Annotated in this window: 46 protein-coding genes and 4 tRNA genes (1 of these 50 running past the window's edge); 29 read left to right on the top strand and 21 right to left on the bottom strand. The window is 33.8% G+C overall.

The window, feature by feature from the left end:
• Window positions 1-333: 333 nt before the first annotated feature.
• The 6 genes from U5L76_00005 (at window position 334) to U5L76_00030 (ending at window position 8,777) form a co-directional block, all read left to right on the top strand.
• A complete protein-coding gene (locus U5L76_00005; protein MDZ7797986.1) occupies window positions 334-4,155 on the top strand; it encodes an aminotransferase class V-fold PLP-dependent enzyme in 3,822 nt (1,273 codons plus the stop codon).
• 455 nt (window positions 4,156-4,610) lie between these two features.
• Window positions 4,611-5,111: a hypothetical protein gene (locus tag U5L76_00010; protein MDZ7797987.1), complete on the top strand. Its 501-nt coding sequence runs from the start codon at window positions 4,611-4,613 to the stop codon at window positions 5,109-5,111.
• A 26-nt stretch (window positions 5,112-5,137) separates the two neighbouring features.
• A tRNA-Arg gene (locus U5L76_00015) sits at window positions 5,138-5,209 on the top strand.
• Between the two features lie 51 nt (window positions 5,210-5,260).
• On the top strand, window positions 5,261-6,082 hold the full coding sequence (locus U5L76_00020; GenBank protein ID MDZ7797988.1) for a hypothetical protein: 822 nt from the start codon (window positions 5,261-5,263) through the stop codon (window positions 6,080-6,082).
• Between the two features lie 53 nt (window positions 6,083-6,135).
• Window positions 6,136-8,208 carry an ATP-dependent DNA helicase RecG gene (gene recG / locus U5L76_00025; protein ID MDZ7797989.1) on the top strand — a complete coding sequence of 691 codons (2,073 nt, stop codon included), beginning with the start codon at window positions 6,136-6,138 and terminating at the stop codon, window positions 8,206-8,208.
• Between the two features lie 293 nt (window positions 8,209-8,501).
• Complete coding sequence (locus U5L76_00030; protein MDZ7797990.1) at window positions 8,502-8,777, top strand: hypothetical protein; 276 nt, start codon at window positions 8,502-8,504, stop codon at window positions 8,775-8,777.
• A gap of 106 nt (window positions 8,778-8,883) precedes the next feature.
• Here U5L76_00030 and U5L76_00035 read toward each other — a convergent pair whose 3' ends face one another.
• From U5L76_00035 to U5L76_00060, 6 genes are all read right to left on the bottom strand, one after another.
• Complete coding sequence (locus U5L76_00035; GenBank protein MDZ7797991.1) at window positions 8,884-9,504, bottom strand: DsbA family protein; 621 nt, start codon at window positions 9,502-9,504, stop codon at window positions 8,884-8,886.
• 3 nt (window positions 9,505-9,507) lie between these two features.
• Window positions 9,508-10,764 carry a hypothetical protein gene (locus U5L76_00040; GenBank protein MDZ7797992.1) on the bottom strand — a complete coding sequence of 419 codons (1,257 nt, stop codon included), beginning with the start codon at window positions 10,762-10,764 and terminating at the stop codon, window positions 9,508-9,510.
• Window positions 10,765-10,919: 155 nt separating this feature from the next.
• On the bottom strand, window positions 10,920-12,194 hold the full coding sequence (locus U5L76_00045) for a pilin (protein ID MDZ7797993.1): 1,275 nt from the start codon (window positions 12,192-12,194) through the stop codon (window positions 10,920-10,922).
• Between the two features lie 202 nt (window positions 12,195-12,396).
• Entirely contained in the window at window positions 12,397-13,623 is a 1,227-nt protein-coding gene (locus U5L76_00050; protein MDZ7797994.1) for a pilin, read from the bottom strand.
• A 241-nt stretch (window positions 13,624-13,864) separates the two neighbouring features.
• Window positions 13,865-14,179, bottom strand: a complete 315-nt coding sequence (locus U5L76_00055) for a hypothetical protein (protein ID MDZ7797995.1) — start codon at window positions 14,177-14,179, stop codon at window positions 13,865-13,867.
• A gap of 10 nt (window positions 14,180-14,189) precedes the next feature.
• Complete coding sequence (locus U5L76_00060) at window positions 14,190-14,777, bottom strand: hypothetical protein (GenBank protein MDZ7797996.1); 588 nt, start codon at window positions 14,775-14,777, stop codon at window positions 14,190-14,192.
• Window positions 14,778-14,967: 190 nt separating this feature from the next.
• Between U5L76_00060 and U5L76_00065 the strand changes: the two genes are divergently transcribed.
• The 6 genes from U5L76_00065 to U5L76_00090 all read left to right on the top strand — a co-directional run bounded on the left by U5L76_00065 (window position 14,968) and on the right by U5L76_00090 (window position 20,860).
• A complete protein-coding gene (locus U5L76_00065) occupies window positions 14,968-15,555 on the top strand; it encodes a hypothetical protein (protein ID MDZ7797997.1) in 588 nt (195 codons plus the stop codon).
• 10 nt (window positions 15,556-15,565) lie between these two features.
• Window positions 15,566-16,114, top strand: a complete 549-nt coding sequence (locus tag U5L76_00070) for a hypothetical protein (protein MDZ7797998.1) — start codon at window positions 15,566-15,568, stop codon at window positions 16,112-16,114.
• A gap of 8 nt (window positions 16,115-16,122) precedes the next feature.
• The gene (locus U5L76_00075; GenBank protein ID MDZ7797999.1) at window positions 16,123-17,349 is read left to right on the top strand and encodes a pilin; all 1,227 of its coding nucleotides are present in this window, start codon (window positions 16,123-16,125) and stop codon (window positions 17,347-17,349) included.
• A gap of 202 nt (window positions 17,350-17,551) precedes the next feature.
• Window positions 17,552-18,826, top strand: a complete 1,275-nt coding sequence (locus tag U5L76_00080) for a pilin (protein MDZ7798000.1) — start codon at window positions 17,552-17,554, stop codon at window positions 18,824-18,826.
• Window positions 18,827-18,981: 155 nt separating this feature from the next.
• Window positions 18,982-20,238 (top strand): hypothetical protein, encoded by a 1,257-nt coding sequence (locus tag U5L76_00085; protein ID MDZ7798001.1) that lies wholly within the window; start codon window positions 18,982-18,984, stop codon window positions 20,236-20,238.
• Between the two features lie 163 nt (window positions 20,239-20,401).
• Complete coding sequence (locus U5L76_00090) at window positions 20,402-20,860, top strand: DsbA family protein (GenBank protein ID MDZ7798002.1); 459 nt, start codon at window positions 20,402-20,404, stop codon at window positions 20,858-20,860.
• Window positions 20,861-20,966: 106 nt separating this feature from the next.
• Here U5L76_00090 and U5L76_00095 read toward each other — a convergent pair whose 3' ends face one another.
• The 15 genes from U5L76_00095 to U5L76_00165 all read right to left on the bottom strand — a co-directional run bounded on the left by U5L76_00095 (window position 20,967) and on the right by U5L76_00165 (window position 36,778).
• Complete coding sequence (locus U5L76_00095) at window positions 20,967-21,242, bottom strand: hypothetical protein (GenBank protein ID MDZ7798003.1); 276 nt, start codon at window positions 21,240-21,242, stop codon at window positions 20,967-20,969.
• A 293-nt stretch (window positions 21,243-21,535) separates the two neighbouring features.
• Window positions 21,536-23,608, bottom strand: coding sequence for an ATP-dependent DNA helicase RecG (recG, locus tag U5L76_00100; protein ID MDZ7798004.1), 2,073 nt, complete (start codon window positions 23,606-23,608; stop codon window positions 21,536-21,538).
• A 53-nt stretch (window positions 23,609-23,661) separates the two neighbouring features.
• Window positions 23,662-24,483, bottom strand: a complete 822-nt coding sequence (locus U5L76_00105; GenBank protein ID MDZ7798005.1) for a hypothetical protein — start codon at window positions 24,481-24,483, stop codon at window positions 23,662-23,664.
• A gap of 51 nt (window positions 24,484-24,534) precedes the next feature.
• Window positions 24,535-24,606: transfer RNA gene (locus U5L76_00110), tRNA-Arg, on the bottom strand.
• Between the two features lie 26 nt (window positions 24,607-24,632).
• Window positions 24,633-25,133, bottom strand: a complete 501-nt coding sequence (locus tag U5L76_00115; GenBank protein MDZ7798006.1) for a hypothetical protein — start codon at window positions 25,131-25,133, stop codon at window positions 24,633-24,635.
• Window positions 25,134-25,588: 455 nt separating this feature from the next.
• Window positions 25,589-29,410 (bottom strand): aminotransferase class V-fold PLP-dependent enzyme, encoded by a 3,822-nt coding sequence (locus U5L76_00120; protein MDZ7798007.1) that lies wholly within the window; start codon window positions 29,408-29,410, stop codon window positions 25,589-25,591.
• 497 nt (window positions 29,411-29,907) lie between these two features.
• Window positions 29,908-29,997 (bottom strand) — tRNA-Ser (locus U5L76_00125).
• 146 nt (window positions 29,998-30,143) lie between these two features.
• Window positions 30,144-30,305: a GIY-YIG nuclease family protein gene (locus U5L76_00130; protein MDZ7798008.1), complete on the bottom strand. Its 162-nt coding sequence runs from the start codon at window positions 30,303-30,305 to the stop codon at window positions 30,144-30,146.
• Between the two features lie 55 nt (window positions 30,306-30,360).
• A tRNA-Ser gene (locus tag U5L76_00135) sits at window positions 30,361-30,452 on the bottom strand.
• Between the two features lie 325 nt (window positions 30,453-30,777).
• Window positions 30,778-31,491, bottom strand: a complete 714-nt coding sequence (locus U5L76_00140; GenBank protein ID MDZ7798009.1) for a ComF family protein — start codon at window positions 31,489-31,491, stop codon at window positions 30,778-30,780.
• Between the two features lie 59 nt (window positions 31,492-31,550).
• Entirely contained in the window at window positions 31,551-34,049 is a 2,499-nt protein-coding gene (locus tag U5L76_00145) for an ATP-dependent Clp protease ATP-binding subunit (GenBank protein ID MDZ7798010.1), read from the bottom strand.
• A gap of 287 nt (window positions 34,050-34,336) precedes the next feature.
• A complete protein-coding gene (locus tag U5L76_00150) occupies window positions 34,337-35,233 on the bottom strand; it encodes a M48 family metallopeptidase (GenBank protein ID MDZ7798011.1) in 897 nt (298 codons plus the stop codon).
• Window positions 35,234-35,272: 39 nt separating this feature from the next.
• Window positions 35,273-35,632, bottom strand: coding sequence for a four helix bundle protein (locus tag U5L76_00155; protein ID MDZ7798012.1), 360 nt, complete (start codon window positions 35,630-35,632; stop codon window positions 35,273-35,275).
• Between the two features lie 35 nt (window positions 35,633-35,667).
• The gene (locus U5L76_00160) at window positions 35,668-36,225 is read right to left on the bottom strand and encodes a LemA family protein (GenBank protein MDZ7798013.1); all 558 of its coding nucleotides are present in this window, start codon (window positions 36,223-36,225) and stop codon (window positions 35,668-35,670) included.
• Between the two features lie 28 nt (window positions 36,226-36,253).
• The gene (locus U5L76_00165) at window positions 36,254-36,778 is read right to left on the bottom strand and encodes a hypothetical protein (protein MDZ7798014.1); all 525 of its coding nucleotides are present in this window, start codon (window positions 36,776-36,778) and stop codon (window positions 36,254-36,256) included.
• 100 nt (window positions 36,779-36,878) lie between these two features.
• On the opposite strand from U5L76_00165, the gene U5L76_00170 reads away from it, so the two are divergent.
• The 17 genes from U5L76_00170 to U5L76_00250 all read left to right on the top strand — a co-directional run.
• Window positions 36,879-40,457 carry a hypothetical protein gene (locus tag U5L76_00170; protein ID MDZ7798015.1) on the top strand — a complete coding sequence of 1,193 codons (3,579 nt, stop codon included), beginning with the start codon at window positions 36,879-36,881 and terminating at the stop codon, window positions 40,455-40,457.
• A gap of 94 nt (window positions 40,458-40,551) precedes the next feature.
• Window positions 40,552-44,100 (top strand): hypothetical protein, encoded by a 3,549-nt coding sequence (locus U5L76_00175; GenBank protein ID MDZ7798016.1) that lies wholly within the window; start codon window positions 40,552-40,554, stop codon window positions 44,098-44,100.
• A gap of 76 nt (window positions 44,101-44,176) precedes the next feature.
• A complete protein-coding gene (gene pilM, locus U5L76_00180) occupies window positions 44,177-45,277 on the top strand; it encodes a type IV pilus assembly protein PilM (protein MDZ7798017.1) in 1,101 nt (366 codons plus the stop codon).
• A gap of 8 nt (window positions 45,278-45,285) precedes the next feature.
• Window positions 45,286-46,797, top strand: coding sequence for a hypothetical protein (locus U5L76_00185; GenBank protein MDZ7798018.1), 1,512 nt, complete (start codon window positions 45,286-45,288; stop codon window positions 46,795-46,797).
• A gap of 3 nt (window positions 46,798-46,800) precedes the next feature.
• Window positions 46,801-47,484 carry a hypothetical protein gene (locus U5L76_00190; protein MDZ7798019.1) on the top strand — a complete coding sequence of 228 codons (684 nt, stop codon included), beginning with the start codon at window positions 46,801-46,803 and terminating at the stop codon, window positions 47,482-47,484.
• 6 nt (window positions 47,485-47,490) lie between these two features.
• Window positions 47,491-47,781, top strand: coding sequence for a hypothetical protein (locus tag U5L76_00195; GenBank protein ID MDZ7798020.1), 291 nt, complete (start codon window positions 47,491-47,493; stop codon window positions 47,779-47,781).
• A 3-nt stretch (window positions 47,782-47,784) separates the two neighbouring features.
• The gene (locus U5L76_00200) at window positions 47,785-49,560 is read left to right on the top strand and encodes a GspE/PulE family protein (protein ID MDZ7798021.1); all 1,776 of its coding nucleotides are present in this window, start codon (window positions 47,785-47,787) and stop codon (window positions 49,558-49,560) included.
• A 21-nt stretch (window positions 49,561-49,581) separates the two neighbouring features.
• A complete protein-coding gene (locus tag U5L76_00205) occupies window positions 49,582-49,977 on the top strand; it encodes a response regulator (protein ID MDZ7798022.1) in 396 nt (131 codons plus the stop codon).
• Between the two features lies 1 nt (window position 49,978).
• Window positions 49,979-51,052 carry a PilT/PilU family type 4a pilus ATPase gene (locus U5L76_00210; GenBank protein MDZ7798023.1) on the top strand — a complete coding sequence of 358 codons (1,074 nt, stop codon included), beginning with the start codon at window positions 49,979-49,981 and terminating at the stop codon, window positions 51,050-51,052.
• 8 nt (window positions 51,053-51,060) lie between these two features.
• Window positions 51,061-52,269 (top strand): type II secretion system F family protein, encoded by a 1,209-nt coding sequence (locus U5L76_00215; protein MDZ7798024.1) that lies wholly within the window; start codon window positions 51,061-51,063, stop codon window positions 52,267-52,269.
• A gap of 206 nt (window positions 52,270-52,475) precedes the next feature.
• Window positions 52,476-53,015 carry a type II secretion system protein gene (locus U5L76_00220; GenBank protein ID MDZ7798025.1) on the top strand — a complete coding sequence of 180 codons (540 nt, stop codon included), beginning with the start codon at window positions 52,476-52,478 and terminating at the stop codon, window positions 53,013-53,015.
• Between the two features lie 128 nt (window positions 53,016-53,143).
• A complete protein-coding gene (locus U5L76_00225; GenBank protein MDZ7798026.1) occupies window positions 53,144-53,554 on the top strand; it encodes a hypothetical protein in 411 nt (136 codons plus the stop codon).
• Between the two features lie 1,345 nt (window positions 53,555-54,899).
• Complete coding sequence (locus U5L76_00230; GenBank protein MDZ7798027.1) at window positions 54,900-55,670, top strand: prepilin peptidase; 771 nt, start codon at window positions 54,900-54,902, stop codon at window positions 55,668-55,670.
• A 3-nt stretch (window positions 55,671-55,673) separates the two neighbouring features.
• A complete protein-coding gene (locus tag U5L76_00235) occupies window positions 55,674-56,366 on the top strand; it encodes a prepilin-type N-terminal cleavage/methylation domain-containing protein (protein ID MDZ7798028.1) in 693 nt (230 codons plus the stop codon).
• 10 nt (window positions 56,367-56,376) lie between these two features.
• Window positions 56,377-56,928 carry a hypothetical protein gene (locus U5L76_00240; protein ID MDZ7798029.1) on the top strand — a complete coding sequence of 184 codons (552 nt, stop codon included), beginning with the start codon at window positions 56,377-56,379 and terminating at the stop codon, window positions 56,926-56,928.
• Window positions 56,921-57,610, top strand: a complete 690-nt coding sequence (locus tag U5L76_00245) for a type II secretion system protein (GenBank protein MDZ7798030.1) — start codon at window positions 56,921-56,923, stop codon at window positions 57,608-57,610. The genes U5L76_00240 and U5L76_00245 overlap by 8 nt, the downstream gene beginning before the upstream one ends.
• Before the next feature lie 5 nt (window positions 57,611-57,615).
• A protein-coding gene (locus tag U5L76_00250; protein MDZ7798031.1) for a hypothetical protein crosses the window boundary here: on the top strand, window positions 57,616-57,671 show its start. The gene runs 769 nt beyond the window's last position; 56 of the gene's 825 nt are visible here — the first part of the coding sequence; the start codon lies at window positions 57,616-57,618; the stop codon falls past the right edge of the window.

The following is a 57,671-nucleotide window of genomic DNA, read 5'->3' on the forward strand; positions in this document are numbered from 1 at the left end:
TTAAAGAACATAAGGATTAAGTTTGTCTACAAAACCTTACCGGCCATGAGAGTTGAATAAATTTAATAAGTTATATAATATCATTGATATTATGGACGATTTATCTAAAAAATTAGGTAAAAATTTAAAGGAAATTCGGACTAAAAAGGGAACATCTCAAGGGAATATTTCTCGTGCTTTAAATATGGACAGAGGGTATATCAGTAGTAGCCTTGAAAGCGGGCTAAGAAACCCCACTTTTTATTAACTATCAAAAAATTGACCAAAGCATTAGGTGTTTTACCTGATGAATTATTAAAATAAATTAATCCACAGGGTTAATTAAAATTTACTATGATTAAGAGAAAGGAAAATAATATAAACAGTCTTCACGAAGAAGCCATTAACTTAGAAAAGAGGGCAAAAACTTTAAAGAATAAAGGCCTTGCTGACACCTTACAGGAAGGCGCTGATTTGGAAGTGATTAGGGAAGGTCAAGAGAAAAAGGTTTCAGAAGATTTAACTGATACAGAAAAGAAAATTGAAAAAGAGACAGGTAAGGCTTACTATTTCAGTCCTGAACAAGAATTTAATACGAATGAATATATTAGTTTTTTGAAGGAGCGGGATTTGAAAATAGAAAAACAGGCTAAACAAAATTTGAAAGATATGAAATTTACAAGCCACGAAAAATTTGTTGAAGCACTTGAAGACGAGAAATATAAGCTGAAACATTTTTCAGTAATGTTTGTTAGTGCCCCGCATATTTCAGAAGGTGTTAGCGGAACATTCCCAGGCGAACCAACTCCTTTAATGTATGCAACTTCTGTTTTGGACAGATATGTCAGAACTGATACTTTCCCAGCAGAGAAAAGTCCTGAAATTTTATCAATGCAAAATCCCGCTGAGTATAGTGATGAATTTGTTAAAAATTTTGTTGAAGAAATAAAAGACAAAAAACCAAGAGCGGTTGGGATAAGCAACACTTCCGAAGGTCATTATTTTGCTATTGAGCTGGCTAAAATTGTTAAGCAATACTCCCCAGACACATTGGTTATTTTGGGCGGTTCTCATGAAGATGGGACAAATCACGAAGCGTATTTTAACCCAAGTATTAGAGAAAAACTTGGTTTAACAGATGAACAAAAAAAGACACTTGAAAAACAATCAACTTTAAGCAAGGAGCAGGAAAAAGAGTTAATTGATATTTTAGTTGCTGGCGACGGGCAATATGCCCTGACAGAAATTTTTAAGTTTATTGCTAATAATACAGATAAAAAAAATCAGGAAATAATTGACGAAATAATAAAAAATAAAGATATTTTTCAAAATGTGGAAGGGTCTGGCAATATCTTTGTCAAAGATAAGAAAGACAAAGTTAATTCAATTTCTTTGTCAGGCAACCCAGTTGACTGGAATAAATTGCCTTTTATGTTTAGAGGTAGATTGACCACAGAAAATAAGTTTCCTGTTTTTGGTGATAAAAAAACAGCTCAAGTTATGACCCAAATAATGTGTAAATACGCTTGCAGTTTTTGTATGGAGTCACTCTTGTCAAATAAAGATAAACAACCATCACTTTACAAATTATGTAAAGACAGACCAACTCCAGAGCGAGCATTAAAAGAAATTGAAATTCTAATTAAAGATTATGGATACGAAGCAGTATTTTTTGATGACTCGACTTTTACTCAAAAACCAAAAAGAACAGAAAAATTATTGGATGGGATAATTGATTTACAAAAAGAAGAAGCTTCTTTTGAATGGGGCTGTCAAACAACTTTTATTGATATTCCAAATAAAGAATTTATTGATAAGATGAAAGAATCGGGTTGTTCCTATATTTATTTTGGCTTTGAACAATTAGAAGAAGCTATATCTAAAGGTGGTAAAAAAATTAAATTAGAAAAAGTTGAAAATGTATTGGATTGGTGCAAAGAGGCTGGCATAAAAGTAGGGGTTTCTCTTCAGTTCGGATTAGAAGGTATAGGAAGCTATCAGCAGACTATTGATTATATTTCAGAGTTAAAATCTCAAGGTTTAATATCTAAAAATTCTGTTGGTATAAATATAAATACTGCCTATCCAGGAACACAAGAGTGGTTGGAGTTGTCCAAAAAGGGAGTGCTTCCAGATTTTAGCCAAAAACTTAAAAGACATCCTCGTTTTGAGTCGGCTCATCATCTGTCTAATTTAAATATCCCGAAAGTAAATGAGATATATGCTTATGCTCGTAAAAAATTAGGTAAGGGCTTGATAGGAGTAGAATTTGACAGCCAAGAAATTCAACAACATCTTGAAAAATATAGGCAGGAATTTGAAGAAGATTTTTATTTTAATTGGGATTATTATCAAGAATATCTTGATGGAGAAAGAGAAGCGCTACACTTAAACCACGCTTCTATTACCAACAGACCAAAAGAAATTGAAAAGATGTTAGCAGAGGCAAAAGATGTGTCTGAAAATCAAAAAGAACAATTATTTGAACAAGCGAGAGAAAAAGCAGCTGAATTGGTGGGGGTTAAACCAGAAGCAGTTGTTTTTGGCAGAAATACAACCGAGGCAATGAAATTAGTTTCTTGGTTGGTAGGACTTAAAAAAGGCGATAAAGTTCTATTATCAAACGCTGAAAACAAATCAATTGTTAGGTTGTTTGAAGCTAACATTGACCACGGCAACCCTGAAGGTAAAGACCCTTGGTCAGCTTACCCAACCTTTTACAAGAAGAGGGGTAAAAAATACGGTAAAATAGTTGATGAGTTAACAGGAATTAAGACAGATATAATTGATGTTGTTAATAAAGATTTAAAAACAATCTATAAAAATATAGAAAACGGTTTAACTCCAGATACAAAATGTTTTGTTATTAGTCAGGTTATTCGTGATACAGGTATTGAATTGCCAGTAAAAGATATTATTGAATTTGTGAGAAAGAAAAAACAAGAACTTAATCCTAAAGACCCAGATATTTTTGTAATGATTGATGGGGCACAGGCATTAGGCAATGTTTCAGAAGTAAAGTTTGATGACATAGGTTGCGACGCATATTTTGGCACTCCTCATAAAACAATGGCCAGCACCCCATTAGGATTAGGATATTTTAATCCTGATAGCCCTAAAGTTAAAAAGAATTTGTTCAAATTAAATAAATTACACTGGCAGGATGAGCAGGTTATTTTGAAGTACATGTTTGATGATAAACTAGAGATACATCCGAATACAGATATTGAAGATGAGATTGATTGTGTTGACGCTTTTGGCTTTAATAATGCTATCCAGACTTTAGAGGAGAAAGGCTACGAAAATGGAAATTTTGAAAAGGTAACACAAGAACGCCAAGAACTTAAAGATTATTTTAGAGATAAAATTCATCAAATTGCTGAACAGGAAGGTTTAACTTTGTACGAAGTTGAAGGAGGAACATCATTTATTTATTCTTTTAGTGTTTCAGGAGTTGATAATAAAGAGTTTGCACAAAAGTTAGCTGATAAAGGCATTTACCTGTCTTATATAGACCGAACAAAAATTCAGAAAAAAGATTTGCAATGGCACGGAAACGGGGTAATCAGAGCTTCATTTAGTATTGATAACAAAAAAGAAGAAATTGATAATTATTTGCCTAAAATTCAAGAGGCATTACAAGAAGTTGTCCAGACTGAGTTTACGACTTTTGAAGAAAAGGCAGAGCAAGAAGTATTATTCAAAAAACCAGAAAATGTTTATGCTATGTTTGAATGGTTGAAAGAGAAGACCAAATCGCCAATTGTCAAAATTGCCACAACCGCTGCAATGATATTGACTATTTTAATTAGTTCAGAGTTATTAAAACAAAAAGAAGGTAAAGAAATAATAGCTGATAAAAGCTTCCTTAAATCAAAAACCGAACAATTTGAAAAATATCAAAAAATATATCATCACTATAGAGGGCTATTTGAACGAGACGGTTTTCAGCATCAGGTTGTTCAGCAAATGGGAATGTCGGAGTTAGAGATGGATAAATATAAATTACTTGTTAATTTAACTGACGAAGATGAATTAAATAAATTATTAAAGGACGACATTGATATTCAATTAGCTTCAAGTTTTGGATACAACGAAGTAGAAAAAGACCAAATGGAAAAAGTATATCAGCAGACAAAAAATAAAAAGTTAGAAAAGTTAATTCAGTTGATCTAGGAAAAAATAAAGTCGTTTCCGCATCCCGCTCAAGCAGGATTACAAATCAAGAAATGGTCAAGAAAGAAGAAAGAAAATTTAATCAAAGGTAAAAAAACTTAATACCTTTTTAAAACACAATTATTTATCGAGGGTAACCCCGAGTGGCTTAAATAATACAAACAAACAGCGGTTTTAACGGATTCGTCGTTGTTTTTTTATTTTATTAAGGTAATTTTTTTTATCTTTATAGTTTAATCTACTTTTTAAATTCGCTAGCCGTTCACGCTTTTCGTCTAGACTACCCTCTTTTAAGAGATATTTTGCGTATTTTGCGAATATTCACTTCAACTTCTCCGAGCCATTTCTTTGTTTTTAAACCCCAATCTACGTACCTCAAAACACTAACTTGAAAAATCCCCTAAAAAAACCTATAATTAGAGTATAATTTAAATAATAAACGGAGGAAAAAATATATGGCTGAAGAAAAAAAAGAAATCCCTGATCGGGGTAAAACCTTACTTTCATGGGATTTTTCAGAATATGACATACCTAATCGGGGAAAATTATGGTATGTTTCTACTTTATTAATATCGGCGGCTATTTTAGTGTGGTCAATCTTTACCGGTAATTATCTCTTTACCCTGGTTATTATTCTGGTGGGTATTATTTTTGTTTTCCAAAACCGTAAAAAACCAAAAATTCTTGAGTGCCGCATTAAAGAAGATGGTATAGAAACTGGCACTAGCTTCTATGACTACAATGATATTAAAAAATTCTGGATTGTTTACCGCCCTCCTGAAACAAAAGTGCTTTATATCGATTTTAAAAGCTCACTTAAACCAACCCTGCCTATTTCTCTGGAAAAACAAAACCCACTTGAAGTCAGAAAAGTGTTAAAAAAATATATTGAAGAAGATTTAGAAAAGGAAGAAGAGCCAGCTTCAGATCAAATTAGCCGTTCACTTAAGATTTAGATTAATTATAAGATATCTTTACTTTTGCCCTCGTCGTTCAACGGATAGGACGTAGGATTGCGGATCCTAAAATAGAGGTTCAATTCCTCTCGAGGGCATGGGTAAGGATAATTTTTTATTTTTAAAATTAATTATGCTATCATATAAACATGGATAATTTTTATAAAGAGCCAAAAATATTTTCTGAAAATCAACAAGGTTTTAAAACTGGTTTTATTGCCGCCATTGTTATAATTATTTCTTTATTAATAATTTTCGCTGGTTTAACTAAAGCTGCTATTATAGATAATTTTCTTAATATACCTTTATTAGAACCAAATTCATCTAGTATCGATACCAGAAAATCTGACTCTTTAAATACTAATACAAGGGGTTATCCAGTTATAACTTCTTATAGTATTGAAGATATTGGCTCTCCTGTAGAAAAACCAGTAATTTATCTTTACCCAGAAAAAGAAACTCAAATAGAAATAAATATAGATTTCCCCGGAAAAATATTCGCATCAAATCCCGAATATCAAAATGGCTGGCATGTGATAGCAAAACCTAGTGGGGAAATATTAAATCTAATAAATAATAAAAAATACAACTATCTTTTCTGGGAAGGACAATACCAGAACAAGATCGCCTACGATCTTTCACAAGGCTTTATTGTAAAAGGAAAAAATACAAAATTATTCTTCCAAAAAAGTTTAAAAGATATGGGCCTTATTGACCAAGAAATAAAAGAATTTATCGAATATTGGCTACCACGTATGCAAAACAATAAATTTAACCTTATTCATTTTGCTACGGCAGAAGAATATCATAATCGAGTTAAATTAAATATTTTACCAAAACCGGATTCAGTACAAAGAATTATTATGGTTTACAAAGCCTTAGAAGACCCAATAAAAATTACACCTCAATTAATAAAAAACTTCGAAAGAATAGGATTTACTGTAATCGAATGGGGTGGCATCGAATTATAAAGTAACTCTTAAAAATACTGTTGATAATTTTAGTATTTTTATTGAATAGATCTATGATCAAAGCTAATTCTGATTTTACAGAAATTCCTACTGTCGGACCAACCACAGCCCGACGGCTAAAAAGTCTTGGCTTAAATAAAGTACAAGACCTTCTTTTTTATTTTCCTAATAGATACCAGGATTTTTCCGAAATAACCCCTATCAAAGACATTAAGCCGGAAGAAGTTTATACTATCAGAGGTACCTTACAACTTATAAAAAGCCGGCGCAGCTGGAAAAAGCGTCGTCTGACTATTACTGAAGCTATGGTTAAAGATAAGACTGCTTCTATTAAAATAATTTGGTTTAATCAGCCTTATCTAAAGAAAATACTTAATCCCGGAGATGAAATTATTCTTTCGGGTAAGGTTAAAATGCAGGAATTAACTTTGGAATTCTTAGCTCCTTCTTTTGAAAAAGTAAAAAAAGAACAAACCCACACCGGCCGTATAGTACCGGTTTATCCCTTAACTAGCGGACTTTCTCAAAGACAAATAAGATTTTTTATAAAAACTGCACTAACTTTGCGTAAAAAAATTAAAGAAACCCTGCCTGAAAGAATTACCAAAAAATACCAGCTAATGCCTTTGCCAGAAGCTATAAAACAAATTCATTTTCCTGATTCTTTTGAAAAGTTAGAAAAGGCTTCAAAGAGACTTAAATTTGGCGAGCTTTTTTATATTCAGATACAATCACTGCAAAATAAAAGATTTATTAAACAAACTCGTGCTCCGGTTATAAATTATAAAGATAAATATATTGATGATTTTAAAAATAACCTGCCTTTTAAACTAACCAAGGCTCAGGAAAAAGCAAGTCAGGAAATTATTAAAGATCTTAAAAAAGGTAACCCCATGAACAGGCTTTTAGAAGGAGACGTAGGCTCTGGAAAAACAGTAGTGGCCCTAATGGCTGCTTTTCTAGCCATTAAAAATGGCTTTCAAGTGGCTTTTATGGCTCCGACAGAAATACTGGCCCGGCAGCATTATTTAAAAATAAAAAATATATTAAAAACTTTTAACTTCTCTCTGGGGCTTTTAACCAGTAAACTGATAAAAATTAACGATGAGGAATTATCAAAAAAGAAAGCCAGTACTATAATAAAAAAAGGTGGCGTGAATATAGTTATTGGCACTCATTCTATAATCCAGGAAAAAATTAGTTTTCACAATTTAGCTTTTGTGGTGGTTGATGAACAGCACCGTTTCGGAGTTGAGCAAAGAAAAGCCCTAAGAGACAAATCCTCAAAAAAACATGATTTAGCGCCACATTTACTCTCAATGACCGCCACCCCCATTCCTCGCTCGCTGGCTCTAACTGTCTACGCTGACCTTGACCTTTCTATAATTGACCAAATGCCTCAGGGCCGTAAAAAAATAAAAACTGAAGTGATTGAACCGGAAAAAAGAAAAAAAACTTACAAGTTTATTAAAGAAGAAATTAAAAATGGAAACCAGGTTTTTGTAGTCTGTCCTTTAATCGAACCTTCGGATAAACTAGGTGTAAAATCTGTTAAAGAGGAATATGAGAAAATAGCTAAAGATATTTTTCCAGATTTTAAAGTGGCCAGGCTCCACGGTAAAATGAAAACCCAAGAAAAAGAAAAAATTATGGATCAAATGAAAAATAAAGCCATAGATATCCTAGTTTCCACCTCAGTTATTGAAGTCGGCATAGATATTCCTGACGCCACGGTCATGATGATTGAAGGAGCTGAAAGATTTGGTTTGGCTCAACTGCATCAGTTTCGGGGGCGAGTGGGGCGCAGTGAAAAACAATCTTTTTGCTTTGTTTTTACAGAAAGTGAATCACCCAAAAATCTAAAAAGACTGGAGGCTTTAGAAAAATCTCAAGATGGTTTTAAATTAGCTGAATATGACTTAAAAATGCGCGGTCCCGGTGTGTTAACCGGTGCCCAACAATCTGGTTTGCCCGATTTCAAAATGGCCACTTTGGCAGACGTAGATATTATTAAAATGGCACGTGAAGCAGCCCAAGATTTAACTAAAAAAGATCCGGCCTTGAAAAAATATTATAAAATTAAGCAAAAGGCCGAGAATTTATATAAAGACACACATTGGGAATAAGCCAAGCTCTTGACAAATATTAAAATTTTAGATAGTATTTATTATTATAGGCACTTTAAGTACACACGAGGGAGCGCTTCCGCTCATAAATAACTAAAGTCTTAAACAGGTAAAGATTGATCCTCTCGCCTGTTTAAAAGACTATTTATAAAAAAAGTGCTCCCTCTTTAATTTTTTCAATTAATTAATTATTTCTTGGTCTAGTTGACTTAAAAACAAAAAAAGGAGGTGAATTAATTGAAATATAAAACCATAAATTAGCTAAGTTTGTCTGTTTAAAGAGAGGATCAAAGATGTGTGTCTACACAAATAATCTCTGTTCTTTACTGGGAGTTAACAACGCCAGTCAGATTATACATCGCAACGGAGAAAAAACATTATTAGAAGAAATCCGGAAATTTTCAAAAAAGGAAGGATTCAAAAAACATCTTGAAAGAAACAGCAGTGGCTTAATCAACTGGGCCCGGCAATGGGCTGAGCATGAAAATCACTCCAAGTTAAGAAATGAGGTTATTAAAATAATTGGGGATGTTAATCCCGAAATTAAAAAACATCTACAGACAAACTAGTACTTTCACCAGGGTGGTTCAGCCGAACCACCCTTCTTTTTTTATAGATTAAAAAAAATCTTATTTAAAAAAAAGATCTTTTTATATTATTTGGCTTAATTAATTTTTAAAGCAATGAATCAATAATATCTTTGAGTTCCTCCTCTTCAATTAACTCAGTTATTTCATAATTATTTACAAAGAAATGAGGCGTGCCCTGAACACCTAAACTTGTTCCTTCCTCTATATCTTTCTGAATTAAAGCTAGGGTTTCATTATTATTAACACATTGAATAAATTCATCAGTGTCCAAATCTAAGCCAGAAGCTAAGGGTACATATAAGTCATCAGTTAGTTTTTTTTGGTTTTGAAAAAGTAGATCGTGCATCTGCCAAAATTTATCCTGCTTCTGAGCGCAACGGGCCGCCTTAGCCGCGTTTAAAGATTGATCATGAATTTGATGAAGCGGAAAATCCTTCCAGACAATAGCTATCTCTCCTTCATATTCATCATTTAAATTACGAAAAATATCGGCCAACTCTCTGCAATAAGGACACTGAAAATCCCCATATTGAATTATTACCACTTCATTACTTTTTTTCCCTATAATGGGGTTTTCTGATTTAATTTTCGGAAAACTTGAACCAGTTTTATCATTAAAAAAAGACAAAACCGAATAAGCAAATAGAATAACTATTAATACAGCTAATACTATTAAAGCATTTAGGCCTAGCTTTTTTTTATCCATTTATTATTTCAGTCTTATTTTATAAACTCGTCCTGTATTTTTATCGGTAAAATAAATATATTCTTCATTATTGGAAAGATAAACATTCTGGGCCGTATAGTTACCAAATCCGGAAGAATTTACCGGTCTAGCTAATAATTCTTTTGAACCTGTTTCCAGATTAATTTTATAAAAATCATCAGGTACATTATTAGCTAATTCCGGATAAATGTCACTGCCACTGGGCAGAAATTCAGGTACGGCGCAGTAAATATAATTATTATCGCCAAAAACACATTTATCAGGCCAGGTCTGTATGTTTAAATCAACTTGACTGGCTCCTATATTTTCCATAGTGCCGTCCATTATATGAAGACTGGGGTTATAATTTGATTCTTTGTCAAAAACACTGTATAAAATAGTATTGCCTGTCGGTGACCATTTTGATTTAAAACCCCTTCCGGATACATCAACAGAGGGGAAATTTTCATTATTAGCCCCTAAAAAAATTATTTCCTGCTCTTCAGTACTGGTTGATTTGTTATAAGTAGCAATAACCTGATTATTAGGAGCCCAATTTACAGTTACTTGATTAGCATATTGCCCCAAGTCTTCCACCAATCTGGCTGAAGTGCCTTCAGGGTCAGAAACAGCTAAATAATTATCTCCTTCCTGCTCGCCCTGATACTTATAAGCTAATTTACCTGATGACGGAGAAAAAGAAAATTCATATGTTTCTTTAGGTAAACTGTACTGCTTTTTTAGGTTAAAATCGTAAGTTATTTTGGATCGGTCAGGAAAAGTAATAACAGCTTTATCACGTGAAGGAGACCAGTAAATATCTTCGGCTCCGGGATATTTATCGTCAGTTAATTTTGTTTTAGTGGTGCCATCCGGCGAAGTTTTAATAAATTCTCCAGTTAATTCATCATAATAAATCAAATCCTTTTTATTGGTATCTATTACAGCTGACTTGGTTAAGTCTTCGGTAATCTTACTAACCTCGGTAATCCCGCCGGAAGCTACCTGGGAGGGCGGTTCGGGCTGAGCTGTACCATTAATATTAGGCAAAGCTTCGTTAACATTTAAATTATCATTAATATTGCCTGTGGGGCGATTAACCGCGTTAATATTAGGTAAAATGCCGTTGACATTATAATTATCATTATCATTAGTATCTATTATTGGCGAAAATAAGATACGGTAAATTAAATAGCCAAAAAAAACGGCTACGGCTATAAAGCCGATAATGAGTAAAATTCTTTTTAATTTTGGGTTCATATAATCTATTTATAAATTAATTAAATTATTTATTAATAGTTAAAATACAGATAAGTTTGGAGCTAAAATTTTATAATTAATAGTAGAGTTTATTAGCTGTATTTAGATATAAAAAAATATTTCTCTAATAATTTGACGATATAATCAAGTAAATTTTAATGAAGATAAGTTTGAGCACAACAAATATGATCAGCTGGACAAAAACATTCATTATTATCAATACAAGCAAGATCCTCGCCGCCACCTTGGTATTTCATATCATTAAATTCCGGGCTATTATAGGTGTCACAGTCTACCTCAATTTCATTTTTACTATCACATTTCCCAGGATCCCGACAATCAATTTCTGTTTTTAAGGCTTTCATACAACAAATAGTGTCAGCTTCTACGTTAGCCCGGGAATCACTGCTACAAAAAATTTTGCTAGGAGCTATGAGATATCTTGGTTCATTATTATCAGAGTCCCAACATTGGGTACCGCCACGTTCACAATCTATTCTTATATCAGTAACTTCTTCACAGACTTTTTCAGTCAACTCATCTTGTAAAAGATTAACTTCAAATATTCCATTACTACTAGTACCACGTATTTTTGCAAAACGGCAGTCCATATTCCCAAAACCCTTATTAATTCTACGGCAGCTTGATTTTATTTCTGGATTTTTAGCAATAACAGCATCCACTTCTTGGCATTTTTCATCATCAGCTTCATCGCATAAATCCTTGGGGTCAAAACAATTTAAAGGACAATCCTTTTTAGAAGTAACGTCATTGGCGCAAATTTTTGGTTCTCCGGATTTAGTTTCTACAGTCGGATCACATTCACTACCACAACAATATGATTCACCATAAGCTGCTTTATCCTGGGCACTTTTAGGAATATCATATCTTGTACCACAAGCAAAATATGGGTAACTATCTATTGATTCTTTATCCGGGAAATCTTTGCAATAAAAAGTATCTAAAACATTTTTTGATATATTAGACAAGGGCAAAAGTTTAAAGCGGACCAAGGCTGGGTTAATAGTATTAAGTAAAACAAAAGCCCCTAAGGTTAAAACCAGACCCATTAAAGCGCCGTTTAAAGTGGCTTTGGCTTTTTCTATTTTGGTGGCATTGCCGCTGGCAGTAATCCACTGGAAACCAGCAAAGACAATCATGACAGCGGCAAAGATACCGGCCGCTCGAGCAAACCATTGGTAAAACTGTATAATATAATCGCCAAAGTTATTGACACAATAATCACAGGTAGAGGTATTACAATCGGGATCACATTTTTTGGTTAAGCCGGGAATTTGTAAATTTACTTTAATCTGTTTTTCACCCACTTCTGTATCACTTCCTTCTTCCTGAGCTAAAACTTGCCCTGAATAAAATAACAAAACGGAAAAAATTGATAGGATTAAGATTATTTTAGCTATTTTTTTCATCTTATTATTTAATTAGGAAAAATATTATTTTCATTTTTAACATATAAGTTAACATCCATACAGCAATGTCCATTAGGCACAATACTGCAATCAGTAGCACTGGCAGATGCACTTGATCCACAAGGATTTTCTCCACATAAAGCCGATAATGAGTAAAATTCTTTTTAATTTTGGGTTCATATTAATAATATTTACTTATATTTTAATTTTTCCACAATAAATTAGTGCGCATCCAACAATTTGAACTACAATTTTCAGTAGTGTTGTCGTAATAGGTACCTGACATACTATTATAACTTTCTCCATTGTCTAAAATATCACTATCACAATCTATCTGTATAATATCTTTTTCTTCCCAAACATCTCCCATACTCGAGTAAGGTTTTTCTTCTTGGCAAAATATATTTTCTTTAGGAAATAGAGCGCAACACCATTTATCAATATCTCCTACTCTTTCATCATTTGTACAATAATCCCTTGGCTCATCTTTATCCCAACAAGCTGTTTCTACTTCTCCAGAATATTCTCCTTTAAAACTACAATTTATTCTTTTCCAATTTCCTTCACAAGGATTTTCTACTATTTCAACATAAGCACAGGAGTCAAAGGAAAGACCGGGTCTATCCTTACTACATTTATAATCAGTTATTTTATTTTTTTCCAATATGTCGTCAATTTTATAACACTCATCTTTATTAGCTTCCTCACATAATTTTTGTGGGTCAAAACAATTTAAAGGACAATCTTCACCCACCATAGTTACATCATTAGCACAAATTTGTGGGTTACCCTCCTCATCAACATCACTACAGACACTACCACAACAATAAGATTCACCATAACCCACTTCATCCTGGACACTTTTAGGAATATCATAACTTGTACCACAAGCAAAATGTGGGTAATTATCTATTGATTCTTTATCCGGGAAATCTTTGCAATAAAAAGTATCTAAAACATTTTTTGATATATTAGACAAGGGCAAAAGTTTAAAGCGGACCAAGGCCGGGTTAATAGTATTAAGTAAAACAAAAGCCCCTAAGGTTAAAACCAGACCGATTAAAGCGCCGTTTAAAGTGGCTTTGGCTTTTTCTATTTTGGTGGCATTGCCGCTGGCAGTAATCCACTGGAAACCAGCAAAGACAATCATGACAGCGGCAAAGATACCGGCCGCTCGAGCAAACCATTGGTAAAACTGTATAATATATTCGCCAAAGTTATTGACACAGTAACTACCAGCAAATTTTCCGTTTTCATCACAGGGTTTAGTCAATTTTGGTATTTTCAAATTTACTGGTATTTCCTTTTCTCCGGTTTCATTACTACCCTCTTCTTGAGCTAAAGTATTATAAAAAGGAAAGAGTAAAAAAAGTAATACTGTTAAAACTAAAGTTAATTTAGTTAATATTTTTATATTTTTATTTATCATATTATAATTTAATAAATAGGACTTAAAAATTGCCTTTAAAGCCTCAAAAGTTTCTTTATCCAAAAAATTTGTAATCTCGCTAGGATTTTCATAAATATAATGTCCTAAAATAATCAGAAAAATAATTACTGCCAAACCAAGCCAAATATACCAGGTAGCCAGAAAAAAACTGACGATAGCCCCGAGAATTGGTATTATTATTCTTTGAATGAGTATTTTTAAAAACTTTTTAGCTGCTTTTTTAACTACTTTTTTGACTTTTTCTCTTAACCTCCTCTTTGGCTATTTTTCTTACTCTTTCTAATTTTCTTCTTCTTTGTCTTTCCTCATCTTCTTCTTCCTCCTTTTTTGTATCTTCCTGATTAAAATCTAATCCATCTTTTTCAGAGGATGAATTTCTATATTCTTCTGGAGTTTCCCCATCATCCGCTTGGGTTTCAGGAATTTCACGTAAATTTTCTTGATTAATGTTTCTTTCATTAAAACGTTTTTCTTTTAACTCTCTTTCAATTTCCCTATCTTTATTTTCACTTTTTTTTTCATCTAATTCTTTCATAACTTATATTTTATAGATCACTCTTTTCACCCCAGGAAGCAGCATTAATTTTCCATGTATTATCAATTTTTTTTAACTCTAAAACTAATTTCTGATAATAATTATCCAGAGTATCTGTTAGATCTTCTTCAGTTCTTTCAGTTAATAACTCTACTCTAGCGCTTTCGTCGGAAAAATTAGTTATTTTATTAGAAATTACTTTACTCACCATAGCTTTATAATCATCGTCTTCAGATCTAATTTTCTCTTGTTCTTCAATATAGCTATCTATATCTTTTTGGTAGCTAGAAGTCATCCATGATTTAAGGTTTTCTAAATTTTCAAAATCATTTTTGTTTGAATAACTGCCGAAACGTTCAGCAAAAGTATGGGCCATTCCTATTATTTCATTTTTTTCTTTACTTTTATCAATAGCCGAATTAGTATTATTATTCGCATTTGTATTAACCGAAAGATTTAGATTTTGATTCTGATTTAAATTTAAAGCAAAATTAGTATTTGCTTGATTAAGATTGTCGTCATTCACATTGCCATTACCCTCATACCAATAAAAAAATACAAAGGCCAGACCTCCTAAAATAATTATAACGGCTACCATAATGATAAATAGATAATTTTTTCATATATTTATATTTTAATTAACCTAAACCTTGGCTGTCTTTACTAACACTTTATACCTCTGATAGCTTTCGGCGGTAAGCTATCAGAGGTATAAAGTGTTAGTAAAGACAGCCAAGGTTTAGGTTAATTAAAATATAAATATATGAAAAAATTATCTATTTATCATTATGGTAGCCGTTATAATTATTTTAGGAGGTCTGGCCTTTGTATTTTTTTATTGGTATGAGGGTAATGGCAATGTGAATGACGACAATCTTAATCAAGCAAATACTAATTTTGCTTTAAATTTAAATCAGAATCAAAATCTAAATCTTTCGGTTAATACAAATGCGAATAATAATACTAATTCGGCTATTGATAAAAGTAAAGAAAAAAATGAAATAATAGGAATGGCCCATACTTTTGCTGAACGTTTCGGCAGTTATTCAAACAAAAATGATTTTGAAAATTTAGAAAACCTTAAATCATGGATGACTTCTAGCTACCAAAAAGATATAGATAGCTATATTGAAGAACAAGAGAAAATTAGATCTGAAGACGATGATTATAAAGCTATGGTGAGTAAAGTAATTTCTAATAAAATAACTAATTTTTCCGACGAAAGCGCTAGAGTAGAGTTATTAACTGAAAGAACTGAAGAAGATCTAACAGATACTCTGGATAATTATTATCAGAAATTAGTTTTAGAGTTAAAAAAAATTGATAATACATGGAAAATTAATGCTGCTTCCTGGGGTGAAAAGAGTGATCTATAAAATATAAGTTATGAAAGAATTAGACATGAAAAAAAAGAGTGAAAATAAAGATAGGGAAATTGAAAGAGAGTTAAAAGAAAAACGTTTTAATGAAAGAAACATTAATCAAGAAAATTTACGTGAAATTCCTGAAACCCAAGCGGATGATGGGGAAACTCCAGAAGAATATAGAAATTCATCCTCTGAAAAAGATGGATTAGATTTTAATCAGGAAGATACAAAAAAGGAGGAAGAAGAAGATGAGGAAAGACAAAGAAGAAGAAAATTAGAAAGAGTAAGAAAAATAGCCAAAGAGGAGGTTAAGAAAAAAGTCAAAAAAGTAGTTAAAAAAGCAGCTAAAAAGTTTTTAAAAATACTCATTCAAAGAATAATAATACCAATTCTCGGGGCTATCGTCAGTTTTTTTCTGGCTACCTGGTATATTTGGCTTGGTTTGGCAGTAATTATTTTTCTGATTATTTTAGGACATTATATTTATGAAAATCCTAGCGAGATTACAAATTTTTTGGATAAAGAAACTTTTGAGGCTTTAAAGGCAATTTTTAAGTCCTATTTTTAAATTATAATATGATAAATAAAAATATAAAAATATTAACTAAATTAACTTTAGTTTTAACAGTATTACTTTTTTTACTCTTTCCTTTTTATAATACTTTAGCTCAAGAAGAGGGTAGTAATGAAACCGGAGAAAAGGAAATACCAGTAAATTTGAAAATACCAAAATTGACTAAACCCTGTGATGAAAACGGAAAATTTGCTGGTAGTTACTGTGTCAATAACTTTGGCGAATATATTATACAGTTTTACCAATGGTTTGCTCGAGCGGCCGGTATCTTTGCCGCTGTCATGATTGTCTTTGCTGGTTTCCAGTGGATTACTGCCAGCGGCAATGCCACCAAAATAGAAAAAGCCAAAGCCACTTTAAACGGCGCTTTAATCGGTCTGGTTTTAACCTTAGGGGCTTTTGTTTTACTTAATACTATTAACCCGGCCTTGGTCCGCTTTAAACTTTTGCCCTTGTCTAATATATCAAAAAATGTTTTAGATACTTTTTATTGCAAAGATTTCCCGGATAAAGAATCAATAGATAATTACCCACATTTTGCTTGTGGTACAAGTTATGATATTCCTAAAAGTGTCCAGGATGAAGTGGGTTATGGTGAATCTTATTGTTGTGGTAGTGTCTGTAGTGATGTTGATGAGGAGGGTAACCCACAAATTTGTGCTAATGATGTAACTATGGTGGGTGAAGATTGTCCTTTAAATTGTTTTGACCCACAAAAATTATGTGAGGAAGCTAATAAAGATGAGTGTTATAAAATTGACGACATATTGGAAAAAAATAAAATAACTGATTATAAATGTAGTAAGGATAGACCCGGTCTTTCCTTTGACTCCTGTGCTTATGTTGAAATAGTAGAAAATCCTTGTGAAGGAAATTGGAAAAGAATAAATTGTAGTTTTAAAGGAGAATATTCTGGAGAAGTAGAAACAGCTTGTTGGGATAAAGATGAGCCAAGGGATTATTGTACAAATGATGAAAGAGTAGGAGATATTGATAAATGGTGTTGCGCTCTATTTCCTAAAGAAAATATATTTTGCCAAGAAGAAAAACCTTACTCGAGTATGGGAGATGTTTGGGAAGAAAAAGATATTATACAGATAGATTGTGATAGTGATATTTTAGACAATGGAGAAAGTTATAATAGTATGTCAGGTACCTATTACGACAACACTACTGAAAATTGTAGTTCAAATTGTTGGATGCGCACTAATTTATTGTGGAAAAATTAAAATATAAGTAAATATTATTAATATGAACCCAAAATTAAAAAGAATTTTACTCATTATCGGCTTTATGTGGAGAAAATCCTTGTGGATCAAGTGCATCTGCCAGTGCTACTGATTGCAGTATTGTGCCTAATGGACATTGCTGTATGGATGTTAACTTATATGTTAAAAATGAAAATAATATTTTTCCTAATTAAATAATAAGATGAAAAAAATAGCTAAAATAATCTTAATCCTATCAATTTTTTCCGTTTTGTTATTTTATTCAGGGCAAGTTTTAGCTCAGGAAGAAGGAAGTGATACAGAAGTGGGTGAAAAACAGATTAAAGTAAATTTACAAATTCCCGGCTTAACCAAAAAATGTGATCCCGATTGTAATACCTCTACCTGTGATTATTGTGTCAATAACTTTGGCGATTATATTATACAGTTTTACCAATGGTTTGCTCGAGCGGCCGGTATCTTTGCCGCTGTCATGATTGTCTTTGCTGGTTTCCAGTGGATTACTGCCAGCGGCAATGCCACCAAAATAGAAAAAGCCAAAGCCACTTTAAACGGCGCTTTAATGGGTCTGGTTTTAACCTTAGGGGCTTTTGTTTTACTTAATACTATTAACCCAGCCTTGGTCCGCTTTAAACTTTTGCCCTTGTCTAATATATCAAAAAATGTTTTAGATACTTTTTATTGCAAAGATTTCCCGGATAAAGAATCAATAGATAGTTACCCATATTTTGCTTGTGGTACAAGATATGATATTCCTAAAAGTGCCCAGGATAAAGCAGCTTATGGTGAATCATATTGTTGTGGTAGTGAATGTGATCCGACTGTAGAAACTAAATCCGGAGAACCAAAAATTTGCGCCAATGACGTTACTTCTAAAAAGGATTGTCCTTTAAATTGTTTTGACCCCAAGGATTTATGCGATGAAGCTGATGATGAAAAATGCCAAGAAGTGGATGCTGTTATTGCTAAAAATCCAGAAATAAAATCAAGCTGCCGTAGAATTAATAAGGGTTTTGGGAATATGGACTGCCGTTTTGCAAAAATACGTGGTACTAGTAGTAATGGAATATTTGAAGTTAATCTTTTACAAGATGAGTTGACTGAAAAAGTCTGTGAAGAAGTTACTGATATAAGAATAGATTGTGAACGTGGCGGTACCCAATGTTGGGACTCTGATAATAATGAACCAAGATATCTCATAGCTCCTAGCAAAATTTTTTGTAGCAGTGATTCCCGGGCTAACGTAGAAGCTGACACTATTTGTTGTATGAAAGCCTTAAAAACAGAAATTGATTGTCGGGATCCTGGGAAATGTGATAGTAAAAATGAAATTGAGGTAGACTGTGACACCTATAATAGCCCGGAATTTAATGATATGAAATACCAAGGTGGCGGCGAGGATCTTGCTTGTATTGATAATAATGAATGTTTTTGTCCAGCTGATCATATTTGTTGTGCTCAAACTTATCTTCATTAAAATTTACTTGATTATATCGTCAAATTATTAGAGAAATATTTTTTTATATCTAAATACAGCTAATAAACTCTACTATTAATTATAAAATTTTAGCTCCAAACTTATCTGTATTTTAACTATTAATAAATAATTTAATTAATTTATAAATAGATTATATGAACCCAAAATTAAAAAGAATTTTACTCATTATCGGCTTTATAGCCGTAGCCGTTTTTTTTGGCTATTTAATTTACCGTATCTTATTTTCGCCAATAATAGATACTAATGATAATGATAATTATAATGTCAACGGCATTTTACCTAATATTAACGCGGTTAATCGCCCCACAGGCAATATTAATGATAATTTAAATGTTAACGAAGCTTTGCCTAATATTAATGGTACAGCTCAGCCCGAACCGCCCTCCCAGGTAGCTTCCGGCGGGATTACCGAGGTTAGTAAGATTACCGAAGACTTAACCAAGTCAGCTGTAATAGATACCAATAAAAAGGATTTGATTTATTATGATGAATTAACTGGAGAATTTATTAAAACTTCGCCGGATGGCACCACTAAAACAAAATTAACTGACGATAAATATCCCGGAGCCGAAGATATTTACTGGTCTCCTTCACGTGATAAAGCTGTTATTACTTTTCCTGACCGATCCAAAATAACTTACGATTTTAACCTAAAAAAGCAGTACAGTTTACCTAAAGAAACATATGAATTTTCTTTTTCTCCGTCATCAGGTAAATTAGCTTATAAGTATCAGGGCGAGCAGGAAGGAGATAATTATTTAGCTGTTTCTGACCCTGAAGGCACTTCAGCCAGATTGGTGGAAGACTTGGGGCAATATGCTAATCAAGTAACTGTAAATTGGGCTCCTAATAATCAGGTTATTGCTACTTATAACAAATCAACCAGTACTGAAGAGCAGGAAATAATTTTTTTAGGGGCTAATAATGAAAATTTCCCCTCTGTTGATGTATCCGGAAGGGGTTTTAAATCAAAATGGTCACCGACAGGCAATACTATTTTATACAGTGTTTTTGACAAAGAATCAAATTATAACCCCAGTCTTCATATAATGGACGGCACTATGGAAAATATAGGAGCCAGTCAAGTTGATTTAAACATACAGACCTGGCCTGATAAATGTGTTTTTGGCGATAATAATTATATTTACTGCGCCGTACCTGAATTTCTGCCCAGTGGCAGTGACATTTATCCGGAATTAGCTAATAATGTACCTGATGATTTTTATAAAATTAATCTGGAAACAGGTTCAAAAGAATTATTAGCTAGACCGGTAAATTCTTCCGGATTTGGTAACTATACGGCCCAGAATGTTTATCTTTCCAATAATGAAGAATATATTTATTTTACCGATAAAAATACAGGACGAGTTTATAAAATAAGACTGAAATAATAAATGGATAAAAAAAAGCTAGGCCTAAATGCTTTAATAGTATTAGCTGTATTAATAGTTATTCTATTTGCTTATTCGGTTTTGTCTTTTTTAATGATAAAACTGGTTCAAGTTTTCCGAAAATTAAATCAGAAAACCCCATTATAGGGAAAAAAGTAATGAAGTGGTAATAATTCAATATGGGGATTTTCAGTGTCCTTATTGCAGAGAGTTGGCCGATATTTTTCGTAATTTAAATGATGAATATGAAGGAGAGATAGCTATTGTCTGGAAGGATTTTCCGCTTCATCAAATTCATGATCAATCTTTAAACGCGGCTAAGGCGGCCCGTTGCGCTCAGAAGCAGGATAAATTTTGGCAGATGCACGATCTACTTTTTCAAAACCAAAAAAAACTAACTGATGACTTATATGTACCCTTAGCTTCTGGCTTAGATTTGGACACTGATGAATTTATTCAATGTGTTAATAATAATGAAACCCTAGCTTTAATTCAGAAAGATATAGAGGAAGGAACAAGTTTAGGTGTTCAGGGCACGCCTCATTTCTTTGTAAATAATTATGAAATAACTGAGTTAATTGAAGAGGAGGAACTCAAAGATATTATTGATTCATTGCTTTAAAAATTAATTAAGCCAAATAATATAAAAAGATCTTTTTTTTAAATAAGATTTTTTTTAATCTATAAAAAAAGAAGGGTGGTTCGGCTGAACCACCCTGGTGAAAGTACTAGTTTGTCTGTAGATGTTTTTTAATTTCGGGATTAACATCCCCAATTATTTTAATAACCTCATTTCTTAACTTGGAGTGATTTTCATGCTCAGCCCATTGCCGGGCCCAGTTGATTAAGCCACTGCTGTTTCTTTCAAGATGTTTTTTGAATCCTTCCTTTTTTGAAAATTTCCGGATTTCTTCTAATAATGTTTTTTCTCCGTTGCGATGTATAATCTGACTGGCGTTGTTAACTCCCAGTAAAGAACAGAGATTATTTGTGTAGACACACATCTTTGATCCTCTCTTTAAACAGACAAACTTAGCTAATTTATGGTTTTATATTTCAATTAATTCACCTCCTTTTTTTGTTTTTAAGTCAACTAGACCAAGAAATAATTAATTAATTGAAAAAATTAAAGAGGGAGCACTTTTTTTATAAATAGTCTTTTAAACAGGCGAGAGGATCAATCTTTACCTGTTTAAGACTTTAGTTATTTATGAGCGGAAGCGCTCCCTCGTGTGTACTTAAAGTGCCTATAATAATAAATACTATCTAAAATTTTAATATTTGTCAAGAGCTTGGCTTATTCCCAATGTGTGTCTTTATATAAATTCTCGGCCTTTTGCTTAATTTTATAATATTTTTTCAAGGCCGGATCTTTTTTAGTTAAATCTTGGGCTGCTTCACGTGCCATTTTAATAATATCTACGTCTGCCAAAGTGGCCATTTTGAAATCGGGCAAACCAGATTGTTGGGCACCGGTTAACACACCGGGACCGCGCATTTTTAAGTCATATTCAGCTAATTTAAAACCATCTTGAGATTTTTCTAAAGCCTCCAGTCTTTTTAGATTTTTGGGTGATTCACTTTCTGTAAAAACAAAGCAAAAAGATTGTTTTTCACTGCGCCCCACTCGCCCCCGAAACTGATGCAGTTGAGCCAAACCAAATCTTTCAGCTCCTTCAATCATCATGACCGTGGCGTCAGGAATATCTATGCCGACTTCAATAACTGAGGTGGAAACTAGGATATCTATGGCTTTATTTTTCATTTGATCCATAATTTTTTCTTTTTCTTGGGTTTTCATTTTACCGTGGAGCCTGGCCACTTTAAAATCTGGAAAAATATCTTTAGCTATTTTCTCATATTCCTCTTTAACAGATTTTACACCTAGTTTATCCGAAGGTTCGATTAAAGGACAGACTACAAAAACCTGGTTTCCATTTTTAATTTCTTCTTTAATAAACTTGTAAGTTTTTTTTCTTTTTTCCGGTTCAATCACTTCAGTTTTTATTTTTTTACGGCCCTGAGGCATTTGGTCAATTATAGAAAGGTCAAGGTCAGCGTAGACAGTTAGAGCCAGCGAGCGAGGAATGGGGGTGGCGGTCATTGAGAGTAAATGTGGCGCTAAATCATGTTTTTTTGAGGATTTGTCTCTTAGGGCTTTTCTTTGCTCAACTCCGAAACGGTGCTGTTCATCAACCACCACAAAAGCTAAATTGTGAAAACTAATTTTTTCCTGGATTATAGAATGAGTGCCAATAACTATATTCACGCCACCTTTTTTTATTATAGTACTGGCTTTCTTTTTTGATAATTCCTCATCGTTAATTTTTATCAGTTTACTGGTTAAAAGCCCCAGAGAGAAGTTAAAAGTTTTTAATATATTTTTTATTTTTAAATAATGCTGCCGGGCCAGTATTTCTGTCGGAGCCATAAAAGCCACTTGAAAGCCATTTTTAATGGCTAGAAAAGCAGCCATTAGGGCCACTACTGTTTTTCCAGAGCCTACGTCTCCTTCTAAAAGCCTGTTCATGGGGTTACCTTTTTTAAGATCTTTAATAATTTCCTGACTTGCTTTTTCCTGAGCCTTGGTTAGTTTAAAAGGCAGGTTATTTTTAAAATCATCAATATATTTATCTTTATAATTTATAACCGGAGCACGAGTTTGTTTAATAAATCTTTTATTTTGCAGTGATTGTATCTGAATATAAAAAAGCTCGCCAAATTTAAGTCTCTTTGAAGCCTTTTCTAACTTTTCAAAAGAATCAGGAAAATGAATTTGTTTTATAGCTTCTGGCAAAGGCATTAGCTGGTATTTTTTGGTAATTCTTTCAGGCAGGGTTTCTTTAATTTTTTTACGCAAAGTTAGTGCAGTTTTTATAAAAAATCTTATTTGTCTTTGAGAAAGTCCGCTAGTTAAGGGATAAACCGGTACTATACGGCCGGTGTGGGTTTGTTCTTTTTTTACTTTTTCAAAAGAAGGAGCTAAGAATTCCAAAGTTAATTCCTGCATTTTAACCTTACCCGAAAGAATAATTTCATCTCCGGGATTAAGTATTTTCTTTAGATAAGGCTGATTAAACCAAATTATTTTAATAGAAGCAGTCTTATCTTTAACCATAGCTTCAGTAATAGTCAGACGACGCTTTTTCCAGCTGCGCCGGCTTTTTATAAGTTGTAAGGTACCTCTGATAGTATAAACTTCTTCCGGCTTAATGTCTTTGATAGGGGTTATTTCGGAAAAATCCTGGTATCTATTAGGAAAATAAAAAAGAAGGTCTTGTACTTTATTTAAGCCAAGACTTTTTAGCCGTCGGGCTGTGGTTGGTCCGACAGTAGGAATTTCTGTAAAATCAGAATTAGCTTTGATCATAGATCTATTCAATAAAAATACTAAAATTATCAACAGTATTTTTAAGAGTTACTTTATAATTCGATGCCACCCCATTCGATTACAGTAAATCCTATTCTTTCGAAGTTTTTTATTAATTGAGGTGTAATTTTTATTGGGTCTTCTAAGGCTTTGTAAACCATAATAATTCTTTGTACTGAATCCGGTTTTGGTAAAATATTTAATTTAACTCGATTATGATATTCTTCTGCCGTAGCAAAATGAATAAGGTTAAATTTATTGTTTTGCATACGTGGTAGCCAATATTCGATAAATTCTTTTATTTCTTGGTCAATAAGGCCCATATCTTTTAAACTTTTTTGGAAGAATAATTTTGTATTTTTTCCTTTTACAATAAAGCCTTGTGAAAGATCGTAGGCGATCTTGTTCTGGTATTGTCCTTCCCAGAAAAGATAGTTGTATTTTTTATTATTTATTAGATTTAATATTTCCCCACTAGGTTTTGCTATCACATGCCAGCCATTTTGATATTCGGGATTTGATGCGAATATTTTTCCGGGGAAATCTATATTTATTTCTATTTGAGTTTCTTTTTCTGGGTAAAGATAAATTACTGGTTTTTCTACAGGAGAGCCAATATCTTCAATACTATAAGAAGTTATAACTGGATAACCCCTTGTATTAGTATTTAAAGAGTCAGATTTTCTGGTATCGATACTAGATGAATTTGGTTCTAATAAAGGTATATTAAGAAAATTATCTATAATAGCAGCTTTAGTTAAACCAGCGAAAATTATTAATAAAGAAATAATTATAACAATGGCGGCAATAAAACCAGTTTTAAAACCTTGTTGATTTTCAGAAAATATTTTTGGCTCTTTATAAAAATTATCCATGTTTATATGATAGCATAATTAATTTTAAAAATAAAAAATTATCCTTACCCATGCCCTCGAGAGGAATTGAACCTCTATTTTAGGATCCGCAATCCTACGTCCTATCCGTTGAACGACGAGGGCAAAAGTAAAGATATCTTATAATTAATCTAAATCTTAAGTGAACGGCTAATTTGATCTGAAGCTGGCTCTTCTTCCTTTTCTAAATCTTCTTCAATATATTTTTTTAACACTTTTCTGACTTCAAGTGGGTTTTGTTTTTCCAGAGAAATAGGCAGGGTTGGTTTAAGTGAGCTTTTAAAATCGATATAAAGCACTTTTGTTTCAGGAGGGCGGTAAACAATCCAGAATTTTTTAATATCATTGTAGTCATAGAAGCTAGTGCCAGTTTCTATACCATCTTCTTTAATGCGGCACTCAAGAATTTTTGGTTTTTTACGGTTTTGGAAAACAAAAATAATACCCACCAGAATAATAACCAGGGTAAAGAGATAATTACCGGTAAAGATTGACCACACTAAAATAGCCGCCGATATTAATAAAGTAGAAACATACCATAATTTTCCCCGATTAGGTATGTCATATTCTGAAAAATCCCATGAAAGTAAGGTTTTACCCCGATCAGGGATTTCTTTTTTTTCTTCAGCCATATATTTTTTCCTCCGTTTATTATTTAAATTATACTCTAATTATAGGTTTTTTTAGGGGATTTTTCAAGTTAGTGTTTTGAGGTACGTAGATTGGGGTTTAAAAACAAAGAAATGGCTCGGAGAAGTTGAAGTGAATATTCGCAAAATACGCAAAATATCTCTTAAAAGAGGGTAGTCTAGACGAAAAGCGTGAACGGCTAGCGAATTTAAAAAGTAGATTAAACTATAAAGATAAAAAAAATTACCTTAATAAAATAAAAAAACAACGACGAATCCGTTAAAACCGCTGTTTGTTTGTATTATTTAAGCCACTCGGGGTTACCCTCGATAAATAATTGTGTTTTAAAAAGGTATTAAGTTTTTTTACCTTTGATTAAATTTTCTTTCTTCTTTCTTGACCATTTCTTGATTTGTAATCCTGCTTGAGCGGGATGCGGAAACGACTTTATTTTTTCCTAGATCAACTGAATTAACTTTTCTAACTTTTTATTTTTTGTCTGCTGATATACTTTTTCCATTTGGTCTTTTTCTACTTCGTTGTATCCAAAACTTGAAGCTAATTGAATATCAATGTCGTCCTTTAATAATTTATTTAATTCATCTTCGTCAGTTAAATTAACAAGTAATTTATATTTATCCATCTCTAACTCCGACATTCCCATTTGCTGAACAACCTGATGCTGAAAACCGTCTCGTTCAAATAGCCCTCTATAGTGATGATATATTTTTTGATATTTTTCAAATTGTTCGGTTTTTGATTTAAGGAAGCTTTTATCAGCTATTATTTCTTTACCTTCTTTTTGTTTTAATAACTCTGAACTAATTAAAATAGTCAATATCATTGCAGCGGTTGTGGCAATTTTGACAATTGGCGATTTGGTCTTCTCTTTCAACCATTCAAACATAGCATAAACATTTTCTGGTTTTTTGAATAATACTTCTTGCTCTGCCTTTTCTTCAAAAGTCGTAAACTCAGTCTGGACAACTTCTTGTAATGCCTCTTGAATTTTAGGCAAATAATTATCAATTTCTTCTTTTTTGTTATCAATACTAAATGAAGCTCTGATTACCCCGTTTCCGTGCCATTGCAAATCTTTTTTCTGAATTTTTGTTCGGTCTATATAAGACAGGTAAATGCCTTTATCAGCTAACTTTTGTGCAAACTCTTTATTATCAACTCCTGAAACACTAAAAGAATAAATAAATGATGTTCCTCCTTCAACTTCGTACAAAGTTAAACCTTCCTGTTCAGCAATTTGATGAATTTTATCTCTAAAATAATCTTTAAGTTCTTGGCGTTCTTGTGTTACCTTTTCAAAATTTCCATTTTCGTAGCCTTTCTCCTCTAAAGTCTGGATAGCATTATTAAAGCCAAAAGCGTCAACACAATCAATCTCATCTTCAATATCTGTATTCGGATGTATCTCTAGTTTATCATCAAACATGTACTTCAAAATAACCTGCTCATCCTGCCAGTGTAATTTATTTAATTTGAACAAATTCTTTTTAACTTTAGGGCTATCAGGATTAAAATATCCTAATCCTAATGGGGTGCTGGCCATTGTTTTATGAGGAGTGCCAAAATATGCGTCGCAACCTATGTCATCAAACTTTACTTCTGAAACATTGCCTAATGCCTGTGCCCCATCAATCATTACAAAAATATCTGGGTCTTTAGGATTAAGTTCTTGTTTTTTCTTTCTCACAAATTCAATAATATCTTTTACTGGCAATTCAATACCTGTATCACGAATAACCTGACTAATAACAAAACATTTTGTATCTGGAGTTAAACCGTTTTCTATATTTTTATAGATTGTTTTTAAATCTTTATTAACAACATCAATTATATCTGTCTTAATTCCTGTTAACTCATCAACTATTTTACCGTATTTTTTACCCCTCTTCTTGTAAAAGGTTGGGTAAGCTGACCAAGGGTCTTTACCTTCAGGGTTGCCGTGGTCAATGTTAGCTTCAAACAACCTAACAATTGATTTGTTTTCAGCGTTTGATAATAGAACTTTATCGCCTTTTTTAAGTCCTACCAACCAAGAAACTAATTTCATTGCCTCGGTTGTATTTCTGCCAAAAACAACTGCTTCTGGTTTAACCCCCACCAATTCAGCTGCTTTTTCTCTCGCTTGTTCAAATAATTGTTCTTTTTGATTTTCAGACACATCTTTTGCCTCTGCTAACATCTTTTCAATTTCTTTTGGTCTGTTGGTAATAGAAGCGTGGTTTAAGTGTAGCGCTTCTCTTTCTCCATCAAGATATTCTTGATAATAATCCCAATTAAAATAAAAATCTTCTTCAAATTCCTGCCTATATTTTTCAAGATGTTGTTGAATTTCTTGGCTGTCAAATTCTACTCCTATCAAGCCCTTACCTAATTTTTTACGAGCATAAGCATATATCTCATTTACTTTCGGGATATTTAAATTAGACAGATGATGAGCCGACTCAAAACGAGGATGTCTTTTAAGTTTTTGGCTAAAATCTGGAAGCACTCCCTTTTTGGACAACTCCAACCACTCTTGTGTTCCTGGATAGGCAGTATTTATATTTATACCAACAGAATTTTTAGATATTAAACCTTGAGATTTTAACTCTGAAATATAATCAATAGTCTGCTGATAGCTTCCTATACCTTCTAATCCGAACTGAAGAGAAACCCCTACTTTTATGCCAGCCTCTTTGCACCAATCCAATACATTTTCAACTTTTTCTAATTTAATTTTTTTACCACCTTTAGATATAGCTTCTTCTAATTGTTCAAAGCCAAAATAAATATAGGAACAACCCGATTCTTTCATCTTATCAATAAATTCTTTATTTGGAATATCAATAAAAGTTGTTTGACAGCCCCATTCAAAAGAAGCTTCTTCTTTTTGTAAATCAATTATCCCATCCAATAATTTTTCTGTTCTTTTTGGTTTTTGAGTAAAAGTCGAGTCATCAAAAAATACTGCTTCGTATCCATAATCTTTAATTAGAATTTCAATTTCTTTTAATGCTCGCTCTGGAGTTGGTCTGTCTTTACATAATTTGTAAAGTGATGGTTGTTTATCTTTATTTGACAAGAGTGACTCCATACAAAAACTGCAAGCGTATTTACACATTATTTGGGTCATAACTTGAGCTGTTTTTTTATCACCAAAAACAGGAAACTTATTTTCTGTGGTCAATCTACCTCTAAACATAAAAGGCAATTTATTCCAGTCAACTGGGTTGCCTGACAAAGAAATTGAATTAACTTTGTCTTTCTTATCTTTGACAAAGATATTGCCAGACCCTTCCACATTTTGAAAAATATCTTTATTTTTTATTATTTCGTCAATTATTTCCTGATTTTTTTTATCTGTATTATTAGCAATAAACTTAAAAATTTCTGTCAGGGCATATTGCCCGTCGCCAGCAACTAAAATATCAATTAACTCTTTTTCCTGCTCCTTGCTTAAAGTTGATTGTTTTTCAAGTGTCTTTTTTTGTTCATCTGTTAAACCAAGTTTTTCTCTAATACTTGGGTTAAAATACGCTTCGTGATTTGTCCCATCTTCATGAGAACCGCCCAAAATAACCAATGTGTCTGGGGAGTATTGCTTAACAATTTTAGCCAGCTCAATAGCAAAATAATGACCTTCGGAAGTGTTGCTTATCCCAACCGCTCTTGGTTTTTTGTCTTTTATTTCTTCAACAAAATTTTTAACAAATTCATCACTATACTCAGCGGGATTTTGCATTGATAAAATTTCAGGACTTTTCTCTGCTGGGAAAGTATCAGTTCTGACATATCTGTCCAAAACAGAAGTTGCATACATTAAAGGAGTTGGTTCGCCTGGGAATGTTCCGCTAACACCTTCTGAAATATGCGGGGCACTAACAAACATTACTGAAAAATGTTTCAGCTTATATTTCTCGTCTTCAAGTGCTTCAACAAATTTTTCGTGGCTTGTAAATTTCATATCTTTCAAATTTTGTTTAGCCTGTTTTTCTATTTTCAAATCCCGCTCCTTCAAAAAACTAATATATTCATTCGTATTAAATTCTTGTTCAGGACTGAAATAGTAAGCCTTACCTGTCTCTTTTTCAATTTTCTTTTCTGTATCAGTTAAATCTTCTGAAACCTTTTTCTCTTGACCTTCCCTAATCACTTCCAAATCAGCGCCTTCCTGTAAGGTGTCAGCAAGGCCTTTATTCTTTAAAGTTTTTGCCCTCTTTTCTAAGTTAATGGCTTCTTCGTGAAGACTGTTTATATTATTTTCCTTTCTCTTAATCATAGTAAATTTTAATTAACCCTGTGGATTAATTTATTTTAATAATTCATCAGGTAAAACACCTAATGCTTTGGTCAATTTTTTGATAGTTAATAAAAAGTGGGGTTTCTTAGCCCGCTTTCAAGGCTACTACTGATATACCCTCTGTCCATATTTAAAGCACGAGAAATATTCCCTTGAGATGTTCCCTTTTTAGTCCGAATTTCCTTTAAATTTTTACCTAATTTTTTAGATAAATCGTCCATAATATCAATGATATTATATAACTTATTAAATTTATTCAACTCTCATGGCCGGTAAGGTTTTGTAGACAAACTTAATCCTTATGTTCTTTAAATCTTTTGTTTAGGTTAGTTGAATAACCTACATATCTTTGCTTAGGATATTTTATACTTTTTAGATAATAAACGTAATATAAGATATTTTTTTTGGCGACCAGAATCATAAAACTTTGTTTCGGTTCTGGTCTGCCACGAACCGAAAAATTCTTTTCTGGTTCGTGGCGGTGGGAGCAGGATTCGAACCTGCGGTCCCCGTTAAGAGACTCTGGTTTTCAAAACCAGTGCATTCGACCACTCTGCCATCCCACCGGGTTATTTTTATCGTGCGTCTCTCTTTATTTTAAAGTATTTCTTAACATCAATTTTAAGGCTTTTCTTCCCTTGCTTGTTTTTAGGTATTTTTCTTGTCTTTTTGCATCAGCTTTATTTTTAAAAACCTCATAAAAAATCAACTCTCATGGCCGGTAAGGCTTTGTAGATAAACTTAATCCTTGATTATGTTCTTTAAATCTTTTGTTTAGGTTAGTTGAATAACCTACATATCTTTGCTTAGGATATTTTATACTTTTTAGATAATAAACGTAATATAACATATTTTTTTTGGCGACCAGAATCATAAAACTTTGTTTCGGTTCTGGTCTGCCACGAACCGAAAAATTCTTTTCTGGTTTGTGGCGGAGAGGGTGGGACTTGAACCCACAAACGGCTTTTGAAACCGTTACAGTTTAGCAAACTGCTGCCTTACCAATTCGGCGCACCTCTCCATAAAGTTTAATCTATTGGTATTTCTAATATTTAATTGAGGGAATTACTCAATCTATTTTTTAAAAGTTCTTTTTGTTGACCGGTTTTTAAATGATATTTTCTCTTTGTGGCCTCTTTTTTAGATACATATGTTTCGTTTAGTCAATATAAAGATCATTATTATTAATTTTTAAAACATAAACATAGAACATAATAAAGTTTAAGTTTAGTCTCACACCGTGAGATGTCCCGCCGGGAGACTAAACCGCGGCCTTATTTATTCCGTCGAACTTGTCCCGTTATATAGCGGGATGACGGGACCAATTTGGTACATCTCTCCCTGATTTATATTTTATTACGAGCAATAACCAAGCCTTTTACATCTTTAGCTCCAGCTTTTTTTAAGGCTTTAGCGGCTTCATTCATAGTAGCGCCGGTAGTGTAAACATCATCTATAAGAATAGCAGTTTTACCTAAAATTTCAAGTTTTTGGCTTACTTTAAAGGCATTTTCCAGGTTTTTTTGTCTTTGTTTAGCTTTTAGCTTAATCTGTGATTTTGTATTTTTAGTTCTTTTTAAGGAATTTTCGGATAAATATATATTAGTAATTTTTGAAAGTTCCTTGGCAATAATTAAGGCTTGATTAAAGCCTCGCCACTTTTCTCTTTTTTTATGCAAAGGAATAGGAATAATAACTGAATTTTTGAGAAAATTATAATCATTGTTTTGTAAGTGGAAGTTAATTATAAGGTTAAAAAATTTTTTTAAGTCTCGGGCGTATTTATATTTTAAAGAATGTATGGCCTTTTCTATTATTTGATCCTGATAATCACAAATTACTACTAATGATTTTAGTTTAATATTTTTTTGACATATAAAACAAACTTGACCTTGGTTTGAAGGTTTTCGGCAAACTGGACAAACTTGTTTTTTATTAAATTTTATTTGATTTAGACAAGTTTGACAAAGCCATTGGCCTTCCTTTCCGCAACCCAGACAAGTGACCGGAAATAAAAGGTCAAGTAAAAATATGGCCGCTTTTCTTAATTTATTTTTCATAAAAAAGTCTGGCCTTAATGATTAATTAAGGCTAAAAATTCTACTCTAAGCCACCAAAATTATTTTTTTTCTAATTTAATTTCACCTTTTTTTAATTTTACGGCTACTTTATCAGAAATGTCAACTTGGCCTTCAAGTATTTTTTGAGCCAAGGGATTTTCTACTTTTTCCTGGATTAGTTTTCTAACGGCTCTGGCTCCTTCATCGGGAGAAAAAGCTTCTTTGGCCATAGCTTTTTTGGCTCGGCTACTTAAGTCTAAGGTAATACCTTTATCTTTTAATCTTTCTTCCAGTTCCTGGATTTGCAGATTAACAATTTTCTCCACGGCTTTTTTATCCAGAGGCTTAAAAACAATAATTTTATCGACGCGGTTTAAAAATTCTGGCCGAAATTCTTTTTTTAAATCTTTAAGAATATTCTCCTTAGTTTTTTCGTAATTTTTTTCGGCTTTTTCTTTATCTTTTTTATCAGACTCAAATCCGACATCAGCCAACTGGTTAAGGTTTTCTAAGCCAATATTGGAGGTCATTATAATAATGGTATTTTTAAAGTTAATTTTTTTGCCGACACTATCAGTAAGATGGCCGTCTTCCATAATCTGCAGTAGTAAATTAAAGACGTCCGGATGAGCTTTTTCTATTTCGTCGAAAAGTACCACGGAATAAGGCTTTCTTTTGACCTGATCGGTTAATTTAGTCGATTCTTTGTAGCCAACATAGCCGGCCGGAGCTCCGATTAATTTTGAGGTATTAAATTTTTCCGAAAATTCAGACATATCAATGCGAATTAAAGCCTCTTCGTCTTCAAATACAATACTGGTTAAAACCTTTGCTAGCTCTGTTTTGCCGACTCCAGAAGGACCCAGAAAAATAAATGAACCTAAGGGACGCCTTGGGTGTGAAAGACCGACTCGGGAGCGACGGATAAAATCAGAAACTTTGTTCACAGCTTCGTCCTGACCGACTATAAATTTCTCTATCTTTTTTTCCATATTGATTAGTCTTTCTTTTTCAGATTTTACTAACTCAGATAAAGGCACGCCGGTTATTTTTGAAATTATTTCAGCTATGTCTTTTTCTTTAATCTCGCCAACCATCTTTTTATTTTTTTGGGCTAATTCTTCCATTAGTTTATGAATGCTGGCTCTTAGATTTTTTTCCTCCTCTTTTTTATAAATAGCTTTCTTAAAGTTTTCCATCTGGACGGCTTTTGCCTTTTCTTGAATAAGCTTTTTTAAGTCTTTCTCTTTTTTTCTTATCTTTTTTTGCAAAGGCGAGGGTTTGACACTAACTTTAATTTTAGAAGCGGCTTCATCAATCAAATCAATAGCTTTATCAGGCAGAAATTTATCTTGAATATAACGGCTGGAGAGTTTTACCGCGGCCTGAATAGCTTTTGGTGTAATAGTGACACGGTGATATTTTTCAAAATTATCCTTAATGCCCTCAAGGATTTTAATAGTTTCTTCTGGTGTAGACTGACGAACAATAATAGACTGAAATCTTCTCTCTAAAGCCGGATCAGACTCGATATTTTTTTTGTATTCCTCCATAGTGGTAGCGCCAATAGTACGGATTTGGCCCTTGGCTAAGGCCGGTTTTAAAATATTAGCCGCATCCATTGAACCAGAAGCACTGCCAGTGCCCATAATATTATGTATTTCATCAATAAAAAGTATATTACGCTTATCTGACTTTATTTCCTCAATCAGTTGTCTTACGCGACTTTCAAATTCACCGCGATAAACAGTGCCGGCAATAACTAGGCTTAAATCAAGTGAGAGAATTTTTTTGTCTTTGAGTATTTCTGGTACTTCGTCTTTAATTATTTTTTTAGCTAAACCTTCTATAATAGCAGTTTTACCGACTCCGGGATCGCCGATTAAAATGGGGTTATTTTTTGTACGACGCGATAAAATATGAATTAGCCTTTCTATTTCTTTTTCTCGGCCAATAACCGGATCAATATTTTTCTGGAGTTTTTCATCAGTTAAATTAGTGGCAAAAAAGTCTAAAGCCGGTGTTTTACTGGGTTTGGGAGCGGCTGGCACTTTTTCTTTTTCTTCACTTTCTTCAAAAAACCCGGTTAAATCAGGAAATTTAGAAGTACTTTTTAATATAGAGGAAATTCTTTTTTTAATTTCTTTTTTACTAATACTATTTTTTATTAAAATCTCCTCTATTTTTTTATTGTTTAATTCAATTAAAGAAATCAGGAGATGTTCAGTACCGACATATTTATGATTATATTTATTAGCCAGCAAGACTGCTTTTTCCAATACTTTTTTGGCCGGGGATGAAAATTTTAGATCCTCGTTTTTTAATGCTTTTTCAGAAATAGGGTTAATGGTATTATCTATATGATCTTTTATATTTTCCGGTTTTAGATTTATCTTTTTTAAAATATCATAAGAAATACTGCCGCGACTAGAAGCTAGGCCATAAAGCAAATGTTCTAAATTTATTTGTTTATGGCGCATTTGCCAGGCCAAACTAGCCCCTGTTTTTAGAGATTTTTTTAGATGTTTAGTTAATTTATGTAGAATAGGGATATCCATATTTAAAATTGATTTAAAAATAAATTAGCAAACTATAGTATAACTAATAGATTGCTTACTGTCAAGAAAAAAGAAATACTCCGATGCCCTCCCGGTCCGCCGCACAAGACTTTGGCAGGCGGGGCCTCGGAGCTTGACCATTAATAAAGATTTGGCTGCGCTGAGTCCTGCACGCCGAAGCCTATCATATTATTAGTTTACTTATAATTTAGGCTCCGCTATCCTTTCCCAAGGCCAAGCATTGGGGCTTTGCCGCGGAGGCGTGTCAAAAAATGAAGTATTTAATTTTACATATTTCTTAAGGCTTTAATTCTTTTTTCAACTGGCGGATGAGTGGAGAAAAACTTTTTAAAACCTTTTTTAGCTTTGGCTCCAAAAGGGTTAGAGATAAAAAGATGAGCGGTAGCACTAGTAGCTTTTTTCATAGGCTTATTATATTGGGATATTTTTTCTAAAGCATTAGCTAAGCCTTCCGGATAGCGAGTAATCAGAGAGCCGGAAGCATCAGCCAGATATTCCCTTTTTCTAGAAATAGCAAACTGAATTAATTTGGCAAAAATGGGAGAAAGAATTAAAAAAACTAAACTGACAATCATTAAAATACCACCTAGGCGGCCGCCACCACTACTCCGATTCCTTCGCCCGCCAATAATTCGAAAGCGGATAAACCAGTGGCCAATAAGCATAATCGTCCCCACTAAAACAATTACTATGGTCATTAAACGAATATCATAATTTTTAATATGGGATAGTTCATGAGCAATAACCCCCTCTAATTCTTCATTTTCTAATTTATCAACCAATCCCGAAGTTAGAGCTAAAGAAGCGTGGTCAGGATCGCGGCCGGTAGCAAAAGCGTTCAGAGCCTGATCATCAATAATATAAATATCTGGCCGGGGCAGGCCGGCTGTAATGCATAAGTTTTCTACCAGACGATAAACATAAGGATTATCTTTTTTTCCAATCGGTTTGGCGCCAGCTGTCCAGAGAGCGATTGAGTCTCCCCGAAAAAAGCTAAGCAGGGTCATAAAAACAGCCAAACCAAAAGCTAAGGAAAGACCAGTATAGCCGATACCCATATAATAACCGGCAAAATAGCCGACCGCTAAAACTAAAATAACAAAAACAGCTATTAAAAAAAAGCTTCTTCTTTTATTACTTTTAATAATGTCGTAAGTAGTCATTATATTGACTTAGAACTGATAACTTCGAACTAATAACAATTAATTATTACGTAATTTTTTAGTAAATCCAATTAATTGCTTGCCTAGCTCTTCAGCTAATAAAATGTAATCTTGGTGTTCATTTTTTGAAATATATTTTTCATCTAAAGCTATATCTAAACAGGCGATCACTTCTTCTAGTGAACTGGATGAATTTATTAAAAAACGGCCAAAATCTTTATCTGACATTCTGTTTGAGCCCTCGGCGATATTTAAGAGAATAGAATTAGCGGCTCTTTTAATTTGAGAAGTCAAATTGTATATTTCTTCTTTGGGAAACTTATTTGCTAAGAGATATACAGCTTTTCTAAAACGGCGGGCGTCTTTATAAACAGGAAATTTTCTAAAACGAAACAACATAAGTTTTTAGTTCTAAGTTCTAAGTACTTGGTTTATTAAAAGCTAACCTTGGGATTTTCTCTGGCTTTATCTTCGGCAATTTCAAAAAATTCTCTTTTGTTAAAACCAAGTTTTTTAGCAAAAATATTAGTGGGAAAAACTTGAATTTTAGTGTTAAAGTCACGGACATTACCGTTGTAAAACCGGCGGGAGGCTTGGATTTTATTTTCGGTGTCGGTCAATTCATCTTGAAGCTTAGCAAAGTTATTTGAAGCTTTGAGGTCCGGATAGTTTTCAGCCACGGCAAAAAGACTTTTCAAAGCCCCTTTAAGCATGTTCTCGGCTTGTCCCTGCTGCTTTGGTCCTTCCGCTTGCATGGCTTGTGAACGGGCTTGGGTTACTTTTTCAAAAACTCCCTTTTCATGCGCGGCGTAACCTTTAACAGTTTTCACTAAATTTGGAATCAGGTTATAGCGCCTCTTGAGCTGAACATCAATATCTGACCAGGCTTCATTAACCTGATTTTTTTTGCTGATCAGAGAATTATAAACAGCAATCAGCCAGAAGATAGCGATGAAAAGAAGACCTAAGATTATCCATATGATATAAGACATATATTTCCTTTCTATTCTTTTTTAATAATTAATTAATTTTTTCAATGCGTGAAGCCATAAACTCTTCTTTGTATTTTATATTTTCTTTAGCATAAACCAATACCCGATCGCCTTTTTTTAGGTCTTTTCTTTCTATGGAGTTTAGAGCTTCACTTTCTCCTTGGTGTCCGTATTTATAAATTATAGCCATGTTTTTTTTATAAAAAGAGGTGTCAGTATTTAAATTGGCTTTTAAAGTGGAGAGAACGATATTATTATCGCGGATATATTTAGCTTCAAAAATTATGTAATTTTCTTTTACTTCTTTTACTCTACCGGAATAACTTTTTCTTATTCTTAGTTCTGCTTGACTGGGTTCGCCTTCTTTGTAATCAACCGCTCCTAAAATACGGCTACTAACCTGATTATCATCTGATGATGTTTTTTTTATCGGTGAATAATAATAACCAGCTATAAATAAAATAACTAATATTAGTAATAAAATAAAAGAGCCTAAAATAACACTTTTTTCCGGTTTATTGAGAAGATTACTGGTTTTTTTAAATAAATTCATATTTTTTATGAGGTTTTTCTTAATCTAGACAAAAACCCCTTTCTTATGTTATTATATAATTAGTTTATAGGTACTGTCAAAGACCTAATATAGGAAAAAAATGAAAAATAAAAAGCTTTTTATTAGCCAGACTGGAAATTTTTATAGCATTATAATTAAAATACTGCCTATTTTAGTCATTATAGGCGGTTTTTTCTTATTTAAGAGTGAGGCCCTAGCCTGGTCAGAACCGACTGCCGGGCCACCAGGGGGCAATATAGCGGCTCCGATAAATATTTCAGCCAGTTCACAGACAAAATTAGGTAATCTAAAAATCGGCGACAATGAAAAAGGTTTATTTTGGCTGGCTCCGAAAGATTCTGATTATAGTCCTTCAAATGCTGAAGCCGGCCAAATATATTACAATAGTGATAATAAAATAGTTTATTTTGATGGATCATCATCATCATGGGTGGAGTTAGGAGCTGGCGGTAGTGGTGTTAACCCTTTTAAATTATATAATGATACTCAAACTGGCTGGGCTTATTTAAAATCAAATGGTAGTAGTGAAGATCCAGATATTGATTATGCTATAAAAGGAGTAGCTGAAGATTTAGGCCCTAATGAAAGTTATGGCCTTTATGGTCAGGCTGATGGAGCTAGTGCCACCAGTTTTGGTATTTATGGTTATGATGGCGGATATTCAGGAGCTTACGCCGGTTATTTTCAAGGCAAGGTTGGTATTAGTGGTGATTTATGTTTGAATAGCAATTGCCGTTCTACTTGGCCCAGTGGTGGTGGCAGTGGTTTATGGGCTGAAAATCCCGGGCATACTTATTTGATTGACACAGATTCAAATTTGAGTTTAGGCGGCAATACGCCGGAAGATTCTGTTTTTAATGTTGATGTTAATAATGGCGGTAGTCTGGTTATTGGTAGCCCTCTGGATGTATCAGATTCTACTTATTCTTGTGGCGACAGTATCTGTCAAACCAGTTCTTTTGGCGAGGATAATACGAATTGTGATCAAGATTGTCCGCCTACGGGCATGGAGCCTTCTTCTCAATCGCCAACCGAAAATAGTATTACTATTTCTTGGCAAGCTGATGAAGAGCATTACGCTAGGATAGATTATACTTCGGATTTTTCGGAAAGTGTATATAGCGACTCAAGTTTACCGGACGGACAGCCGGCTGCTAGTTATAATCACGAAATATCCGGATTAGATTCTGAAACCACTTATCATTATCGGGTAGTTGTTTGGGATGGATATAATAATTATGGATTTAGTGGAGATAAAACATTTACTACGACTACCTCCGGCTGTGGTAATGGGACTTGTGATGCTGGTGAAGATTGTGATAATTGTGGATTAGATTGTGGATGTGGTGGACAAATTTGCTGTTATCATGATAATGCTTATACTTGTGAGGATTGTTGTGGTGGCTCTGATTGTAGTGGTGATGATTATTGTTGTACTGGTATAGATTGGCAGTGCCATGATTGTTGTGCTTCTAGTGATTGTTTGGATGGCTATGTATGTTGTGCTGATTTTAGCTGTCATGAAAGTTGCGAAAAATACGGCGGAAAGCTTATACCTTTCGAAGAGTTAGGATCCACGGCTCTGCCCTTGAGTTATCAGAATTCAGAATTGATTAATCAGACAAAGATTTTGGGCCAAACTACTAAAAAACTGAGCCAGTCACTTTTAATTCCTGAAGCTAAAGCTTCTACAGAATGGTTTGAAAATATAATACCCGTAGCCCAGGCGGCCGCTCCCTTTGATACCGAAAATAACCGTAAATTAACAATTTACGGCGGCGTGGCGACTGTAATTAATAGCACGGATACAAATACTTACGCTTTGGAAATGGGCAAAGCCTTTGATGACGGTTTAGCTATACTGACCGGCAATAAATTATATTTAGGCGGCAATAGTAATAATAAAATTTTGACTGTTGATACTCTTAATAGCCAGCTGCGGATGGACGGCTCTTTAGCCCGTCAGGGAGCAGAATTTTTAGGTGATAGTAATGATAGTACTAAAACTAATATTAATTTGGGTGTAACTTGGGTTGATCCCTCTAGTACACCTGAACCTGATGAAGAAAGTAAGGTTGGAGTTGATGGCAGTGATTATAAATATATTACAATTTCCGGCGGCGGCGGCAATGTGGCTGAAGGCAGAGGAACTACTGTTTCTGGAGGTATGCGTAATTTTGCTGATCGAAGAGAAGCCACAGTTTCCGGGGGTTATAGTAATCAAGCTATTGGCCATGCTTCAACTGTTTCCGGAGGGTGGGAAAATACAGCGGAAGCTACAAAAAGTACTATTTCCGGGGGGTTAAGTAATTTAACCAGAGGCACCTATTCAGCAGTAGCTGGGGGGGTACATAATGAAGCGGATGGGTTTGGCAGTTTTGTTTCCGGAGGTGGATATAATGACGCTGAAGGAAGTTATTCATGGGCTGGCGGTTATAGCTCTCAGGCCGTCCATGAAGGTTCTTTTGTTTGGTCTGATAATACTGAATCTTCTAATGGTTATCCATCAAAAGCCGCCTATACTTTTAATGTTTATGCCAGTGGCGGGTCATTTTTTGAAGGGGATACTAATGCTAGTAGTGGTGAGATCGCTGGAACTACTAATTTACTTACAATTAATCCTAGCGAAAATTCATCTGGTAATTATAGAAGTACTACTAATATAACTAATTATAATAGTAATAATTATTCTAATAGTGGATGGGTAACTGGTTCAAAAGATTATTCTAGGAATAATGGAAATAAAACCTTAGAAAATGTAGCTGGTAGTTTGAGCTTTGCAGTAAATAATTCAACTGGGACAATAAATCTTGCTATAGGAACATTAGGTGCAATTAAGAATAAGTCAACTGGAACAATACATAATGCTTATAGTGTTGTTGGTGATTTATTTGTTAAAGAAGGTTCTACTGTAGAAAATGCTCATATGCTTCGTGCCGAAGATCCTAATCAACTAGCTGAATATAATGGTACTATTAATAATTTATATGGTCTTTCTATTGAAGATCAAACTTATGGTATTAATCAATGGGCAATTTATCAAGAAGGTAGTGATGATAAATCATATTTTGCCGGTAATATTGGTATTGGTAATGATAATCCTGTGGCAAAATTAACAATTAATAATGGTGTTAGTGATTCAGGTAGTTCAGGTGATGGGGTTTTTGCAGCAGTTGATAGTAGTAATGCTGCTATTTCTGGTAAGCAAACTGGTTCTGGTTACGCCGGTTATTTTTCCGGAAATGTAAAAGTGGATGGTAATTTTGAAGCGGATAATGTGGGTAGAATAACAATTACTGAACCTTATGAAGATTCTGGTATAATTGTTTCTGAAGATATTATTATTGAATATTGTGGTGATTTAGATGGTTGTAAAATAAGGCAAAGTGTATATAGTTTTGATACTAAGGGTACTCATGCTTCTAGAGATTTTTTATTTTTTTATAATCCTGATACTGGATGGTGGCGTCAAAATTATAATGATGGAGGAGACGGGGATGCTCATAATAATGTTTCTGATACTATTACAAGGTTTTGGGAAAGTGAGTTCGTTGATGAATTTATAAATATTTATCCTTATTATCATTTTGGATTCTATTGCCGTAATGATGATGATGGGAAGGTACCTGAGGGGTGTAAGCTTACCATTATAGATTAATTTTTTTGATATTATAAATTTCAAAGAATATAATAATAGTTATCTATAGATTACCTTTATAAAATTATTATTAAAAAAATTTTTTAATTTTAAAATGCCCAAAATAATTCGTGAAAAACCAGTCTTTTTCTTAGTCCCGGCTTTCATCTTGATTCTCGGGGCTGTCTTTTTATTTACTCATGTTAGCCGTTCAGCCTCAGAATTTGAAAAAGAAGCCGGACCGCCGGGGTATGATGATATTAATATTATGGATATAGCGGCCCATTTTAATCCGCATACCAGCCGTTACTACGCCTGGACCGTGGGTTATAAGCACTCACCTTATATTGAAGCGCAAATTTTTACTTATAATGGAGCTACTTATTCCTGGCAGGCTCAAAATTTAAAACCTTGCGGAAAGCTAAAAGCAGTGGATTTGTTTTATGATACAGATTATAACCACCAAGATGACAGTCAGGGCCGTAATGGCTACCGAGCCTGGGCTGTCGGAGAATATGGTTATATATTAAAGTATACTGACTGGGAAAGAGGGGATCCGAATGATGATTCAGATAATTATGAAGGCTGGGGCTATTTATGTGATACTAGTAAAAATGATTGCAATTCAGACGGGACAATTGGAGAAGGTTTTGATGGTTCTCAAAATATTTCTGAACTTGTGGGCAGTAATTTGACAGATGTTGATTTTATTAATAAAGATACGGGCTGGATAGTAGCCAGTGACGGTAAAATTTTTAAAACTACCAATGGCGGGTTAGAGTGGGAGGAGAAAGCTGATTATGACTGGAATATAAACGCTATTAGTATGCTGCCAGACGGCAGTGCGGGTCTTGTAGTAGGTTATGACTATATTAACAATCGTGGCTATTATGCTTTATATGACGGCAATAATTGGACACCAGACGATATTGGCAGTGATATTCTCACGGATGTAGAATTTGTTGATTCAAATCACGCCTGGATAGCTATTAATGCCAATCAATATTATTATTATCATAATTTAAGTTTTAGCCCGCTGAATACCGGATTAGGATTAACCAGTCCGCCAATTATGAACTCAGTCACGGCTACTCTTGACGGAGACGGCCAGTATAACGTTTGGTTTGCCGGCGAGGACGGAAAAATAATTTTTTCCAAAGATAATACTAACTGGTATTTTCAAACTACTGAAGTGCCGACCACTCTTCATTCCATTGACGCGGTTAACCCGACTCATGTCTGGTCAGTCGGTAACGATAGCTTAATCATGAAAATATCACCGGGCAACGCGGCTGGCTGGGGCTGGGTCGGGGCTGATAATTGTGAAAGCGATGATACTTGCGACACGCCTAATCCGGCTGACACTTCAAGACAATACCCGGCCCAGTGGATTAGTTTTAATTGCGCTAACCAACAGGTTTGTGATGAAACCACTTTTTCCTATGGAGTAAATATTAAAACCAAGGTTGATGATTGGGGAGATTGCACCGATACCAGGCAAGATAAGGACGTCGGAGCTTTGTCAGGCTATGCCTGGTTTGGCAAGTATGATCCTTATGAAAGGCTGGAAGATGTAAAATGTGATTATGAACCAGGAGATGGCAATACTTATTGCTCAAACAATCATCTAGTTATATGTAATGGTGATATAACTCGATGTGATTGCGGTAATAACAAACAAAGCTGTTATTCATCAGGCTGGCTTTCTTTTGATCGGGATGACACTGGTGATCCGCCGGCTGAGCCTTACCAAAATCTGCCAGTAACTACTCCTTTTAACGATGATACCGCTTGTACTAATAAAATAATTGATGACGGCGACCCGGAAGATTATGTTTTAGCCACTTTTGATTATGAGACCTATGGACTAGACGGCTGGGCTCGGTTTAAACTGGGTCAGTGTAGCAATGATATTAGTCAGTCTTGTTTTAAAGACAGTGAGTGTGGCAGCGGCAATACTTGTGATTATAATGGCCAGGGCCGATGTCAAGATGATTGGAGCATTTTATGTATTAATAATAGCGATTGTCCAGCTAGCGATTGTCAGTACCCCCAGGGCTGGGTCAAATTTCGGGGTGTTGATAAAACTGGAGAGGCTAATAATTATACCCCCTGCCAGGCTTGTCTAACCCATGACCCGAATAACGATGATGAAGATTTATCTGATGATGATGGAGATGAATATATGACTTGTAAAATATGTGAGGGAGTAAAAGATTCAGATACTAGTTATATGTGTAATCAGTGTGGCCAGTCAGTGGATAAAGGTCCTTGTGATACTGGAACTTGGTTTTGTGAAGGAGATGGTTCAATAACTTGTACTACAGATGCTGATTGTATTACTTATCCCATGCAATGTGGCAATGGACTTTGTTCTGGGGATACAAGTAAAGCTTGTTTGGTTGATAGTAATTATAATCACTGTGGTAGTGACGGAGTTTGTGTTGGTAATGGCTATTGTTCAGAAGGTAATGATGTGGGCCAACCCTGTCTTTATAACAGTGATTGTGAAGGTACCTCTACTTGTGAAAATGTAGTAAAAGGTACTTGTTCAAATGATGATACAAAAAAGTGTATTATCGATGGCGGTTGTGAAAATGGGGGGGTTTGTGAAAATTATTTACCCAGCCTCCAAAATTTTTGTTTTGAATGTAATAGCTGTAATTTATACGGAGTGTCTGTTGATATAGACGCGGGGGACTGGTATGGTCATGCTTATTCGGAAGATTTTGGCTGGATAGATATGTCTAAAGTGGGTCAATACAATACGGCCTGGGTCAGAGCCGAATACGGTGATATATACTCCAGCGGTAATGTCGGCACGCCCCAAACGGCCAGAGCGCCGGGCTGGACCACAGCTGACCGAGACTGTAATGCCACCTATCTTATTTTAGCTGGTGGTAGTGTAACTAATTTTTGTTCAGAAGCAGATTTTAATAAAAAATATTCTATTTCAAATCCAGGCAATCCTTCTGATGCCAATCCTTATGTAGTAGAAGGGTATCGGGCTTTTAATAAACCAGAAGAAACCAGTCCGCATAGTCTTTTAGGTACTATAAAAGTGGATAAATTAATTGAAAAAAAAGATGTAGAATTACAACGTAATGGTATCGAGGACCCATTATCCAGAGTCTCATCTAATCAATTATTTGATGAAACTAATAGCGGAGATTTAGGCGGAAAAATCTATTATGTTAATGATAATTTATGGTTTTATGATTTACCATATTGGCAAACTTATTTATATAATGGAGAAAGTAACAGTTCTGGTTTAATTATTGTAGAAGGAGATTTATTTATTGATTCTGATATTTATTATGATGATAGTGACGTTGATAAAATTAATAAATTACCTTCAGTTGGCTTTTATGTTAAAGGCAATATTCATATTGGCAAAGAGGTGGAAAATATTGTCGGTGCTTATTATACTGAAGGCAATGTCTATGTAAGCTCTACTGGGAGTGCTAATACAGACAAGAAATTAACAGTTAAAGGCTTAATGATCGCCAGTGGCTATAGTTTTAAGAGAAGATTCAAAGGCACTATGAATAATCCCCAGCCGGCTGAAGTGATCAGTTATGACGGCCGAATTCAGCTTAACCCGCCGCCGGGCTTTCGTGATTTAGTCCAGTCTTTGCCCAAAATGAGGCCAGCTACCCCTTAATAAAAAACTTTTCTAATTATAAAAAATCTGTTATAATATAAAGGTAATTTAAAGAAATTAAGAATAAAACATCAATATGGGTCTTTTTTCCCGAAAAAAAAATTATTTAGGCGTTGATTTAGGCACTTCTTCAGTTAAAGTAGTGGAATTGGGCTTTGAATCAGGGGCCCCTAAATTAGTTACTTATGGTTTTATTGAAGAATCAACAAAAATTGTTAAAAGTGACTCTTCTGAGCAAAAAAAGAAAATTTCCTTATTAATAAAAAATTTACTGAAAAAAACCGGGGCCACCACTGATCAGGTTGTAGCGGCTTTGCCTAGTTTTAGCGTTTTTAGCTCTATTATATCTTTACCAGCTATGTCGGAAAAAGACCTTAATTCGGCGGTACGCTGGGAAGCTAAAAAATTTGTACCCATGCCTTTGGAAGAGATGGTTTTAGACTGGCGTTTGGTTGAAGAAGAGAAAAAGAAAGAAAAGTCTAATGATGAAGATAAAAAAAAGAAAAAGGATAAAAAAATCAGTGATTATAAAATATTATTGACAGCCGCCCCTAAAAATTTAGCCAAAAAATACATTGATATTTTTAAATCTTTAAATTTACAAATTGTCAGTTTAGAAACAGAATCTTTTGCTTTACAGAGATCCTTGATTGGTGATGATCCCTCGCCGGTTATGATTGTGGATATAGGGGCTTTAGCCACTGACATTAGTGTAATAAAGAATGGCATTCCCATTTTAAATCGGGGTGTTGATGTCGGTGGCGATACTATCACTAAATCAATTGCTAACGCTCTAAATATTGATTCTGAAAGAGCCGAGCAGTTTAAAAGAGATTTTGGTATTTCTAGTGGTCTAAGTCAAAATAATAATAGCCATCAAAATAAAATACCAAAGACTATAGAATTTGTTTTATCATCAGTGATCAATGAAATAAAACATGTTTTTAATCTTTATAAAAATATTGAAGATCTGCCGGTAGAGAAAATTGTACTTTCAGGCGGCTCGGCTTTTTTACCAAATTTTACCGAATATTTATCTAAATTATTTGATACCAAAGTAATTATTGGCAATCCCTGGTCTAGGGTGAGCTATCCTAAAGAATTAGAGCCGGCTTTAATGGAAATTGGTCCCCGTTTTTCAGTGGCCATAGGACTGGCTTTAAGAGAATTGATTTAACAAAAAAAATGCCTGATATAAATCTATTGAAAGACACTACCAGTGTAGAAAAGGATAATAAAAAATCCAAATCTTCGGATACTTCAGAAAAATCTGAAGTCAGTATGAAAAGGCCGAAAACTGATAAGCCAGGATTTTTTAAAAGAATTTTTTCTAAGAAGAATAAGCCAGATAAACAAATAAAAAAATATAATAAAGATTCAAGTTTTAAAAAGAATAAAAAATCAGAAAAGAAAGAAAAAAAGAAAGAAGAGAATAAATTAAAAGAAGCTTTTACTAGTAAGCCTGATAAAAAAGAAAAAGAAAAGCCTAAAAAAATTGAATATAAAAAAGCTGAGGAGCCAAAAGAAAAAAGCGCTGGTGGTTTTAGTAGTGTTTTTTCGGAAAAAAAAGCAGAAAAAAATGATATTAATAAAAAAGATTCTTTTAAGAGTAAAGATTTTTCAGATAATGAGAAGGTAGAGGATATTTTTTCTTCTACTGAAGAAGAAAAAGAAACGAAAAAACCCAAGCCAAAATTAATGACTGATAAAAAAACCTTGTCTTCTCAAAAGAAAAAAGAAAAACAAAAAGTAAAAAAAGAAGAAAAGGAAAAAAAGGAAAAAGAGGAGGGCCATAAAGATTCTTTTTTGGTTAATCTTATGCCGGAGGAAATTGCCAGTCATGAGAAACCAAAAAAGAAATTAATAAACCTGGCTTTAATAGCTCTAACAGCTCTCGTATTGGTTGGTTTAGTCTATGCCGGCTTAGTTTTTTATCAAACTAGAATTGTAACAGAAATCCAGGATGTTAAAGCACAAAGAATAGAATTAGATAGGAGAATTAGAGAGTTAAAAGATGATCAAGAGAAATCAATTGAGTTTAAGCAAAATTTACAAGCTGTTAAAAGTGTTTTAAACACCCATGTTTATTGGTCTAAATTTTTTGAAAAACTGGAAAAATATACCATAAAAGATGTTTACTATACTGGGGCTTTTAATGCTTCTACCGAAGGGAGTTTGACTCTTTCGGCCATAGCAGCTGATTATACTTCAGTAGCGGAACAGCTCCTGGTTTTTCAGAATGCCGAAGATTTTTTATCAAATGTCAGTATTACTGGAGCTAGTAAATCTTCTCCGGAAATTCAAAGTTCTAATTTGGGAGAAACTGTATCAAAGGTTAGTTTTTCAGTCACTTTAGAAATTCTACCCACAATATTTTATAAAATGGAAGAAGAGGATACTCAAGAGTCTCAATCTGAAAACATTAATTTAAATACTAATACTAACACTAGTACTAATACCAACAATAATAACTATAATATTAGTATTATTGATTTAAACTCCAATATCAATTCAAATTCTAATTCCAATACTAATATTAATTATGGTTATGATAACTTAAATACTAATACCAACACAAACTTAATTAATAACAATACAAATAATAATATAAATTCTAATTCTAATTCTAATAATTCTTCTTTGAATGTTAATTATAATAGTAGTAATACCAATAGTGATATATTAAATATTGAGTAAATTATGAAAATAAATTTTTCAAAAATTGTAAACCTGATGCGGAGTCTGTTTTTAAGGTATTTTAAAATATTAGCCATTGTTTTAGCTGTTTTGATTTTAGTTCTCGGATTTTTATTTATCGTTAAACCAAAATGGAATGAAGTTAAGGAAACAGGAATATTTGACCTTAATGCTGAAAAAGAAAAAAAGGAAGACAATGAACTGTATTTATCTAGATTGAAAGAATCTTTGGATAAATTTAAAGAGATAAATCAGAAAGATATTGATTCTTTAAGTCAGATAATACCAAGTAAAAAAGAAATTCCCGAGCTTTTTATAATTTTAGAGGATTTAGTGAGTCATTCAGCTTTGAGTCTGGATTCTATAACTTTTTCTGAAGGCAGTGTCTTGAGTCAAGAAAATGATTCTTTAAGTGATAACCTTGATGAATTACCGGCGGCGCAAGCCAAGGTTATTAAAAATACCTCAGTGAGTAAAAATATTAATATACTTAATATTTCTTTGAGTATCAGCGGTGGACGTAATTATAATGATTTAAAGACTCTTCTTAATGATATTGAAGAAGAACAGAGAATAATGGATATTTCAAGTTTAAGTTTTAATCCGCAAAGTCAGAGTAGTATTGATGCCGGCATGAATTTTGGTTTGAATTTAAAAACTTATTATATAGAGAGAGATAATGATTAAAATAATATGGTCTTAGTAAGAAAAAGAAATTATAAAAAAATAGCTGTCTACAGCGTTATTTTAGTTATTGTAATAATTTTAGGCGGTTATATGGTTTATAATTCCATGAGTGAAAATGGCGGTAGTAAAGTAATAGATGTTAGTTCAGAGCATAATCGGCCTATTATTAGTGATTATGAAAAAGATTTTCTTGAAAAAGAAGATTATAAAAATTTAATTGAATTTGGTAAAAATAAGTTACCATTGGATTTAGAAAACATTAGGACAAAGCGTAATAATCCTTTTAATCCTATTTAGATTATGGCTTTAAAAAAAGATGTAAAAAATAAAGGGATAGAAGGAGATAACGAGCTCCTTGATATTTTATTAAAAGAGAAAAAAATAAAGCGTACACAGTACGAGGAAATTAAAAAAGAAGCTAAAGAAAAAAACACCACGCCTGAGAAACTGTTAGAAGATAAAAAAATTGTCAGGGAAGATGATTTATCAAAAGCAAAATCAAAGGTTTACAATCTGCCTTATATAGATCTTTTCGGTCGGATGGTTCGAGCCGATGTTTTAAATATTATACCGCAAGAACTGGCTCAAAATTACAAAGTAGTAGCCTTTAATAAATCAGGTCAGGAAGTTAGTTTAGCTATGACGGATCCTTCCAATTATAAAGCCCTCCAAGCTATTGAATTTTTGGCTCGTAAAAATAATTTTAAAATAAAATATTATTTAACTTCTATTTCTTCTTTGAAATACGTACTTCGCCAGTATGAAAGCTTATCAACTGAAGTAGAGGAAGCTTTAAAAGGAGCCGAAGCTGAAAGTAGACCTAAAGAAGAAATATCCTTAGCCGAAGGCCGTGAAGATTTAGAAGAAGTGGTGAAAACAGCGCCAGTTTCAAAAATGGTTTCGGTTATTATGCGTCATGCGGTTGAAGGTAAGGCCTCTGATGTACACATTGAACCGGTGGGTAATGAGACGAGAGTACGTTACCGTATTGATGGTGTTTTACATACTTCTCTAGTATTGCCAAAACGAGTACACTCTTCTTTAATTGCTCGTATTAAAGTGGTTTCAAATTTAAAGATTGATGAAACTCGCGTACCCCAGGATGGGCGTTTTAGAATGACTATAGAAGAGCGTAATATAGATTACCGTGTTTCTACCTTACCTTTAATAGACGCGGAAAAAGTAGTGATGCGTATTTTGGATACGGCTTCAGCTACTTTAGACTTAGAGGATTTGGGATTTTGGGGTCAGTCTTTAGATATTATGAAAAAGAATATTGATAAATCTCACGGTATGTTCCTTATTACCGGTCCTACTGGTAGCGGTAAATCAACCACTTTATACGCTTTATTAAGTATTTTAAATGAAGAATCTGTTAATATTATTACCCTGGAAGATCCGGTTGAGTATTATATGCAGGGTATTAACCAATCTCAAATTAATACTGAGGTGGGCCTGACTTTTGCGGCGGGTTTAAGATCTATTTTACGGCAAGACCCTGATATTATTATGGTTGGTGAGGTGCGTGATACGGAAACAGCTGAGTTAGCGGTGCATGCGGCTTTAACTGGTCATATTGTACTTTCTACTTTGCATACTAATGATGCTATTGGAGCTATACCCAGATTAATTGATATGAAAATAGAACCTTTTTTGCTTACTTCTTCGGTTAATCTGGTTATGGCCCAGCGTCTGGTCAGAAAGATTTGTCCGCATTGCAAAGAAGAATTTAAGTTGCCAGAAATTTTGGAAAAGCAGGCTTGGGAAGAGCTGGAAAAAATTGATAAAGAACATTTACCGGATAATATTAAGTTAACTAAACCCTTAAAAATGTACCGCGGTAAAGGCTGTGCTCGCTGTGATAATACTGGCTACAAAGGCCGGATTGCTATTTGTGAAGTAATGGAAATTAACGCTAAAATGAAAGAAGTAATTCTGAGCAGTGGAGATATACAAGAAAAAACTTTAGAAGAATTTTTAAACCAGGGTAATTTTCTTATGAGACAGGACGGCATTATTAAGGCCTTACACGGAAAAACTACTATTGAAGAGGTTTGGGATGCTACGCGCGCTTAAATACTATTAATTTATAAATATATGACTAAAAAAGATAAGGCAAAAAAGCAAAAAATATTATTAGTGGAAGATGATACTTTTCTTTCTGGGATGTATGTTTCCAAACTTGATATAGAGGGTTTTGAGACGGTTCTGGCCTCAGAAGGTAAGCAAGGTTTGAAAATGGTAAAACAAGAAAATCCAGATCTTATTTTATTGGATATAATTTTGCCAAAAATGGACGGTTTTGAAATTTTAAAAGAAATAAGAAAAGATAAAAAAACTAAAGATATTCCGGTTATTCTTTTAACTAATTTAGGTCAAAAAAAAGACGTAGACAAGGCTTTTAATCTGGGAGCGGTTGATTACTTAATCAAAGCCCATTTTATGCCTTCAGAGGTAGTGGAAAAAATTAAAAAAACTTTAAGGAAAGAATAATATGCCCACCGGAGAAAAGATAATTTTAGATAAAATATTATCTACTGGCGCTGAATATAATGCCAGTGATTTTCATTTAACTGTCGGCAATCCACCTATCTTGCGGGTAGATGGCAAGTTAGTGCCTTTGACTGATCAGCCAGTAATTAATCCGGATTTTATGAAAGACATGGTAAATAATATTTTAAATGATAAGCAAAAAAATAAATTAGAAAAGGAAAAAGAAATTGTTTTGGCTCATACCATGTCCAATAAATCAAGATTTAAAATTAGTATTTTTTATCAAAAAGGTTATTTGGCCGCTTCTTTGCGCCTGATTGATAAAAAAATTAAAAATTTGGATGAATTAGGCTTACCCGGAGTGATTAAAAAATTTACTGAGATTGAAAAAGGATTAGTTATTATAAGCGGTCCTTTTGGTTCCGGGCGAACCTCAACTATCTCGGCTATTATTAATGAAATCAATAAAAATAGAGCTGATCATATTATTACTATTGAAAAACCAATAGAGCATATTTATATCAATAACAAGTCAATAATTGAACAGAGAGAAGTAGGCCGGGATACTAAGTCATTTACCCAGGCTTTGAATACAGCCTCACATGAAGACGTGGATGTGATTTATGTTTCAGAGGTTGAAAAGCTGGAAGTGGCTGAAGCTATGTTAAATGCCGCTGAATCCTCTCGCTTAGTTATTTGCTCTATGAATACTGATTCAGTTTTACGGACTATTGAAAAAATTATTTCTTTTTTCCCCGAAGACAGAGAAGAACAAATAAGAAATCAATTTGCCGGTGTTTTGTCAGGTATAGTTTCACAAAGGCTGCTGCCCCGGGTGGGCGGCGGACGTATTGCTGTGGCGGAAGTTATGATCCCTAATGATGCGGTACGATCAGTTATTCGTGAGGGAGCTATTTATCAAATCAATAATGTTCTCCAGACTTCCAGAGATGAAGGTATGATTTCTCTTGATAAATCTTTATCCGAGTTAACAAAAACCGGTGAAATACTAAGAGAAGACGCTTTAACTAATGCTAATGATAAGCAAAATATTAAATCAATGATAAAACGTTAAGATAAATTATGGCCGTTTTTGATTATAAAGCAAAAAATAAATCAGGGGATACAGTCAATGGGGCGGTAGAGGCGCCTTCAGAAAATGTCGCTCAGGAAGTTCTGCGCGACAAGGGCTTGATTGTCCTTTCGGTTAATGAACGGAGTAAAATAACTCTTTTTCAGTCTACTTTTGGTTTTTTGAAAAGAGTGCCGCGCAAAGACGTGGTTATGTTTTCCCGCCAATTAGCGGTTTTAATTGCGGCCACGGTGCCGATTGTTCAAGCCTTGCGCATATTGGTGAAGCAGCAGAAGAATGTTAATTTTAAAATAATTTTATCAGAAATTGCTGATGAAGTCGACGGCGGGGCCCGGCTCTCCCAAACCTTGGGAAAATATCCTCAGGTTTTTTCTGATTTTTTTGTTCATATGATTCGTTCTGGTGAAACCACTGGTAAACTAGATGAAACTTTAAATTATCTGGCTGATCAGCAGGAGAGGGATTATGACTTAATGAGTAAGATTAAAGGAGCCATGATTTATCCGGTATTTATTGTCGGCGGTATGATCGCGGTGGGTGTTTTAATGATGATTTTTGTGCTGCCAAAGTTAACCGAAGTTTTGGAACAAGGCGGCGGTGAACTGCCTTGGTCCACTAAGTTGGTTATGGGGACTAGCGGATTTTTACAAAGTAAGTGGTGGCTCTTGCTTTTGATAATTATAATACTAGTAGCGGTTTTTATTTTAATCAGAAAAAATCCGGCTGGCCAGAGAAAGCTGGATGAGCTAAAAATGCGTCTGCCGGTTTTTGGCCAAATTTACCAAAATATTTATTTAGTCCGTTTTTCTCGCAGTCTTGCTACTCTTCTTGTCTCTGGGGTTACTTTAACAAAATCTTTGGAAATTACCGGTGATATTGTCGGTAATCTTTTGTATAAGGAATTAGTAGAGGATACTATTGAGGACGTAGAATCGGGAAAGTCTATTGCCACTAGTTTTTTAAAAAGTAAAGCCGTACCGGTAATGCTGCCCCATATGATGGCTATTGGTGAACAAACCGGTAAAATGGACTTAATTTTAGACAAAATTTCCGGATTTTACGCTCGCGAGCTGGAAAATACAGTGAATAATTTAGTTAGCCTGATCCAGCCCTTTATTCTTGTAATTATGGGTATTGGCGTAGCCGTAATGGTTATGTCTATATTACTACCGATGTATAATTTGTCGCAAGCTGTATAAATAAGCCTTATTATGCTATAATTTAGGGGCAGATAAGGATAAAAAAGTTTTTAAACTTGACAAAATATATAATATTTGTTAAAATATAAGTAGTCGAGATATAAAGATAAACAATAATTTTCAGAATTTTCATAATTTGTTGTCAGGCTAGTCGATTACTGATAACAAAAAGAAAACTGAAAAACAAAAAGAAGGGAGGTGACAAAATGAAAAACAAAAAAGGTTTTACTTTAATTGAATTGTTAGTGGTTATTGCTATTATTGGTATTTTGTCAGCCATTGGTTTGGTGGCTTTGAACGGAGCTCGTGAAAAAGCTCGTGACGCCCAGGCCAAGTCTGACTTAGGCCAGATTAGAACCGCTTTGACTCTTTATAACGATGATGAAGGGGAATATCCTGACGCCGCTACTTTAGTAAGTATTAATGCTAGTATTATGGGTACCGATTTAGTGCCTGATTATTTGGGTACAGCATTAACTCCACCTGATGGAGCAACTGCAATAGGCTCAACTACTTCATTTGATAGAGTATACTATTATATTGAAGATGATGCTGAAAATACTTTTGGATTAGCTTATATCCTAGAAGGAGGCGGTGGTGATTCGGTTTATTTTCTTAACTCTGATGGAGGCTCGGGAGAGTTAGATATTACTGAGCCAGTCGATGAGGCCGCTTTTATAGATAGTGTTGAATGTTTAGATAGCACAAGCGGTAGCTTAGATATATGTGAGGGTGTTATTAATTAACCCATAGAAAATCTCTAAAGATATTATTGATACAGGAATAAGCAAAAAAACACTTATTTATATAGAGGAAAGGACCTTTATTAAAAGAGGTCCTTTTTCTTTTTATAAATATTTGTTATAATTTATATATGAATAATAAAGGCTTAAATTTAAAAGAATTAATTATATTCACGGCTTTGCTTTTACTGATTATTGTTTTGGGGATTTTACTTCTTCGCAGTGAAAGAGCCCGAGTTAGGGACGCTAAAAGAGTAGCTGATATGACGCGTCTGCGCTATGGTTTTGAAATACTATTTAATGAAGAGAATAGCTACGCTCCGGCCGCTGAAGGATGTGAGCAGGAAAATTCTTTAGCCTCAAAGTGTAATTTGAGTCAATATTTGCCTAATATTTCTTCTATCAAAGATCCGGGTAAATACAGTTATCAAGTAAAATCAGTACCGGATAAAGAAAATTATGTTATAAGTTTTTCTTTGGAAAAAGATTATGATGGTTTAGTAGCTGGCAAACACCTTTTAGACTCAAACGGCATACATTAATGGTGTTTGAAAGTTTGAATTTTTTCAAGCAGAGATAAATCTTTTGCCTACGCGTTGAGTAGTAGGTGTTTCTTCTTTTTGAATCGCTATTGATTTATCTTTGTTTTTTAATTCATCCTCATTCCGCGTCGGTGGAGATCCTCATCTCCACTTTAACAATAGTAAGCGGTGTCCACGCGAAAGCGTGAGAATGTATCAATTTTTTTGTTAACATAGCGCCGGATAAATCCGGCGCCAGGGTGTTAAATAATATAAAATACAACCCGGCGTAACATCCATATGGCGACATTTTAAAAAGATTACTCCACGAGTATAAATTAATTAGTATTAAAACAAAGGGTTTTGGGCCGAGCCGCTAGTTTGGTTATTAGGCTGAGTCAATGGTTTTTTATTCCAAACCCACCACCAAAACCTTACTAGCTGCTATAACCATAACCAATTAGCAAAACATAAATCGCCGGATAAATCCGGCGCCTTCACTTCTCCATCCGCGTAGCTGGAGATTTATCTCCAGGGGTTAGAATAATTCGGGTAGAGGTGAGCCCTCGCTCGCCTCTAAAATAAGGCCAAAGCGAGGGCTTTGGCCGACCCTTTTTATTATAAATACTAAAATAATTTTCAAAAAGCTAAATTCTCTAAAATTATTAATCTGTCTTCATTAAATAATCATTTAAATAATAATTCCTATAACCTGAGTATTTATAATCTTCCGAATTTTTAAAGCTTTTATAAAATACTCTATTATTTTATCGCGAGAAGAACTGGTCCCCAGACCTGTTCTGGCAATATATTTACTAAGCTCAAGGCCGAGTGACTAGAGCTTCTCGGTGAGTTAAAGATTTAATAATCTATTTTTTCTCGAGAAGGTTGGATCTCCTGATCCAACCGAATAAGGTGACGCGGATCAGGAGATCCGCGCTTCTCGGGTAATTTTAAGGGCTTCCTTGGCAGTTTGTTTTATACTAGGTAGAGGCGGGTCATGGCTCGTCTCTAGGCCTGGTCTATTAATATTAAAAATAAATTTAAACAAAAGCATAATATTTGAAATATTTAATATATTGCGGGAATAGGCATTCCCGGCTAGGCGGTTTTATTTAAAGGCGGAGATAAATCTCCGCCTACGCGAAAACAAACATCTTTATCTGCGTCGGTGGAGATCTCCATCTCCACATTAATAATAGTAAGTGGTGTCCACGCGAAAGCGTGAGAATGTATCAATTTTTTTGTTAACATAGCGCCGGATAAATTCGGCGCCTTCACCTCTTCATCCGCGTAGCTGGAGATTTATCTCCAGATTCATCTTCGGTTTAAATAAGGTCTTTTTTATGGTATAATATAATAAAGTATGAGCATTATTTATTATTTATTAATCTTTATTTTTGGCCTCATTGGTGGCAGTTTTTTAAATGCGGTTATTTACCGTCTTCATGCGAAAAAGTCATTTTTAAAGGGACGTTCATTTTGCCCTCATTGCCAACATCAGCTAAAAACCGCTGATTTAATACCACTTTTCAGCTTTATTTTTTTAAAAGGTCAATGCCGCTATTGCCAAAAAAAAATATCCTGGCAGTATCCTCTGGTGGAATTAGCAACCGCTTTGTGTTTTTGTCTTTTATTTTTTCGTTTTAACTGGTCTTTAGAATTTATTTTTTATCTGGTTATTACTCTTTTTCTGATTATTATTTTTGTTTATGACTGGCGCTATCATCTTATTTTAGATAAGGTCAGTATAACGGCTGTGATTTTGGCTTTAATTTTTAGTTTAATATTAGGCTTATCAATTTATAGCCTTTTATTAGGCGCTTTGATTGGTGGCGGTTTTTTCTTTTTGCAGTATTTAATATCAAAAGGTAAATGGATTGGCGGCGGTGATATTCGTTTGGGAGTTTTAATGGGTTTTATACTGGGCTGGCAAAAAATTTTAGTAGCGCTGTTTTTAGCTTATTTTGTTGGCGCTGTATTTGCCATATTTTTAATAATATTAAAGAATAAGAAATTAAAAAGTCATCTGCCTTTTGGCACTTTTTTAACTGCCGGAACTTTTGTGGCTCTGCTTTGGGGCCAAGTAATTATAGACTGGTATTTATCGGGGAGTTTAGTCAATTGGTTTTATTAAATTATGAAATTATCATCAAGAAAAAAAGGTTTTACCCTAATTGAAATAATTGTTTCTTTTGCGGTTTTTACTATATTAATGGGGGTGGTTATTTTTGGCTTCCAAGACACCAAGAAACATGAAGAATTGCGTGGGGCTAGTTTACAGATGGTGAGCAATATTAAAAAGGTGCAAAATTACGCTCAGACTGGCCATGAATTTGAAGATGAGGTACCGGCCGGTGGCTATGGTTTGCATATAGATTTGAGTAATCAATCCCAGTATTTATTGTTTGCTGATAAATCATCTGTTAGTACGGCTACTGGTTGTGTTGATGATGCTGGTAATCAAAGATATGATAATGAAGATGGCTACAGTCCGTCTTGTATTGAGGATAAGATAATCGGAGCTGGGCAGGTTAATTTTGATCAAGGAGTTACCATAAACAAAATTGAAGTAAAAGAAATAAATAAAAGCGAAATTATTTTGGATACAAGCCATGATTTTGATCTTACTTTTAAAAATCTTAAACCCTTCCCTTTTATTGGTTGGCTCAATCAAAATATCAACCGAGATCCGGGTAATGAAAATTTTAATTCTGAAAAAATAGAATATGTTAATATTTATTTGAGTCATGAAGACTTAAATAAATGCCGTAAAATTCATATTATTGGCGCTTCCGGTGCTGTTAATGAAGAGAGTTCAGATTGCCCCTAAATTAAAAATTATGAGAATATTTAGAAAAATCAAAAATAAAATTAAAGGTATGTCGCTGATGGAGACTATTTTAGCCGTGGGTTTGGTGATGTCAGTCATTATTGGTTCTTTAACTATTGGCATCTACACCACTCGTATTGGCCGCAGCAGCCAGAATCGCTTAATTGCTATAAATTTAGCACAAGAAGGGGTTGAAGTAGTGAGAAATATAAGAGATACAAACTGGCTTAAGGAAAATTCTTGGAATGATGGTTTAGCGGAAGGAACTTATAAGATTGATCAATACGTACTAACAAGCCCTCCGGAAAAATGGTTCCAAAAATTGAAAGGAGCTGGAAACTGTGATGATAGCAATCCTTGCTGGCTATATTTAGATAATGATTATGGTTTTTATTCGCTTAATTCAACTGCAGGAAAAAACACGGGATTTTCTCGTGTTATTGAAATAACAAATATTGATGTCAATACAATTCAGGTGGTCTCAAGAATTAACTGGCAGGAAAATGGGAAAGATAAAGAATATTTAATAGAAGAAAAATTAACTGACTGGCGCGATGATTAATATATTTAAAAATAATAAAAAAGGTTTTACCTTATTGGAGATGCTAATTTCAGCGTCTATTTTTGCTATTACGGTAGTGATTGGAGTGGATATATTTTTTGGGGTAGCCCGGATGCAGAAGAGAACTACTTATGTCCAAAATGTGCAAGCTGACGCCCGGTATGTCCTGGAAGAAATGGCTAAACAGCTCCGGCAGGGGATGATAAATTACCAGTGGTATGATAAAGAAAATTCTCCAGTTAAAGAAAAAATACCGCTTTCAGATTTAAGAGATAACAGCCATGAAGATAATAAAATTTTAGCCACTAAAGACTTGGACGGCAATCAATTCTTTTTTGAAAGGGTACCAGAAGGTACCTTGCATGATGGCTCTGTTCGCTATGTAATGAAAGTTTGTTCTATTGATATTACCGGCGGTGACGATTTAGATAAATGTGATGACCGAACAAATAATAGTAGTTGGCAAATAGTAACTCCAAACGAAATAAATGTTGATAAATTTTACCTTTTTGTTTCTCCCTCAAAAGATCCTTTTGTATTAGATGAGAATTCTCAATATGAAGCCAACCAGCAGCCGATGGTAACTATTGTTTTTCACACCTCAACTGACCGGCCCGAAAAAGAATATCAAATTGATACCAAGTTATCAACCACTATTTCCTCGCGTATTTACAAAAGATAAATTTTATGAAAAATATCATAAAAAATAATAAAGGAGTCACCCTGCTTTTATCATTGATAAT

Source organism: Patescibacteria group bacterium (genome assembly GCA_034520665.1).
In the GTDB taxonomy this organism is placed as follows: Bacteria; Patescibacteriota; Patescibacteriia; order JAXHNJ01; family JAXHNJ01; genus JAXHNJ01.

What these genes read in the sequence shown, in the direction of transcription:
- U5L76_00005 (MDZ7797986.1), top strand. Translation starts at nt 334, where the DNA reads ATGATTAAGAGAAAGGAAAATAATATAAACAGTCTTCACGAAGAAGCC.
- U5L76_00010 (MDZ7797987.1), top strand. Translation starts at nt 4,611, where the DNA reads ATGGCTGAAGAAAAAAAAGAAATCCCTGATCGGGGTAAAACCTTACTT.
- U5L76_00020 (MDZ7797988.1), top strand. Translation starts at nt 5,261, where the DNA reads ATGGATAATTTTTATAAAGAGCCAAAAATATTTTCTGAAAATCAACAA.
- recG (MDZ7797989.1), top strand. Translation starts at nt 6,136, where the DNA reads ATGATCAAAGCTAATTCTGATTTTACAGAAATTCCTACTGTCGGACCA.
- U5L76_00030 (MDZ7797990.1), top strand. Translation starts at nt 8,502, where the DNA reads ATGTGTGTCTACACAAATAATCTCTGTTCTTTACTGGGAGTTAACAAC.
- U5L76_00035 (MDZ7797991.1), bottom strand. Translation starts at nt 9,504, where the DNA reads ATGGATAAAAAAAAGCTAGGCCTAAATGCTTTAATAGTATTAGCTGTA.
- U5L76_00040 (MDZ7797992.1), bottom strand. Translation starts at nt 10,764, where the DNA reads ATGAACCCAAAATTAAAAAGAATTTTACTCATTATCGGCTTTATAGCC.
- U5L76_00045 (MDZ7797993.1), bottom strand. Translation starts at nt 12,194, where the DNA reads ATGAAAAAAATAGCTAAAATAATCTTAATCCTATCAATTTTTTCCGTT.
- U5L76_00050 (MDZ7797994.1), bottom strand. Translation starts at nt 13,623, where the DNA reads ATGATAAATAAAAATATAAAAATATTAACTAAATTAACTTTAGTTTTA.
- U5L76_00055 (MDZ7797995.1), bottom strand. Translation starts at nt 14,179, where the DNA reads ATGAAAGAATTAGATGAAAAAAAAAGTGAAAATAAAGATAGGGAAATT.
- U5L76_00060 (MDZ7797996.1), bottom strand. Translation starts at nt 14,777, where the DNA reads ATGGTAGCCGTTATAATTATTTTAGGAGGTCTGGCCTTTGTATTTTTT.
- U5L76_00065 (MDZ7797997.1), top strand. Translation starts at nt 14,968, where the DNA reads ATGGTAGCCGTTATAATTATTTTAGGAGGTCTGGCCTTTGTATTTTTT.
- U5L76_00070 (MDZ7797998.1), top strand. Translation starts at nt 15,566, where the DNA reads ATGAAAGAATTAGACATGAAAAAAAAGAGTGAAAATAAAGATAGGGAA.
- U5L76_00075 (MDZ7797999.1), top strand. Translation starts at nt 16,123, where the DNA reads ATGATAAATAAAAATATAAAAATATTAACTAAATTAACTTTAGTTTTA.
- U5L76_00080 (MDZ7798000.1), top strand. Translation starts at nt 17,552, where the DNA reads ATGAAAAAAATAGCTAAAATAATCTTAATCCTATCAATTTTTTCCGTT.
- U5L76_00085 (MDZ7798001.1), top strand. Translation starts at nt 18,982, where the DNA reads ATGAACCCAAAATTAAAAAGAATTTTACTCATTATCGGCTTTATAGCC.
- U5L76_00095 (MDZ7798003.1), bottom strand. Translation starts at nt 21,242, where the DNA reads ATGTGTGTCTACACAAATAATCTCTGTTCTTTACTGGGAGTTAACAAC.
- recG (MDZ7798004.1), bottom strand. Translation starts at nt 23,608, where the DNA reads ATGATCAAAGCTAATTCTGATTTTACAGAAATTCCTACTGTCGGACCA.
- U5L76_00105 (MDZ7798005.1), bottom strand. Translation starts at nt 24,483, where the DNA reads ATGGATAATTTTTATAAAGAGCCAAAAATATTTTCTGAAAATCAACAA.
- U5L76_00115 (MDZ7798006.1), bottom strand. Translation starts at nt 25,133, where the DNA reads ATGGCTGAAGAAAAAAAAGAAATCCCTGATCGGGGTAAAACCTTACTT.
- U5L76_00120 (MDZ7798007.1), bottom strand. Translation starts at nt 29,410, where the DNA reads ATGATTAAGAGAAAGGAAAATAATATAAACAGTCTTCACGAAGAAGCC.
- U5L76_00130 (MDZ7798008.1), bottom strand. Translation starts at nt 30,305, where the DNA reads ATGATTCTGGTCGCCAAAAAAAATATGTTATATTACGTTTATTATCTA.
- U5L76_00140 (MDZ7798009.1), bottom strand. Translation starts at nt 31,491, where the DNA reads ATGAAAAATAAATTAAGAAAAGCGGCCATATTTTTACTTGACCTTTTA.
- U5L76_00145 (MDZ7798010.1), bottom strand. Translation starts at nt 34,049, where the DNA reads ATGGATATCCCTATTCTACATAAATTAACTAAACATCTAAAAAAATCT.
- U5L76_00150 (MDZ7798011.1), bottom strand. Translation starts at nt 35,233, where the DNA reads ATGACTACTTACGACATTATTAAAAGTAATAAAAGAAGAAGCTTTTTT.
- U5L76_00155 (MDZ7798012.1), bottom strand. Translation starts at nt 35,632, where the DNA reads ATGTTGTTTCGTTTTAGAAAATTTCCTGTTTATAAAGACGCCCGCCGT.
- U5L76_00160 (MDZ7798013.1), bottom strand. Translation starts at nt 36,225, where the DNA reads ATGTCTTATATCATATGGATAATCTTAGGTCTTCTTTTCATCGCTATC.
- U5L76_00165 (MDZ7798014.1), bottom strand. Translation starts at nt 36,778, where the DNA reads ATGAATTTATTTAAAAAAACCAGTAATCTTCTCAATAAACCGGAAAAA.
- U5L76_00170 (MDZ7798015.1), top strand. Translation starts at nt 36,879, where the DNA reads ATGAAAAATAAAAAGCTTTTTATTAGCCAGACTGGAAATTTTTATAGC.
- U5L76_00175 (MDZ7798016.1), top strand. Translation starts at nt 40,552, where the DNA reads ATGCCCAAAATAATTCGTGAAAAACCAGTCTTTTTCTTAGTCCCGGCT.
- pilM (MDZ7798017.1), top strand. Translation starts at nt 44,177, where the DNA reads ATGGGTCTTTTTTCCCGAAAAAAAAATTATTTAGGCGTTGATTTAGGC.
- U5L76_00185 (MDZ7798018.1), top strand. Translation starts at nt 45,286, where the DNA reads ATGCCTGATATAAATCTATTGAAAGACACTACCAGTGTAGAAAAGGAT.
- U5L76_00190 (MDZ7798019.1), top strand. Translation starts at nt 46,801, where the DNA reads ATGAAAATAAATTTTTCAAAAATTGTAAACCTGATGCGGAGTCTGTTT.
- U5L76_00195 (MDZ7798020.1), top strand. Translation starts at nt 47,491, where the DNA reads ATGGTCTTAGTAAGAAAAAGAAATTATAAAAAAATAGCTGTCTACAGC.
- U5L76_00200 (MDZ7798021.1), top strand. Translation starts at nt 47,785, where the DNA reads ATGGCTTTAAAAAAAGATGTAAAAAATAAAGGGATAGAAGGAGATAAC.
- U5L76_00205 (MDZ7798022.1), top strand. Translation starts at nt 49,582, where the DNA reads ATGACTAAAAAAGATAAGGCAAAAAAGCAAAAAATATTATTAGTGGAA.
- U5L76_00210 (MDZ7798023.1), top strand. Translation starts at nt 49,979, where the DNA reads ATGCCCACCGGAGAAAAGATAATTTTAGATAAAATATTATCTACTGGC.
- U5L76_00215 (MDZ7798024.1), top strand. Translation starts at nt 51,061, where the DNA reads ATGGCCGTTTTTGATTATAAAGCAAAAAATAAATCAGGGGATACAGTC.
- U5L76_00220 (MDZ7798025.1), top strand. Translation starts at nt 52,476, where the DNA reads ATGAAAAACAAAAAAGGTTTTACTTTAATTGAATTGTTAGTGGTTATT.
- U5L76_00225 (MDZ7798026.1), top strand. Translation starts at nt 53,144, where the DNA reads ATGAATAATAAAGGCTTAAATTTAAAAGAATTAATTATATTCACGGCT.
- U5L76_00230 (MDZ7798027.1), top strand. Translation starts at nt 54,900, where the DNA reads ATGAGCATTATTTATTATTTATTAATCTTTATTTTTGGCCTCATTGGT.
- U5L76_00235 (MDZ7798028.1), top strand. Translation starts at nt 55,674, where the DNA reads ATGAAATTATCATCAAGAAAAAAAGGTTTTACCCTAATTGAAATAATT.
- U5L76_00240 (MDZ7798029.1), top strand. Translation starts at nt 56,377, where the DNA reads ATGAGAATATTTAGAAAAATCAAAAATAAAATTAAAGGTATGTCGCTG.
- U5L76_00245 (MDZ7798030.1), top strand. Translation starts at nt 56,921, where the DNA reads ATGATTAATATATTTAAAAATAATAAAAAAGGTTTTACCTTATTGGAG.